Genomic DNA, 57,671 nt, shown 5'->3' on the forward strand with positions numbered 1-57,671 from the left:
CGCGGCAATGAGTTGAGAAAAATAGCGAACAATGCGGCGTAAATAGAAATACGCGGCAATGAGTTGAGAAAAATAGCGAACAATGCGGCGTAAATAGAAATACGCGGCAATGAGTTGAGAAAAATAGCCATCAATGCGGCATAAATAGAAATACGCGGCAATGAGTTGAGAAAAATGACCATCAATGCGGGGCATAAATTTCAATAACGGCAAGCAAGACACTAAGTTAGTACTATACGTTCATATAAAAGAAAGGAAAGACATAGAGCAATGAGATTAGTTAAACCAAAACCATTTACATTTGAAGCAGGAAAACGAGCTGTACTTTTATTACATGGATTTACAGGTACAACAGCTGATGTTCGTATGCTAGGCCGATATTTACACAGTCAAGGCTATACATGCCATGCTCCCCTTTATGAGGGACACGGTGTTCCGCCAGAAGAGATCTTACAATCAGGTCCACAAGAATGGTGGAAATCGGTAGAAGAAGGTTATCAATATTTAAAAGATGAAGGTTATGAAGAAATTGCTGTTTGCGGTTTATCACTTGGAGGGGTATTCTCCTTAAAAATCGGTTACACTTTACCTGTAAAGGGAATTATCCCAATGTGTGCACCTGTGAAGCCAAGAACAGAGGAATCGATTTATGAAGGGTTACTATCCTATGCACGTGAATATAAAAAGCGTGAAAAAAAGGAAGAAACTGAAATCGAAAAAGAAATGGAAGCATTTAAACAACTTCCAAAAGATACACTAAAAGAATTACGAGAGCTTATGACAGATGTATCTAAAAATCTGGATTATATTTATACACCGACGTTTGTTGTACAAGCACGCAAAGACGAAATGATTGATCCAAAAAGTGCTGAGGTGATTCATGAACAGGTTGAATCAGATATAAAACAAATAAAATGGTATGAACAATCTGGCCATTCGATTACAATTGGACCAGAAAAAGAACAGCTTCATCAAGATATTTATCAGTTTTTAGAGAAGTTAGATTGGACCGTTTAATGGATTCTGAAAAGAGGAATGAGAACTTAGAAGCTGTTAAAAACGAAAGGAGATAGGAAAATGAATGAAGAAAAAATCCAGCAACTTTTACGCTACTTTCGTGAAGAAGCCTATAAGCCTCTTTCCGTAACTGAGCTTGAAGCACAGTTTCAGATTGAAGGTAGTGAAGAGTTTAAGGAATTTGTGAAAGTATTAAATGATTTAGAAGCCGAGGGGTATATAGTCCGGACAAGAAGTAATCGTTACGGTGTCCCTGAAAAAATGAATTTAGTAAAAGGGAAGGTTCAAGGTCATGCTAAAGGTTTTGCATTTATATTACCGGAGTTAGAGGGTGAAAAGGATGTATATGTATCACAATCTGATTTAGGTAGTGCGATGAATGGTGATATTGTCCTTGTCAGACTGCATCAAGAGTCGTCAGGTGAGCGACCAGAAGGAAAAGTCATTCGCATATTAGAGCGCGGCGTTACTGAAACAGTTGGAACTTATTTTGATCAAAAAGCATATGGATTTGTAGTTGCGGATGATAAGCGTATTGCCAATGATATTTTCATTCCGAAAAATGCAATCAAAGGTGCCATTGATGGTCATAAAGTGATTGTTAAGATTGTCAAATATCCAGAAGGACGCATGAGTGCTGAAGGTGAGATTATTAAAATCCTAGGGCATAAAAACGATCCGGGTATGGATATTTTATCGATTATATATAAACATGGTATACCACTTGAGTTTCCTGATGAAGTCATGGAGCAAGCGAATCAAGTGCCTGACCAAATTGATGAACAAGATTTAGAGGGCCGTCGTGACTTAAGAGATGAAGTTATTGTCACGATTGATGGGGCAGATGCAAAGGATTTAGATGATGCGGTACAAGTATCAAAACTTGAGAATGGTCATTATCGCTTAGGTGTCCATATTGCCGATGTATCCCATTATGTGACAGAAGGATCACCGATTGATAAGGAAGCAGCCGATCGAGCGACGAGTGTTTATCTAGTGGATCGAGTAATTCCGATGATTCCGCATCGTCTATCCAATGGCATATGTTCATTAAATCCAAAGGTTGATCGTTTAACATTATCGTGTGAGATGGAAATTGATCAGTCTGGCCAAGTTGTTCACCATGAGATTTTTCAAAGTGTGATTCGGACAACGGAGAGAATGACATACTCAGATGTGAATAAAATTTTAGTGGATGATGACGAGGAAGTGAAATCTCGTTATGAAGGGTTAATCCCGTTATTTAAGGAGATGGAAGAGCTAGCCGCAATCTTACGTAAAAAACGTTTTGATCGTGGGGCGATTGATTTTGACTTTAAAGAGGCAAAAGTGTTAGTTGATGAAGAAGGTCAGGCTAAAGAGGTAGTCTTACGTGAGCGTTCTGTCGCAGAAAAACTGATTGAGGAATTTATGTTAGCTGCAAACGAAACCGTTGCTGAGCATTTCCATTGGTTAAAGCTACCTTTTGTGTATCGAATTCATGAAGATCCAGATGCTGAAAAGCTGAATAAATTTTTAGAGTTTATTACGAACTTTGGCTATGTCGTCCGCGGAAGTGCGAATACTGTACATCCAAGGGCTTTACAGAAGCTTTTAGAAGAAGTTCGCGGTGAGCCAGAGGAGACCGTCATTAGTACGGTGATGTTGCGTTCGATGCAACAAGCGAAATATGATACAAATAGTATTGGACACTTTGGATTATCGACGGATTTCTATACGCATTTTACATCACCAATACGCCGTTATCCAGACTTGCTTGTGCATCGTCTGATTCGAACTTACTTAATTCGTGGAAATGACGACCCATTAACACAAGAGCATTGGGGTGCAAAGCTTCCAGATTTAACAAGACATTCTTCAGAAATGGAACGCCGTGCTGTAGAAGCCGAGCGTGATACCGATAGTGTGAAGAAAGCTCAGTTTATGGAAGATAAAATTGGTGAAGTGTTCACTGGCATGATATCAGGTGTGACGAACTTCGGATTGTTTGTTGAATTAGAGAATACGATTGAAGGTTTAGTCCATGTTAGTTACTTAACGGACGATTATTATCGCTATGATGAAAAACATTATGCAATGATTGGTGAGCGTAGTGGTCAGGTATTCAGAATTGGTGATGAGATTGAGGTACGCGTAGTTAACGTTAATGTTGAAGAAGCGTCGATTGATTTTGAAGTTGTAGGAATGAAGCCGCGAAAAAGACGGGAAAAGCCAGACCGTCCTAAAGTGATTGAAGGCGGCAAACGGAAAAAACGCAAAGGTAGTCGCCCAGGAGAAACTAGTAGTCGTGGTCCAAATAAAAAGGGACTCTCTCTTGGTGATAAACCAGCTGGGGCGGGTAGTGGCCGTAAAAAGAAGAAAAAGAAAGCTTTTTACGAAAATGCTCCGTCAGTGAAGCGTAATAAAGGCCGTAAGAAGAAAAAATAAAAAAGGAGGCATAGACCATTTTATTCTATGCCTTAACCTGTTTTATTAGATAAATTGACGGTTTTTCCTTTGGTTGCTATCATAATAAGACGAAGGAAAATACGAGGTGTCGTTAATGGCCAAACATGAAAGCAAAGTAATTGCCCAAAATAAAAAAGCGAATCATGATTATTTTATTGAAGAAACATTTGAAGCAGGAATGGTGTTACAAGGCACTGAGATTAAGTCAATTAGAGCTGGTAGAATGAATTTAAAGGATTCATTTGCTCGTGTCTCAAATGGAGAGGTTTTTTTGCATAATGCCCATATCTCAGAGTACGAGCAAGGAAACCGCTATAACCATGACCCTGTCAGAGCAAGAAAGCTATTGCTTAAGAAGAAACAAATTGCTATGCTCATTGGTTCAACGAAGCAACAAGGCTATTCGATAGTGCCATTAAAAGTGTATATCAAAAATGGCTATGCGAAGGTTTTGATTGGACTAGCAAAAGGTAAAAAGAATTTTGACAAGCGTGAGACATTAAAGCGTAAGGATGCGAAACGTGAAGTTGAAAGAGCGTTACGTGAACGCCAAAAAGGCATGTGATGCAAATGGGAGTATATCCCATTTGCAAGCCCTATAACTTATGCTATAATGAAATATCCAAGGCAATTATCTTGGATTTTATTTTTATAACTTGGGGACGTTACGGATTCGACAGGCATAGGTCGTGCTTACGTGGCGAGTCGAGGGGGTCGGCCTCGTTAAAACGCCAAAGCCAATAACTGGCAAAACAAACAATAACTTCGCAGTAGCTGCCTAATAGCACTACGCGGTCTCACCCTCCATCGCCCATGTGGTAGGGAGCGAGACTCACTTTAGTGGGATACGCCGGCTGCCCGCCGTTTGAGGGCGAAGGAAGAGAATAATCAAACTAGCCATACTGAAGCCTGTTGTTGGGCTGAAGTATTGGCGAATCGCTAATACAGCAACTACACTCGTAGAAGCGTAAGTGTCGTTATGTTTGGACGTGGGTTCGACTCCCACCGTCTCCATTAAGTACCGTGGAAGCTTGATTTAATGGTGTTTGTGCAATCGTGGTAACACTTTTCGTTATTTTGCTTAAACTCTAATACTTGAGGGAAGTCGTTCTCCATTTGGTGAACGGCTTCTTTTTCTATAAACGCGGAAAACATACGCTAAGCAAATTTCGACATGAACAAAGCCTTGTTATGAATTTTTGTTAGAGTTAGTAGAGAACTTTAATGTAATAAATTTAGAAAATCGTATTCCTTTGCTGAGAGGAATACGGTTTTTCTTAATTTTGAATTCCTTAAAGTCAGCGAAACGCTTAATTTAACTTTAATAATTTCAAAAAATAGTTTCGAGCGATAAGTAGTTTAACTAAAAACAGAAGAGGATAGTGCTCTAAGCACTATCCTCTAGCGTATACTTTAAATTAATGTTTATTAAAAAGGCAAGCAACTGCAACATCTTTGCAAACTTCACCTGAGAAATCTGTTCTGCGGCGAAAACGTGCTTGCGATGCTTCGATTAACGAACAGTTTCTTTCATAAGCACAATAGAAAGTAGGGGTAATTTTACTTGGAGCTCCACAAATTGGATAAGGGTACATTTTAAGATTCACCTCCTATTTATGTAGTAATTAAGATTTAGACATTAAAATTAAAGTCTAAAGTTATAAATAGAATTAAACGGTCATAATTTCCAAGTATAGGATGTACTTGTTTAACAACTTTGTGATTTACCTTTAAAAATTATTTATAAATTGGTTTTTCCAGTTATGAGTTTTTTATATAAAAAAAATAATTGAAACAATAATCATTGAACATACGAAAAAAATATATATAAATAAATTACTATCACACCTTTTATTGAAAAAAGATATATTTTATCATTTACATTATTGATTATATTATATATATTGATAGAATGTAATATATATTTTAAATTTTCAGAAATAATATGATTTTATGGAAGTTATAAAATCGACTTTATCATCTTATATATATGCTATTTATTCACCTGGAAGGTGTGCAAAAAGCATTTTATTTTGTTAATGAACATGAAACTAATTGGAGCTTTAATACCTGTTGCATTAACAGAGCAGTTAGTTAATAGTGTTACTCTCTATATCAATTCAGGAGATGATTTAAATGATGTTTGTTTACTTTGTTTTAGAAGTAATCCTCGTTACAACCACATTTTTCCTACAAAAAATCGTACTAATTCATGCCATGATGAACAAGGTCAATTGGTTTTAAGCAGCTATATTAAAAGTGTAAATGTACTTTATAATATGTTACTTAATGAAAAAACTACTCAAAAGTCAATTTCAGTCTAAGGGAGGTGGGGATTCTTGATTAAACAGATTGTTTGCCATGAACTTGAAAAGTCATTTGAAGGTGATAGTACAAAAACGATTGCTTTAAAGAGTACCAATCTGTCTTTTCAAAAAGGGGAATTTACAGCAATTATTGGTCCATCTGGTTCGGGTAAGTCTACGTTGTTAAGTTTACTTGGAACATTGGATAAGCCAACAAAAGGTCATATCACCTATGATGATGAAAATATATTGTCCAAAAGGAAAAGTCATATTGCTGATTTCCGTTTTCAGGAAATTGGTTTTATTTTTCAACAGTTTCATCTGCTTCCTACATTAACCTCTTTAGAGAATGTCCTTACACCTTTGTTTTCAAGGAAAGTGTCTTATAATAAACTGAACCGTGCTAAAGAAGTATTAGAACAAGTTGGTTTAAAAGATAAACTTCAATCACTTCCTTCTCAATTATCTGGAGGTCAACAACAGCGTGTAGCTATTGCCAGAGCAATTATCCATAAGCCAAGCTGGTTATTGGCAGATGAACCGACAGGTAATTTGGATACAGACACAGGGGAACGTATTTATGATTTATTAAAAAGTTTAAATGAGCAAGAAGACTGTGGGGTTGTTTTTGTTACGCATGACCCACTACTTGCAGCAAAAGCCAAACGAATCATCACAATGAAAGATGGAGTTGTTCTTTCTGAAAAGGCTGGTTTTTCGTCATGATTCGCTTTATTTGGAATAATTGGTGGCGAAGGAAAGAACGATTTATTTTGCTTCTTATTGGTGCTTTTATTGTCAGTGCAGGTTTAACCTACTTAATTGGTCTATCTGATACGAATCGAGGAACGATTGTTGATACACTGCAACAACGTTGGACAGCTTCGTATGATATTATTGTTAGACCAGACGGCACCCGTAGTGTAACGGAAGAAAAAAATCTATTGGAACCAAATTATATGAGTGGTTTAAGTGGCGGGATTAGTGTTTCACAGTATGAAACGATCAAAGAAATTAACGGTGTAGAGGTGGCTGCCCCGATTGCCATGATTGGATATGCAGATTATCAGGTACATTATGGGTCTGTTGAATTGTCCGATGATGGGATATATCGGAGACAAACTACTACTACGATTGACAACGGGTTAGGAGAAGTAAATTCTGTAACAAATTCATATTTCCCAATAAATGTTTGGGACTTTTTTGATAAAGGATCTGAATATGGAACGGGTGCGCCTCACCTAGATTTAGTGGTCCATTCTCAATCTCTTCTTGCTGGTATTGATCCTGAACAGGAAGCAAAACTTGTTGGACTCGATCAAGCGATTGTAAAGATAGGTTCAAGTAGGTATTTTAATGAGATGGATTCTTATTTGTATAATACAGGTAATGATTATCATGAGTTTCCGATTATTGTGAATCGTCAAGCCTTTGTTGAGAAAGTCGAGGAAATAACATTTGAACGTTTGGAGCTCCCTATCACAAGAGGGAATGCTGAAGAAATAATGGAAGAGGTTAAGGAGAAAGGTGGGGCATTATATCTTGATACGATAGACGGTGAGGTTGTAGAGTCCTACACATATACAGGGGAAGAGACATTTCATACGTTTGTAGGAGAAATGACAGGAGTGAATTGGCAGACCGGTAATATTATCGATGATGGCAATCGAGAGGAAGGTGAACACATAACCGGTATAGTCTTTAAGCCAACCCCAATTGAATATCAAGAAATTGCTAGTCCATTTGTAGACCGATGGCCTTATTCTTATCAGGTAGTTCCTTTTCAAAATGGAGGTGATACCGTAGGGGTTTATCGGAATAAAGAGACGTTCCGTCAACCACAATTGATGGCTGAAGAATATTTAGATTTACCACGCACGAAGCCTAATTGGGTCGGCTTTTATGATTCAAGTCAATTAGACATATCTAAAGATCCGACGAATGAATTGCCGATGGAAACGTATCGGCCAGCATCGGCAGAATTTGTAATGGATGCTAATGGGACCCCAATTAACCCTCCTAGGCAATTAAAGCCTAATGGTGATCCTTATAGTTTCTTATCAGACCCACCTGGTATGTTGACGACAATTGAAGCGGCAGAACATTTACTTGGAGAAGAGCCGATTTCAGCTATTCGAATTAAAGTTGAAGGAATTACAAACATGAATGATGAAAGCCAAGCCATCTTGGAGCGAGTAACAGCTGAAATTGAAGAAAAGACAGGTCTAATTACAGATATCACATTGGGATCTTCGCCGCAATTAGCTTTAACGTATGTGCCAAGTATTAATGACGGGGATGAAATTGGTTGGCTACAGCAACCATGGGTTAATATTGGTTCTTCGATTTCAATTTTTAGAGAAACGAAGGTTGGATTTTCTGGGATTGTTACAAGTGTTATTGCTGTGGCGATAGTCTATGTTTGGTCCTCAGGTGTTGTCAACTTATTGGCACGACGAAAAGAGTTTGCAGTATTACTTTCAATAGGCTGGAGACCAGGTCAATTAAAAAAATTATTATTATTAGAGTCTTTAATTATTGGGCTTTTTGTGGCGTTTGTATCATGGGGCATGCTAGGTTTTGTTTATATCTCAACTGAATCAGCGAGCTCGCTATCTCGTTTCATATGGACAGGTCTATTTGGTTTGATTGTTTATTTGTTGGGGTCCGTAGTACCGATGGTAATGTCAGGGAGTATATCTCCATATGAAGCAATGCGAAGTGGTGAAATTTCTAGTAATAGTAAACGAATTGTCCAAGCAAGAGGCATTAATCGTATGGCTTTTAACCATTTTATTGGCAAGTGGAAACGGAGTGTTCTCTCAATTATCTCGATCGCCCTACCTACCTCTCTTTTAGCTGTGTTTCTATACATTACACTACGATTAAGAGGGGTTATGTATACATCTTTATTAGGAGAATATGTAGCGTTAGAGGTAGGCACAGTTCAATATGTGGCGATAATAATTGCATTAATCATAGCTGTATTAACAACTGCTGAAATTATTTGGCAAAACGTTTCTGAGAGACGTGAGGAAATTGCTTTATTACAAGCGATTGGTTGGAGAAGAGCAAATATCCGCAGACTGATACTTGCTGAGGGGATGTTTGCCGGGTTGATCGCAGCTATAATCGGTTTATCCTTGGCATTTATTATACTGTGGGGTTTATATGGAGACTTTCCATTAGAAGAAATAGGTTTTATCTTAGTTACGGGTTTGATTCCAGTAGTAATTGGGCTTATGGGAAGTGTGCTACCAGCTGAAAAGGCTGTTCGTATTACACCATACCAAGGTACTAATAGTTCATACTCTAACCGCGCAGTAGTAGAGAGAAGGCTTAAATGGACGCTTTTGTCCGTATCTATTTTAATAGTTGCGTCTTTCTTGTATACAATGATAAAAGCAGCTCCTCATTTTGAACAAGTGAGTTCTACAGAAGATGTTGGTCAGGTTTCTAGACCGACAGTAGGTGATGTAACAAGGAATACAACAACAGAAAATGAAGAGCAAGAGCCAGAGTCAACAGATATTATTGATCCGATGGCCACACCTGGAAATTATGAATTAGAGTTTTCCTCTGAACAAACGAGTGAAAGTGTCGGTTGGGGAAGTATGATATCTTATTCAGCTCATGAAGTTGAGAGTAAATTACCAGAACCTAAACAAGGTATGCAAAATGTAGCGGTTGAATTTATGTTTGAAATTAAAGATACAATGATTTTTGACATGAGATTTAAACAACATTTTTCACTTATAATAGGGGGAGAATCTTATCGACCGGTGGAATATACGATACTTGAAGAGGTAGGGTGGCAGGATGAACGCTGGTTAAATGGAAATAGTGATGGGAAAATGCATGCTATACTCGATTTTACAATTCCTGATGATATTGAAAGTTACGGATTTATTTTTCAGAATTTTCAAGGTACAGGAAGAGGATTTATGATTTGGTTTAATTAAGCTTTTCCTTAGGGCTACAATACTTATTTTTGTACCTCTTCTTGGTGTAACGCGTGTTGAGAGTTTTACAGTGTGCCTAAGGTATACTATACTATCCAACAGTGTATGTTGTTGGTAATTCATTTACCATTAGTCGTTTTTTTGGGACGGTTGTATTTACTTGAAACAGGATGGGGAAATATTGGATATCGAGTTGTTGAATGATGATCGGATTCGTTCCAACCAAACACAACAATAAGCTACATAAATTTTAAAGTCAGCAATTTAAGAAATTGCTTCAATTGTATACATATTTCGCCATTCCTTTTCATGTATTTTAATTGAATAACCTTCCCAATTGAGGTGTAAGAAAAAGAGCCTTCCTACATTTAAGGAAGGCCCCGTTAGAAAAATGGAGAAACACTAATTACTAACTGTGTTTTTATATGAATAACATTTGAGAAAACGAAAAAAACCTAATTTTTCATCCTTACATTGGCTAATACATCACATTGAATGGGCATCGGAAAGCTTATAGTTCTTCAAATAACTTAACTTAAATGCTAATAAAGACACGAGCAAATAAGCGATACCTGCAAGTAAATAAACGAATCGAACACCAATCAAATCAGCCAATATACCAACAACTAATACCATTACTCCTGCAAGAGGAGTTAATAAAGCATTCCTGGCTGCCATAATACCTGCTCTGCGACTTTCAGGAATAGCATCCTGTAGCAAAGCAACTTGACATATATCCCGAGCTTGATACATCGGTCCCATTAGTATACAAAGCAATAAGGCAATTATTGGAATCGTATTGAGAGAAAATAGAATCGTCAGTACCCCCATAGATAAGCCACTTAACCCAATGTTTATACCAATCTTTGATGAGAATGCTTTTGCTTTATACGTAACAAGTACACTGCCAAAAATTGCCCCTATAAAATAAGCCGCGTTAATAAAACCCCACCATTCTTCACCTGCACCTAACACAACGGTCGTAAATGCCAAGATTAGGGCAGATGTCCAGATTGCATTAGCTATCGCTTCAACTGAATCCATAATCGTAATACCACGTACCACTTTTATTCTCCAAATTTCTTTCCAAGCAGGAGAAGTATGCACTTTTTTAGGTAGTATTGCCCTCTCATTATGTAACTTAATCATTACAATAAGAACCCCACTACTAATAAAAAATAAAGCTATTGCCCCAATTAAGATATGAAACGGAATATATAAAGCCAAAATAGCCCCAAATGCCCAACCTGCTGTTGCTAATAATTGTTCTATCATGACGAGCGTTCCGTTTGCCTTAATATACTCATTCCTATTAATGACTAAAGGTAAAATGGCGAATCTAGCTGGTGAATACCACGCATTCAAAAATGATAAAGCCATAAGACCAAGAAACATAAAAGTGAGCCCCAATGTGGTCTCCATATATAGAAAATATCCTATACCAATAGCAGTAAATCCTTTCAACCAACCTGTTACATGTAAAATTTTCTGCAGAGGAATCAATGGAATAAGAGGCTAGAAAAGAACTAACAAATAGTGTTAAAGACATAAGCGCTAACACTAAAGCGGGACCTGTTGCACTCTCTGTTCTTTGATATACCTCTACCATAACGATAACTTGAATGAGAATTTGAGCTAATGAATGGAAGGATTGAGAGAACCATAATTTCAGAAAGTTAGGTTGTTTAAAGATAGGTATGTTTGCTTCCATAAGTACTCCTAGCAGAACTTTTATTTCATAAAGATTATCACAAAAACAGAACTTTCTAAACATTATTATAAAGTACAAGTAAAGGCAATAGAAGAATCCTACATAGATAGTTAATTTTCACTCTATATATTCAGGTTAATCGTAAATATATATATAAGTAATTAACTAATTCTCTTTAACTACATTCACACTTTAAAATGGATGTATAACAAAAACGAGTTATTCAATTAGATTTATACATCTAGGAGGAGGGTTAATGTGACCCATTTATTAGAAATCAAACATGTGAAAAAAGCTTACGGTCAGAAGGTGGTTTTGAAAGATATTTCATTTACTGTTCCTACAGGTTCTATTGTAGCCTTTATAGGTGATAATGGGGCCGGTAAATCGACAACATTTAAATCGATTTTAGGGCTGACAACGATAGACGATGGTACGGTTAAAATTTTTGGGGAAGAGTGTGTAAATAATTCAGAGACTAAAGAGGAGATAGGTGTCGTATTTGATGCGATGAACTTACCCGCAAACCTTACTATCAAGCAAATTAACCGAGTATATAATCAATTATTTAGAGCGTGGGATGAGGAGAATTTTAAGCGATTAATTCATAATTTCCAACTACCTTTAGGTGAAAAAATTAGCAAGTTTTCTAGAGGAATGTCAATGAAATTATCTGTAGCGGTAGCACTTTCTCATCATGCCCGTCTCTTAATTTTAGATGAAGCGACAGGTGGCTTAGACCCTTCCTCACGTGAAGAGTTACTAACGGAATTAATGAACTTTGTCAAAGAGAGCAATAGGGGAATTTTACTATCATCTCATATCATGAGCGATATAGACAAGATAGCAGACCATCTAGTCATTATTAAAGACGGGGAAATTTTATTAAATGAAGCAAAGGCAACGGTTTTTGAGAAGTTTGCGATTGTTGAAGTGAATGCTGAACAGCTTACACAGATTCATGATGAATGGATTGTAGCAAAAAGAAATGATGGATCGCGTTATAGTGTTCTGGTATCTAATAAAGATGCTTTACCGGATGCCATTACGAGTAGCGAGCTAACGATGGATCATTTAAGTCTTATTCTAACAAGGAGTGAATCCAAATGAATGCTTTACTACTGACCAATTATTACTTAGTCTATCGCAGCTTATTCATGTATGCAGGCATTGCCTTCTTAGCATCAGCCTTGATTCTACATTTCGGGGATGCTTCCTTACAACCATTAGCGGCGATGCTTGCTATCCTATTCCTTGTCATGCCAGCATTAGAGGTCATCAAACATGAGGGGAAATCCGGGTACGATAAATTTGTATTAACATTACCTGTCACAAGAAAAAAAGTGATCTCAAGTCATTATATGTTTTATTTGTTGGTTGTATTAATGGGAACATTATTATCAATCAGTGTGTTTTATCTGTATGGATTCATTACTTCTAATCCGATTGAACATATTATAAGTATCGTTAGTACAGGCACATTTATTGTCATAACGGCAGGGGCCATTTCTTATCCATTGTTATTTACATTCGGTTCAGAAAAATCAGATGCCATTACGATTGGTGGAGCGGGTGGGGCCTTGTTATCTATGTTTGGTTTGGAAAGTTTAGTGGCAACGCTCGTTCAGAATAATATTTTGCCATTTGAATTATCACCATCTAATTTGATGGTGATGTATGTAGCGGCTGGTTGCATTTTCTATGTGCTATCCTTCTTCATTTCGGTGTGGATTTATAACAAAAAGGAATTTTGAACGGTTCGGTACGATGTGAAAAATCACTACAATAGTGGATGTTCATTTTCACTTATATATGTAACTCATAATTGTGACAAGTAACTGTTATACTGCTAGGGGAAGGAGTGATGAAGTTGAACAAAATAGAACGTTTTTGGAACGAATTTCAGGAATCCATGGATTTAAAAGAAGCTCAATATAAGGATGCTTTTCAATTTGGGGTAGAACCCGATTATTTGGCTCATCTCGTATTAGAGGGTAAAAAGACCGCAACAACATCTGGCTATGTTTTTTATGAGTTAGAAAATGCACCACTACCTCAACGAAATGACTATAGCATTATACTTAATCGTTTAGATGAACCAGTCGCAGTGATACAAATGGAATCGGTTGAAGTAAAGCCCATGAACGAAGTGACCGAAGAATTTGCATTAGCAGAAGGCGAGGGAGACTATCATTTCTGGTGGGAAGCTCACAAAAAGTTCTTCACGCCATTATTAAAGGATTATGGTAAAGAGTTTTCTCCTGATATGCTTGTTGTTTGTGAAAGGTTTAAAAAAGTATATCCGAAGTAGGTGGAAATAGGTGATTCCTAATCTTCTTGGGATGAAGAAAATAATAAGTTGTGCCTTCAAGTTTTGCAGTGCTTATTGTTGAAAGGTGCTGAGTTATGACAATAGTAAAAAGGAACAGTATTCGCTGTTCCTTAATTTTTATTTCAGATGGTTAAGTTGAAGCACACCATAACTCGATTTCTATCTTCAATTCAGGCAATCCTAATGCGGATATATATGCAATGGTCATAGATGGGTAGTCTCCTTCAAACAGTTCATTCCATTTGAGGTAGAAATACGCCCAGTCTATTTCCTCTGTTGCCCAAATATTAACTTTAATTACGTTGTCTGGAAGGAGCCCTTCTGATTCTAGGGCTTTTTTTATATTTACAAACGTATAATTGACTTGATCGGTTAAACTATCAGGGACATTTCCGTTCATATCTATTCCGATTTGACCAGATGTTACTATTAAGCTTGCTCCTGCTGGTACTCTAGTGACATGGCTATAATCGCCTACTGGTTTTGGCATGGACTTAGGGTTGTTTCTGATAATATTCAACATTATATTACCTCGCTCATTATAAATTTACCGAAGATCCTTTCAAGTAATTAGACAGACTCCACCAATTACATGTTTTTAAAAGAAAACGGCAGTTGAGTATCCATAACCGATAGATAAATATGCAAGTATTTTCTTTTTCATGGCATGGACACTTCCTTTCTTCATAATGGGAGTAAAGAGGTATGTGGTATAACATAGCATTAGTTTTATACGTTTAATCATATCATATTTACTATATAAAGATGAGGCCAATTTGGAATATCGTGTAGCTGAACATTCGAAAGAGTATCTACTCAAATCAAGAATTACTAGCGATAACGTTTGGCAAGCGTCTAAGAAAGTCTTTAATTGTTTAATATCCAACATCAAGTTCCTCCTATCGAAAAAAATGATGATTATTATCATAATAATCATCTGTAACGATTCTACTTTGTATTGTAATCTGTCATACACACAGTTCAATATTGGGAGGCGGTACAAATGAAATGGAGACGAATGTATTAAAGGGATATCACATATCTGAAGAAATTGAGAAATTCAAGAAAGCAGATTTCATAATTATTCAAACGCCTATCTACTGGTTTAGCCTTCCAGGAGTTTTAAAGAAGTATATCGATGCTGTGTTTGTTCCGGATATCTTTTTTACAAATTCGAATGAGTTTGGCCGTGGTGGTCAATTTGACGGTAAAAAATATATGTTATCAGTCCTTGGAGGCTCATGAATCGGTGTTTTTTTCAGCTTTATTTCTAAATTCCTCTTGTTTATAAAAGTTTACTTTCTCCATATTATCGCTCTCTTCTTTATTAACTTTTATTTTTTTGGAAAAAGCCTCTTTTCGTACGAATATAAGAACCTAATTACAATAGTTTAGGGTCTATCGTAAATGAATACAGGTACTCATCTTGGAAGAAAAGAACTCAGACGCTTGTTAAATGGTGGCGTTCATGTTCGTGTGAGAATAATAGATAAGAAAAAATATATACATAGAAAAGCTGAATTCATTCATTCAGCTTTTTTAGGATCATATAAGTATTTTAACAAAAACGCAGAACTTTTTATTTGAGTATCTTTATTTTATCTAATATGATTAACGGTTCATATCCCCTAACCCAGGACTATGTTCATTCGGCAAATCAGGCATTGGCGGAACAGGGAAGCCGGTTGGAGGTGGTGTTACATGTAATTCTCCACCATTTCTACTTGGTGTTTTCCCTTGAAAAATTTCAGCTATTTTTGTTTGATCCAATCTAAAGTTAAATTGTGCATTATGATAACCTAAATCGACAAATTTTTTGCATTCAGGATATTTATTGATATCGTAATTAGGTACGGGGAATGTCTTAGCCCAATCAACTCCTAAAGTTTCTAAAGCTTTTGCGAATGCATTTTGATGTGCATTATCACGAACAATGAGAAATCCGAGCGTTTCTCTTAGAGTTTGGTTGGAACTCATTTCATAAATTCTTGTTTTTTCTAAGACACCAGTTGACTCTAATACGACATTATTCAGCAAATCCGCTATAAGGTTACCATGATTATAAACCCACGATCCATTCCATGGATTACCGGCAGCATCAACAGGAAGAGAAGCTTGAGCTCCAGAGATATAGTGTTGTGCATTAGCGTGTTTGATTGCCTCGTCTAATGGAGCTTTATCTTGAGCGATATTTCCTGCACCTTCACCGCCAGATTCATCTAATAAGGCGTTAATTGTACTTTGCACAAGTTCAACATGAGCAATTTCTTCTAAGAAAACCCCTCGTAATAAGTCACGATATTTTTTATCTTTGCCTCTAAAGTTGGAGCTTTGAAAAAAATATTGCATCATTGTTCTCATTTCACCAAATTGACCACCCAATGTTTCCTGTAGTACTCTTGCAGCAGCTGGGTCGGGTTTGTCTGGTTTAATTATATTTATAAGTTCTTCTTTATAGTAATACATTTAAAAACCTCCTTTCCTAATTTTGGATTTTTAAATCTTAGAAAGAAGCTTGTCCATTAAAAATGAACAAGCTTAAAAGTCACCCTTCAGCACTTTTGTAATGATGCAATGGCGGGGGAACTAACCAACCTTTTTCTTTTGTTAACTTTAAATACTTGGCTCCTAAAGCTGCTTTTGCAAGATGGAATTGCCCGAACATCATAGCAATGTCTTCACGAATAGATTGACCCATAATTTGACTACATGATACTAAACCAGTTGCTAAAGCCATAGCTGCAGTGGCAGCAATATCTGGATCAGGGAAACGTGCACCAGGTGGAATTTCATTTAAATCCGCATGGGGGGGTTCTGGAGCACTTGGAGGTAAAGCCACTCCATTTGCTTTAAGTAACTCTGATACCTGTTTTACTGCTGCTTTTCCAGCTTCAATTGATTCTTGAAGTAACTTTTTTAAATCATCATCACCCGCATGATTTAATAAAACCTGTGTGTCAGCAATATCTTTATTTGCGACCATCACAAAATTCCAAGTACTAAAAACTTCACCGTAATGCATTGGCTCGTCTTGTGGATTTCCACTCAAAATGCCCATTGTAATCCTCCTAAGTATATTCAATTTTAGTGCCACCCTTCTTATTGCACATCATTAATATAAGCATTGAATAAAAAGATATACATGATAAACAAAAAAAATTAGATACAACAATTAAACGGTGTTGCGACTAAGTATATAAATAATTATCTTGTCTGGTCCCAAGTATTAGAAAGCACACAACACAGGAATGAGGTTACGATGAACGATTTGATTGTTAGAGGGAATTTTAGATGAAATATGTAAACGTATGATACACTGAGATTAACTAGAATTCGTCATATAAACACTGATGCTTATTCCACGAGGCATGTTAATGTAGGGCAATGATTAATGATTAACCGATGTTCGATAATCGAGCCAAATTGTTGATCTGTAAGGTGGATTGAATAATGCATGATTTTTATACAATGATCATCAAATATGTTTTTAGAGAGAGGAGGTGTATTGTATGTTTTTAGTCAGTTCTTGTTTAGCAGGATTAAATGTAAGATATAACGGTACACATAGCTTAGATAACAGGATAAGGAAGTTAGTCGAAGAGAAGAAAGCTGTTACTACATGCCCCGAACTACTTGGAGGGTTCCAAACTCCAAGAGAACCAGCTGAAATAGTAGATGGAGACGGAGAAGATGTGCTAGACGGAAATGCTAAAGTGGTTGAGAAATCTGGTAAAGATGTAACCGAACTCTACATAAAAGGTGCTTATGCAACTTTAGCAATAGCTAAAAAAATAAATGCAACCATCGTTGTTTTAAAGGAAGATAGTCCATCGTGTGGTAGTTCAATGATATATAATGGTGAATTTAAGGGGAAGAAAGTTGTTGGAAATGGTGTTACCTCAGCCTTACTTAAAAGAAAGGGCTTAAGAGTAATTTCAGAGGAACAATTTGTTAATAATTTCTTTTAGACGTTCAATCAGTTGTAGGCTTTCCTTCAAGAAGGGAAGCTCTTTTTATGTAATGTATTAAAAGGCAGCAAGATCTTTGAGTTAATAAGTCATTAGGGGAATTCTATACATTTTAAACGTTGTAACGAAATTATTTTAGCTGTTAATCACAAGAATATACCCTCTCAAAACTTATATAACTTTTAAAGATACTGGTAGAAGAAAAGTAGGGAAGATTGGAGAGCAATTTATATTGGAGCTACGATTAAATGAACAATACTATCGCACCTAATGGTGACTTCTCTTAATAAAGGGAAGTCTCTTTTTTATTGACCTCTTGGTGCATATCGATGGAATAGTTATAAATTTAAGATTATTATAAAAAGAGAGTAGGGGGTGACCTTTTTGGTGCTAATAGTAAATTAAGTTTATTGAAATTTAATGAGTCTGATATTTTAGGATTAATAAATCTTTCTACATCTGTAGGACGGGATTATGACAAAAATGAGATACAAACAGTTCTATTATCTGGAGAGATTTATGGTCATAAAAATGAGTATGGAGAAATTGTATCTAGTGCTGCAATCATATTATATGAAAATAACCTTGCTTCAATTGGAATGGTAATTGTTCATGAGGATTTTAGAGGATTAGGCTTAGCAAAGGAAGCAACTAAGAAATGTATAGATACTGTACCTAAAAAGACTCAGATAATGTTAATTTCAACTGAGGAAGGTAAGCCTCTATATAAGAAATTGGGATTTATCACGATAGATAATGTACATAAATATTTAAGTGATCAATTCCTCTCCGTTCAATTAAAGAAACATGTAGTAATTGAGGACTATATTGAACAAGATCTAGATGATGTCATCCAATTAGATTCAGCTGCTTTTGGTGGTCGAAGAACAAATTTACTTTCCAACAGAATTAAACAATCAAAAAGTTGTTTGGTTGCGAAGAATAATAAAGGAAAAATTATTGGTTTTGGTTTATCGATAATAGGTTCCGCTAACCTTTTAATAGGTCCAGTTGTTGCCAAAGATTCCAGAACAGCTATTGAATTAATCCATGAGTTAATACAGAACTATTCAGGGAAACTCAGAATTGATGTTCCAGGTGATATTAACGTCGAGATAGAAGAGTTTTTAACAAAACTTGGGTTCAAGCAGGTTAATACGCCACCAATCATGGTGAGGAATTCTGATCATTTGCCAAAGAGGAATAATCAATTATATGCCATTGCTGCTCAAGTTTTTGGATAGTATTACTGCGGGCTATTTTGAGTTGGTGACCTCGTGATAATACAAAAAAAGGAGTGAATGTATTGCTATTTGAATCATCAAGGCTTGCTTTAAGGAAGATATCTGTGGACGATATACAAATATATCATAAGTGGAGAAATAATCTAGAGGTTATGTATTCAACCAGTCCGTATTTAGATGTTTACTCTTCAGATGAAACGGAATCCTTTGTAAATAATGTTATTTTAGGATCTCAAACATCTAAAAGCTATATTATGATTGATAAAGAAACTAAAGTGAATATTGGTATCGTATCTTTAATTAATATTGATTATAAAAATCAGAATGCTGAATGTATTATCGATATTGGTGAAAAAGAATATTGGGGTCAAGGATACGGTGCTGAAGGGTTAGGTTTACTGCTTGATTATGCTTTTTTTGAATTAAATTTACACCGTATATCTCTAAAGGTATATTCTTTTAATGAAAAAGCTATACGCTTGTACGAACGAATAGGTTTTCAAAAAGAGGGGGTAAGCAGGGAAAGTTTATTTAGAAATAACCACTGGCATGACATTATTCATATGGGAGTGCTAAAAGAAGAATATACGCTTACTCAAGAATAAGTTATATAGTGCCCTGTGAATGACCTGTAAGAAATTAAACTTAGTTATATCTTTTAATTTGCTTTAAATGAGGTGAGTGGGAAATGATCCATCAAATGGGTTTATATCGTGAATATTTTCAGTTGATTAGAGATGGCGAAAAGATGGTGGAGGTTCGATTAAACGATGAAAAGAGACGAAAAATTAAGGTTGGGGATACGATTGAATTTAGACAGGTTCCCGATTATAATGAAACATTGCAGGTCCAAGTTATCGAATTAAGAAGTTATCCTACTTTTAAGGATATGTATAAGGATATCGATTTTAAAGATTTTGGTTGTGAAGGTTGGACGATGCAAGAAATGGTAGAGGGCACCTATGAGATTTATTCACCTGAACTAGAAAAGAGTTATGGGGCATTGGCGATATTTATGAAGTGTTAACTGAGTGTTTTAGACATTTGCTTAATAGAACGATAGGCAAATGAAAAGGCAGGTAACACGGGAGGCTATCAAGTTGGTAGATGACTTATTAAAGACAATAGGAGAACTTTTCCAAAATACAGATAAGAAAGTTTCAGCGATTGAGATGAAGAATGTACGAACTAATAAGGACGGCTTTAGTAACAAGATTACTATTGTACAAATGTTTCGGCATATGTCATGGACAGAAGCTATCAATCATGGTGATTTTCACTTTTGGAATACATTGATTAATCGTGAAGGTGAATTGTTTGTATTAGATTGGGAAAAGGCGATGATTGCGGACCCACGTTTTGATATTGCTAATACCCTTATTTTAGGTTACTCTTGGTTTGGAACTAGCTTCAAAGAACCGATGTTGGATGCTTATCAGAATAGCACCAAAAAGGAATTGGAGCACCTAAATTGTTTTGAAGCACTAGTAAGTTTGGATTCATTAACAAAAGTAATACCGATTATTCACGGGGCCGATGATTCGCATATTCGCGATAGATCCTTTCAGTGGTTAAAACGAAGGTATGAGCTATTTACTGTACATAATGGGGTAAGGGTAACGGAAGTGGAACGCTATTTGGAATCTAAAGGTCTACTATGAATCATTTATTTGATACATTCCGTTCACATGTATTATGAGAAAACAGATGATTGAGGGGATTATACACTTTAATGGTGGAATAAAGATAAAACCACTTAAAAAGAAAGAATATTCTGATTTTTATTTGTTGATTTGATATACTGTAACTATGCAATAAAAAACTGAACTTATTCAAGGGTGGTCGGCACACTCCCAGTAGAAAGGGGGGTGGTGCTGTATGACAGTGTTTGAAGCGTTAATGTTTGCCTTAGCATTTGCAAGCTTAATCGTAGTCATTCTGTATTTTAACAAAAAAAATAATCCATCCTTGAGTTGATGTGGACTCGGTGGATTATTTCCTAATATCCGCTGACCACCCTAATAAGGGAAGCTTTTTATTGCTAGACTGTTGGTGTTCTAGCACCAGCAGTCTTTATTAATGTATGCCTTCTTCTTTGTATTATACACCATGATGAGTAGAAGTAAAACAAAACCACTCATAAAAAGAAAGAATATTCCGCTTTTTATTTGTTGATTTGATATACTGTAACTATGCAATAATAAACTGAACTTATTCAAGGGTGGTCGGCACACTCCCAGTAGAAAGGGGGTGGTGCTGTATGACAGTGTTTGAAGCGTTAATGTTTGCTTTAGCATTCGCAAGCTTAATCGTAGTCATTCTGTCATTTAACCAAAAAAAATAATCCACCCTTGAGTTGACGCTCGGTGGATTATTTACCCAAATAATTCTGCTGACCGCCCAAATAAGGGAAGCTATTTATTGCTAGACTGTTGGTGTTAGCGCACCAGCAGTCTTTATTAATGTATGCCTGCTTATTTGTATTATACACCATGAGGAGTAGAAATAAAACAAAAACACTCCTTAAAAGAAAGAATATTCTGATTTCCGTTTCTAGGATTTGCTATACTATAACCATGCAATAAAAAAACTGAACTTATTCAAGGGTGGTCGGCACACTCCCAGTAGAAAGGGGGTGGTGCTGTATGACAGTGTTTGAAGCGTTAATGTTTGCCTTAGCATTTGCAAGCTTAATCGTAGTCGTCCTGTCATTTAACCAAAAAAAATAATCCACCCTTGAGTTTGTAAGCGATTCGGTGGATTATTTCCCATAATTTGCTGACCGCCCAAATAAGGGAAGCTTTTTATTGCTAGACTGTTGGTGTTCACGCACCAGCAGTCTTTTTAATGTATGCCTTCTTCTTAGTATTATACACCATAATGGGTGCAATAAAAACCGTGTTATTTGAATTTTGTGTTATTTTGGTTGAGGTGCTTGAAAAATTTGTTGGCTGCATTGGACAAAGGACCATTTTTTTGCGTAATGAGCCCGACCTTCCTATCGGCTATTTCTACATTCACATGCACCTCAAATAATTCCTCATTTGCTAATTCCTGTTGAACTAATTCCTTCGTGACGAATGCTATCCCCATGCCTATTTTTGCACATTCCTTTAACAATTCTACACTACCTACTTCGATGTCTGGTTGCACGTGTAGGTCTTGTTTACGAAATAATTGCTCGAGAAATTTTCTGGAGCTGCTGGATTCTGAAAAGGAGATGAGCGGGTAATGGAGGATGTCTTCAAGCGATAAAGTTTGGTTAGCTAATTCTTTGTATTTTTTCCCAACGACAAAGGTACTACTTATCGTTAAAAAGTCGGTTACATGTACGTGATTTTCAGCTATTGGTAAATGGACAATCCCAATATCAATTAAGCCATTTGTTAATTTTTCGATGATTTGTGGTGTAGAGCCATGGTGTAATTTGATTTGAATATCAGCGTATCTGTCTTGAAATGTTTGGATATAAGGAAGTAAATAATGCTTACAGGTCGAATCACTACCTCCAATCGTCACATGACCTCGTTTTAAATGCTTGAACTCTGCTATCCTCTGCTCGGCCTTATGAATTAAGGCGAAGGCCGGTTCAATCGATTCAAAAAGCACTTGTCCTTCTTTTGTCAGCAGCACCCCTTTGGACGTTCTAATGAATAATGGCGTCTCCAATCGTTCTTCTAGTTGCTTAATGGCATAACTTACACTTGGCTGGGTAATATACAATTTCTTAGCGGCTTTACTCAAATTTTGTTCCAATGCAGTTATATAAAACACCCGATACAGATCTAATTGCATAATATAGATACCACCTATAACTGTTGTAAAAACCATTAATTATATTTATATCATAATCAAATTTATAATGAAAAGATAGCGAATTAAAAATCGATTTGAAGGAGTGATTATTTTGGAAGAACATGATGTTGATCAAAAAGCCCGTAGCCCTTGGACGCCATTAAAAGGTGTGAAGAAGCTGACGATTTCTCCGAGTAAAAACAAAATAATCGGTTCAATGACGATACCCGGTAGTAAAAGCTTAACGAACCGGGCCCTCATTTTAAGTGCCTTAGCTAAAGGGGAATCGAAGCTAACAGGAATTTTAAAAAGTGACGATTCGTATTGGTGTATAGAAGCCTTAAAGAAATTAGGTGTGGCGATTGACATTCAAGGTGAGATAGCGTATGTGTCAGGGAAGGGAGGCGTATGGGAATCTGGAGAGTTATACATCGGGGCAGCTGGTACGATTGCAAGATTTTTACCGGGAGTGTTAGTTACGACTGAAGGAACATGGGAAGTCGAGGCAAGTACAAGTATGAGTCAAAGACCGATTGCTCCCTTAGTAAATGCATTACGTGAGGTAGGTGCTGATGTGACATATATGAGGAAAGAAGGTTGCTATCCATTAAGCATAAATGGAAAAGAGCTGTTAGGAGGAGAGGTTAGCCTTTCAGGTAAGACATCTAGTCAATTCATAAGTGGCTTATTGATGGCAGCTCCTTATTTCAAAGAAACAACAACTATAAAGATAAGCGACCATATCGTTCAACACGCCTATGTCGATCTTACGTTGGATTTAATGAAAAAATTCGGAGCTCATGTTCAATCGAATTCTTTATTAACCGAGATGGTTGTGGAGCCATCTTTATATAAACAACAAACGGTTGATTTAGAAGCAGATGCATCGACGGCTTGTTATTTCCTTGCCCTTGCAGCAGTGACAAATGGGCGAATACGTATCCAAAATATAACGTATGATACGAAACAGCCTGATATCAAGATGGTGGATATTTTTGAACAGATGGGGTGTAAGGTAACGAAGGGTCCGGCGTTTATTGAACTTGAAGGTGTCGATCAATTAAAAGGGGGATTTGAGATTTCGATGAGAGAGATGTCTGATCAGGCTCTAACTTTAGCTGTTATAGCCCCATTTGCTGACCAACCAATCATGATAACAAATGTTGCCCATATCAGGCATCATGAGTCCGACCGAATTCACGTCATTTGTGAATCATTAACTCGCTTAGGAATTAAAGTGGAGGAATTTCAAGATGGTTTAAAGGTCTACCCAGGTAAACCGAAAGCGACAATGTTAAAAACATACGACGATCATCGAGTGGCGATGTCACTAGCACTTATCGGCGCGAAAGTGAAAGGCATACAAATTAATGATCCTGGATGCGTATCGAAAACATGCCCATCATATTTTCAGTTTTTAGAAAAGTTGGGCTTGGACGTGAAAATGGGTTAATCGATAGCACAACAAAAGTCTTCCATATAAGGGAGGACTGGTTAATTGTTACTTATAAATTTTTTATAGAATCAATGAATACAATATAAAAAGGGAAAAGATTGGAGGAGTATTCAATTTAATTTCATAATCATTTCGCACCTGAAAAAACAGTGACTTCTAAAGTTGCTGTTTTTTGTTTTGATGGAGGGCGACAATTACGGATATCTCTGTAATTGTCGCCTAAATTGTAAATAATTATATAAAAGTACTTTACCTGTCGTAGTAATTATGGTAAATTATAGTTACTACGACAGACGTAGTATGGCAGATGTAGTAATTAAAAGCATAGAGGTATGGCCTTCGAGAAAGGAGCTTTCATTTGATTAGCAGTGATGTTATTCGTGGATATAATGACACCATTATTCTTTTTTTATTGTTAGAACGAGAGTCATATGGATATGAAATCTCAAAGAATATTAAAGAAATTTCAGATGGGAAATATGTCATTAAGGAAACGACCTTATATTCTGCCTTTAATCGGTTATTAAAAAACGAGTATATAGAATCTTTCCATAAAGATGAAACGCATGGAAAAAAACGTACGTATTACCGTATTACCGAAAAAGGAAGGCGATATTATCAAGATAAGTGTTTGGAGTGGGAAATCACAAAGGAAGTTATTAATCGGTTTATTCAATAAGGAGGAGAAATGGCATGAATACAATCATCAATTACCTAGATAATATGTTTTCTTCATTACCGAAATCACAACAAATCACCCAATTAAAAGAAGAATTATTGGCGAATATGGAAGAGAAATATTATGAATTAAAAAGTGCAGGAAAGTCGGAGAATGAAGCGATTGGTGTGGTGATTTCTGAATTTGGAAATATTGATGAAATTATTGAGGAGTTTGATCTTGGATTAAATCAAAGCAATCATGAGGCATTACCTTTATTAAATGATGATGATGTGTATACGTATATAGAAGATACAAGGGTCTTTCAGAAAATGATAGGTATTGGTGTTTTCCTATGTATTATAGGTTCCGCTCTTTTAACACTCATTCTTCAGTTACCTTTGGTTTTATCTGATGGTACAAAGCTAACGATAGGGTTAACGATTTTATTAGTATTCGTGGCGATTGCGGTTGGCATATTCATTTACAGTGGAATGAAAATGAAAGAGTACGACTTTATCAACGAGGGCCAATTTGAGCTCAGTACTCAAGCGAAGAGAGTTTTAGAAAAGGGGAGAGCAGCTTTTCAACCAACATTTGTGTCAATGATCATTATTGGTGTCGCCCTTTGTATTTTATCACCACTTGCATTAATACTCGAATTAACCCTATTTTCAAATAAGCCAGTTTATGGGATAGCTTTGCTCTTAGCTATGGTTGCGACCGCTGTATTTATCTTTGTTTATTTTGGCGGCTTATACGGCTCGTATAATAAATTATTGGATCAAGTGATTTATACAGAGAGGGAACAGAAAAGTGATCAATTTATTGGGAGTATTGCAGCAATTATTTGGCCGTTAGCTGTTATTATTTTTCTTCTAAGTGGATTTGTATTCGGTCAGTGGCATATAAACTGGATTATATTTCCTGTAACTGGATTGTTGTTTGCGATTGTCTCTGCTGTTGTAGCGATGGTATCGGATAATAAAAAGGGTAAATGGGATTCTAGGTAGTGTACGTGGGGATGATTGGTTGTGCCTTGAAATTAGCTTATCTCGCGATAGATGATATTATTAACGTAGATTAATTGAAGCAAATGAAGCAATCATATACAGAAGAAGTTGGGGTGTAATGAATGAAGAAGCGAACAAAATTAGGACTAGGTGCAGGGATAACACTTTCGGCATTTGCAGCGTATAAAGTATTTCAAAATTACCAAGCTCTGACGCTGTTTCACCCAACAAAACGTGTGGAGCGCTTTCAACATATGGATAAGGTGATGCCTTTTCGTGAAATAGAGCCATCGAAACAACCTTTTCAATTCACTGAGAACCTGGATTCTAAGATATTAACTTACACATACAAGGGAAACACTCGATCTGTTGATTCGTTTTTGGAGCAGTCAGAAACGACTGGATTTCTTTTTATACAAGATGACCAGGTTCTTTATGAAACATACCGACTTGGCTCAAAGCCTACATCGACTTTTACTTCATGGTCAGTCGCGAAATCAATGGTGTCAGCGATGGTAGGGGTAGCTCTTGAGGAGGGTTTAATTAAAAGTATAGAAGAGCCGATTGGTCGATATGTGCCAGAACTGAACCATAGTGGTTATGGTGATGTTTCTATTAAAAATGTCTTATTAATGTCTTCAGGCGTTCGATTTAATGAGGAGTATGCAAATAAGAAATCAGATATTCAGCAAATCTTTTATCAAGCATTATTATGGGATCAAAGTGCGGACAGGTTCATGAAGAAATTGAAGAATGAGAGCGGTGCAGGAGAGCGTTTTCACTATATTAGTTCAGATACTCAAGCACTTGGTATGTTAATTCGTAACGTTACTGGTAGGCAGCCCTCGCGATATTTCGAAGAGAAAATCTGGAAACAGATAGGTACAGAAAACCGTGCTTTTTGGAGTCAAGATCGTAAAGGGAATGATTTCTCATTCTGTGGATTTAACGCAACGCTGAGAGATTATGCTAAGTTCGGGCGACTTTTCTGTCAGGAAGGTAAATGGGAAGAAGAGCAATTAGTCTCAAATGAGTGGGTGAGACAATCAACAACGATTCATCAGGACTCTTTATTAACGGGGCGGGATAGTGGATACCAATATCAATGGTGGGTTCCGTATAGAGATAATCAAGATTTCCTCGCCCTCGGTGTATGGGGGCAATTCCTCTATGTTCATCCAAAGACAAGGACAATTATTGTCAAAACAAGTGCTGACCCGGATTATTCTATCAATGAACAAGAGACCATTGCATTGCTCCGCAGTTTAGCGACGAGTACACGGTAAAAAGTATAATGATTAGTAAAGTGATCAGAGAAATGTAAATTTGATCACTTTTATTTATTATATGGTAATTTATTATTCAAATGCTTGTTTGATTAATGTATGATTGAAACAAGAACTTATTAATCAAATGTAAATTTGAATGTTGCTGAAAAGAGGAGGATTTGTATGTTATATGATGTCATAATTGTTGGAGCTGGACAAGCTGGTATTGCGGTAAGCCAAAAGTTAAAAAAGGAAAATATTAAACACCTGATGATAGATTCCTCTGAGAGAGTAGGGGATCAATGGCGAGCAAGATATCATTCATTGGTACTTTTCACGCCGAGAGACTACTCATCACTGCCTGATTTAAAAATGAAAGGCAAAAACAATACATACCCAACAAAAGATGAAGTTGCTGACTATCTTGAGCAATATGTTGAACATTTTAATTTACCAATAGCATTAGGCATTCAAGTGACTTTAATTGAAAAAGAAAAGAACATGTTTTTATTACATACATCAAATGGAGTTTATCAATCAAAAAAAGTTGTAATTGCTTCAGGTGCTTTTAAAGATCCATTTATCCCTTTATCGTTACAAGGTAGTCAAATAAAACATATTCACTCTTCAGGCTATAAAAATATTAATGATATAAAAGGGAAAAAGGTACTTATCGTAGGAGGAGGAAATTCAGGAGTACAAATTGCATCAGAATTAGCATTAACTAAAGAAGTGTATTTAGCTGTATCTCAAAAAATCAAATATATGCCCTTAACTTTATTTAATAAAAGCATTTTTTATTGGATTAACAAATTAAAGTTTTTACATGCAGGTAAGGATACGATTAAAGGTAAAATCATGCAAAAGAGGCAAGACCCTATATTTGGGTATGAATCAAAAGTGCTCATCAATAAAGGCAAAATAAAAGTAAAACCACGTGTTGATCAATTAATTAATAATAAGGTGATATTTTCTGATAAAAGCGAATTAGAAATTGATACTATTTTATGGTGTACTGGATTTAAGTCAGATTATAATTGGCTGAGGATTGAAGGAGCTTTAACGAGTGAAGGCTTGCCATTACATAAAAGAGGGATTAGTCCAGTTGAGAACTTATTTTTTATTGGTTTACCATGGCAGTATCAGCGTGGCTCTTCCTTAATCTGTGGAGTTGGTTTAGATGCTGCTCATCTTGTAAATAACATGATGAGCTAATTATCTAGTTAGAAATAAAATATTAATATACAGGAGTGACGGGGCTCGGCAACAATAAGATAATTAAGTCTAAAACAACACATTGCAAGGTTATTTTCTGAAGAAAAGGAAAAGTGAAATCTGTGTTCCAAAGATATGAGCTTTGCATGTTGATTATAAATATGATTTATGAAGGGAGCTAAGATGAGATGGACAAAGGATATATTCGACCAATCTCTATCGGTATTTTTAGAAAACAAGATACTATTCTAGTCTTTCAAGGATTTGATGCTAAAAAACAATCCTATTATTATCGTCCAATTGGCGGGGGAATTGAGTATGGAGAGAAAAGCGTTAATACCTTAAAAAGAGAACTTCTTGAAGAACTAGGGGCAGACATTACAAATATTCATCTATTAGGAGTCGTCGAGAATATATTTACAGATAACGAAAACCTTGGACACGAAATTGTTTTTGTGCATGAAGCTACATTTGTCGAACACTCTTTTTATGAAAAAACCTCTCTACGGGGTTATCAAGATGATGGAGAGCCATTTCTATTGTATTGGAAGTCAATGAGTGATTTCAAAAATGGGAAATTAAGATTAGTGCCAGATGGATTAACGGATTTACTTTAATGAATAAGGTTGCAAGCAGGTTAAATTATCTATAAGAGTCTAAATATAACAATCATCGCCAATTTAGAATGTTTGTTTATTGACAAACGAAATAAATGTGGTAATCTAAAATAGCCAACGTTGGTTATTAGAGGTGTGGATATGTCGACAAGATTAACTGTATTAGGTTTATTATCACAAAAGAGTATGACAGGTTATGAGATTCAACAAGTATTACAGCAATCAGGAGCTGATAGGTGGGCAGGTATCTTATCTGGTTCAGTTTATCATGCACTAAAAAAGTTAGAAAAAGACCAATTTATTGAAGTGCAATCAGTTGAGAACAATGGTAACCGTCAAAAGGCAATTTATCGATTAACAGTTAAAGGAACAGCAGAACTAGAACAATTAATAATAGAAAGTTTAGAAAAGAGCTCTGTTTCTTACCCTACTACATTATATGCAAGCTTAACATTTCTTGATTTGATTAATGAAGACCATGCATTGAGAGCTTTAAATAATCACCGTGATAGGTTACGGAGTGAAATTGAATATATGGAGGTTGGCCGAAAAAAGAAAGAGGCTATCATTGATATGGCTCCACATATTCAGATGCTTTTCTCAAACATTAACAAACAGCTTTTACTGCAAATAGAATTAATTGAACAAATCATTGATTTCTTAGAAAAGAAAAAAGAAAAATAAATTTTTTTAATCAAATAACCAAATTTGGTTAAACAATATTGGTTATTTGTGAAGAAAGGAGATATTGTAATGAAAACTATAATGAGTGGAATTAAACTTGTAAAAAAAGTGAAAGAAAACACAGTGGTTAATAATGTCTCAATTGATGTATTTGAGAATGAGATGATAGCTATTATAGGACCAAATGGTGCAGGTAAAACAACAACAATAGAAATGCTATTAGGAATAAAAAAGCCTAATAGTGGTAGTGTTAATGTTGAAGAAGGCATTAAGAATTCTATAGGTGCACAGTTACAGGATGTTCCATTCTTCCCAGCTCTTACATCACTAGAAAACTTGCGATTATTTGCATCTTTTTTTGGTAGGATAATGTCTAAAGGTGATGCCATAACTTTGTTAACTGATTTTGGATTGGAGGATGTTGCAAAGGTAAAAGCTATTAAATTATCTGGGGGGCAGCAAAAAAAATTAGCCATTGCAATAGCTACGGTTCATTCACCAAAAGTATTATTTCTAGATGAACCATCTGCTGCATTGGACCCTAAATCTAGAAAGGAGATGAAAGAGTTACTAAAAAAACTTAATAAGCAAGGTACAACGATTATTTTTACATCTCATGATATGGAAGAAGTCGTTGGGATTGCTGATAGAATTATTTTTATACAAAGCGGTATTATTAGCGGTGAAGGGACAATCACAGAATTATACGAAAGATGGAATGTTAAAACGGGAGAAGATTTATATATGGAACTATTAGGAAATAGCAAGGAGCTGGAGGCATGAATCTTACTTTTCAAATTACATTAAAATCATCATTTAGAGATGTATATTTATTGTTCTACTCAATTATTTTACCAGTGGCTCTATACGCTGGTTTAGGATTTTATTTTCCTAATGCTGCATATCAGGCCCAACTATTGGCAGGTGTTATAGGTGTAAGTATTCTATTTTGGTCTATGGTTACCAATGGATTTACCATTTTTCAGCAAAGAATGCAAGGTGTATTTAAACTATTAAACATAACACCATTTAAAACTTCTTCATTTATTATTTCAACAATCTCAGCCTGGGTATGTATTTCATTAATTATTTCAATATTCTTGATTATTAGTGGTGTGATTTTATTTGATATTCATTTAGACTTCATTAGTCTCTTATTTATTATGATATTTGTTATATTAGGAACTTTAATGTTTTCTTTGATAGGATTTATTATTGCTTTGATCAGTAACGATGTTAACCAAGTAAGTATGTTCAGTAATTTGATTTCTTTACCCTTTATCTTTTTAAGTGAAGCCTTTTATTCAATGTCGAATGCCCCAAAGTGGATTCAAATATTGAGTGAAATTAATCCATTTGGATATTTAATAGAAGGAATTCATTTATCTATTTTGTCCTTATATTCGGAAGCAATGTCGCATCTTATTATTATTCTACTCATGAACCTAGTTATTCTAGGGGGATTACTATGGTTATTTAGGACAAGAATAACGGTTTGATTAAGTGTTTGTTTTTGGGGCGATGTGTTTTATGTTCGTTTAAAGATTAAACCATTAAAATAGCAGTTCATGTTTTACTGGTTTAAATTTACATTAATAGGGACTTTTAGTTTAATAAAACTGTTTTGGCTTCCTCAAAAATTTATGAGACCTTTACTGAATTGTTTTTCAGTAGCTCAGTTTGTAGAAAGGGCCAATGTTATACGTAATAACCACATAAGTTATTATAAGAAAAATTTAACCTGTCCGCGAACGAGTAGGTTAGAACATGTCCTTTTTTTATAGGGACATGTTCGCACCATACGAAACAACTTCTTATTTTCATCCACTATAAATTTGCTTCATCCAATTGGATAATACATCAAAACCCTCTCTTTTTAAAACGTAGAAATGACGTTTACCATCCTTGGCTAAATGAATGAATTGATTCTCTCTCAACTCTTTTAAATGGTACGACAACTTCGTATTCGAAACCCCGTAATTTTCCTCATTAAGAATTTTAGCAATATCCATCGGACAAAAGCCATTTATTGCCTCTTCTTTTGTAGAAATAAATTCTCTCCTTTCGAACTCAGAATGTAGAATTTCAATAATTTTAATACGAATGGGGTCTTGCAGTGTTTTCAGTGTGTTGGATAAGACGCTATTAGTATTCATAATGTAAAGTTACTATAAATTTCTTGACATTTCAAATATTTTTGAAATAATAATAATAGTTCAAAATAATTTGAAGTGTTTAAAGGAGGGAGCATGTGGACTTAGAGAGAACATAGCTCTCGATGATTTGAAAAGAGATATATTAAAAAAAAATAACCCTACATCTGTTATCGAAAGATTTATTGAAATGGATGAAATAGCTGGAGTTGCTCTTTATCTTGCCTCACAACAGGCAAGCGCAGTAACTGGTTCAGCAATCCGAGTAGAAGGTGGAATTCTCTCTACGATTTAATGAAAGGAGGTAAGATATATGACAAAAAAAATTGTCTTTTTTGATGTAGATGGAACTTTAACCGATCATGAGACTGGTAGGATACCACAATCAACAGAGTTGGCGGTTAAACAATTACTAGATAGAGGTGTTATTGTCGTAGCTGCGACGGGCAGACCGTTAGCGATGTGTGAGGAGTTAGCACAATTAGGAATAAGAAATTTGATTACCGCCAATGGGGCACTTGTTACGATTGAAGATGAAACGATACATAAAGTAGTGATGAGTCAACAAGTTGTTAATGAGGTCAATGAGTATTCGATTAAGCACAACCATGCCTTATCGTATTATCAACGTGATTTGCGTATGAATGGGGTTCGTCATGATTTGGTTTTAAAAGCGCTTAAAGAAACTTTACATATCGAGAAGTATCCTCGTACATTTATTGAAGGTGATGTGCATCTAATGTGTCTATTTGCTGATGAAGTAATAGAAAGACAGTATCAATCTACTTTTCCAAAGCTAACTTTTAAGCGTTGGCACCCGTATATCCTTAATGTGTTAGAGTGTGATATAAACAAAGCTTTGGCCATCCAAACGGTCCTCGATTACTTCCACTTAACTGCTCATGATGCTGTCGCTTTTGGTGATGGAGATAATGATATAGAAATGCTAGAGGTGGTCAGTGTCGGAGTGGCAATGGAAAATGGATCAGAAAGACTGAAAAGAAAAGCGACGGTTATTACCAGGGCTGCAAAGGATGATGGCATAGCAATCGCTTTAAGGGAATTAAGATTAGTAGAATGAGCGTGTACGTAAAGTAACTATTTTTGACGGAATTGCTACAATTGGCCACAATCAAACGTGTAACGAATTCTGTTTCATTTTCCTAGGCTGATAATAAATGAAAGCAATGGTTATCACAATAAAGCCTGCAATGAAATTCACAATGGAATAGAGGCCGCGATCATAAAGATAGCCAAATAAAATAACCGCCAATGGTACAAGTGAGCTGCTAATGACGCCCATCACTGAGAAAATACGTCCTTTCATATGATCGACTGTCTCTTCGTGGATAATCCGAAATAAGGGAACATTAATCATGGCAATTATAAAAAACTTTGCAAATAAGAGAACGGATAGGTAGATGAACTGTGAAAGAGCATTCGTTTGATGTTGACAATTTAATGATGCAATTCAAGAATAAGAACGTGAAGGTAGCAGAGTTCCAAGGGAAACATGGATTTAGTGATAAGTATTCTCCCAATTATCATGGGTATTCATAAATTAATGCATATCAGAATAGGTTGTCCTTCCTAATTGCGCCAAAAGCAGAAGCCTAATTTACAGATTAAAAAAGAATGGTAGAATCATAAATCATTCAGTAAGTACCGATATTTAGAATGCTTGAAATCTAGCCTAAGGGTTATCAAGACAAGAAAAGCCTTTCTGTCGATGAACTCGCAGATAAGCTTTTCTTGTATTGAAATAACAAACATAGAGCCTGCTTTGTTATTGATTAAATTGTTTTTGATTAATTAACGTCCCGACCCCAAAAGCGGTGCTTGGCAATGGCTTTTGTAAATTGAGAGATGAATAAATCGATATTGTTTTCGAGCACAACACCATCGGAATCGCTCATGTCTAAGTCTGTTAGTAATGTTCCTCCTAACTCTGTCGCACCAATTGGTTTAAAATGAGCAAAGGCTTCTTTAACAAAATAAGAGGCTTTTAATTGAAAGGAGTGATTTTCTACACCACTACTTGCTATATAGACGGCATCAAAAAGGACAGAATCTGTTGTTAAGAAAGTATGAGCCACATCTATTTCTACGCCATCATCACTCTTATATATTCCTAATGATTCGGCAATCACCTCTCCAATAACACCTTGGTTTTCCCACTTTTTGATTAACCCTTCAACTTCTTTTCCATTAAAGTTTTTATCTAAAAGAATTGCGACTTTTCGAGAATGTGCTGTCTTAATCGTATTTTCTTGACTAAGGGCCGGAGATGATTTTGAATGATGAGATTCCCCTCGTGAAGGAGGTGTCATACCAATATGTTGAGCAATCTCGTGAACCAGATCGTGACTCACATTAGTAAACATCTCAATGACTTGCTTCTGAATATTTTGATTTGTGAGCTTACCTAGTTCAAAGCTAAAGGCTTCTATAATATGTTTCTTTTCTGCATCACTCATACTATTCCAGAATAGGGTTGCCTGTGAAAAATGATCTTTGAAGCTCTCACTCCTTTTTTTGATCTTGTGCCCGTCGACTTTTTCTTCATAATGAGCGAACCCTCCTTCTTGAGGAGAAGCGGGTGCTGGAGCATTATTGGCGAGTGAATTTTTGTGATAACTTACTTGTCCAACATTAATCGTATGTCTTCCGTAGCCATCTCGCTGATTATTAGCAAATGGACAGACAGGGCGGTTTATTGGTAGCTCATGAAAGTTAGGACCTCCTAAACGGATTAATTGAGTATCTGTATAAGAAAATAATCTCCCTTGGAGTAGAGGATCATTTGTAAAATCAATTCCTGGGACGACATGTCCAGGATGGAAGGCAACTTGTTCTGTTTCGGCAAACACGTTGTCAACATTCCGATTAAGGGTCATTTTACCAATAATTTTGACAGGTATCTCTTCTTCTGGCCAAAGTTTTGTCGGATCTAAAATGTCAAAATCAAACTTGAATTCGTCTTCTGTACTAATAATCTGAACACCTAATTCGTATTCGGGATAGTTGCCACTTTCAATGGATTCATACAAATCAGCACGATGAAAATCTGGATCTTTACCATTGATTTTTTGAGCTTCATCCCATACTACAGAGTGGATACCTAATTTCGGCTTCCAATGGAATTTTACAAAGTGAGCTTCACCTTCTTCGTTAATAAAACGGAAAGTATGGACACCAAAGCCTTCCATCATCCGATAGCTTCTTGGAATTGCTCGATCAGACATGGTCCACATGACCATATGAGCCGTTTCTTGGTTATTTGCAACAAAGTCCCAAAAGGTATCATGTGCAGAGGCAGCTTGTGGAATTTCATTATGTGGTTCAGGTTTAACAGCGTGAATTAAATCAGGAAATTTCATCGCATCTTGAATAAAGAAGACCGGGATGTTGTTTCCGACCAAATCATAATTACCCTCATCTGTATAAAATTTCGTAGCAAACCCTCTAGCATCTCGAGCAAGCTCTCCGGAACCCTTTGAACCCGCAACGGTAGAAAAGCGAACAAATACAGGGGTTTTTGTTTCTGGATCTTGTAAAAATTTAGCCTTCGTGTATGGTTTCATTGATTCATAGACTTCAAATTCACCGTGTGCCGCAAAACCTCTTGCATGTACAATTCGTTCAGGGATGCGCTCATGGTCAAAATGCGTCATCTTTTCTCGAAAATGAAAATCTTCCATTAACGTTGGACCACGTTCACCTGCTTTAAGTGAAAATTCATCTTCAGAAACCTTTAAGCCTTGATTGGTAGTCATTAAATGTTGACTGTCATCTACTCTGTATTTATCTAATTGTTCATCTTTGCTGTTTTTCTTTTGATTCTGATCCATCTTTTTCCCTCCTTTTAAATTTTGCTGTAGAATTTCTTTCTTATAAACTGTTCCCAACAAAAAAAAGTCATAAACTTATTTGATAAAACATTCAATTAATTACATGTTTTATCATTTTTTATTCTCTACTTCTTGTGTTTATAGATAAGTATGGTTGTGCAACAAATACAATTAAATATCGCAAATGCTTAACACTAAAAATATAAGTACTAGGGTCTAAAAGAAAAAAACATTGATTATTCACAAAAAAAGTAGTATTCTGACGTAATATCTTTTTTTAGGGGGTAGGTAGATGAGACAGTTTGAAGCGATTGAGGCGGTATCTGCAAGTTTAAAATCGGATGACTGCGTTAAAGCGATTTTTGTGAAAGGTTCCATTGGTAGAGGGGAATTTGATGAATATTCCGATGTCGATCTTTATTGTTTAGTTGAGGAGATGGATGTCAATGATTTTTTATCACGTCGACTCAAGCACCTTAGAGCCTATCGAGAGATTTTATTTTATGAGGATCTGTTTATTATAGCTCCGCAAATGATTGCCGTGTACGATAATTTATTACATATGGATTTATTCGCTGTAACGGAATCAACGTTTAAGAAAAAGGATTATTTTCAAGTCATTTTTGACCCGGATAATCGCTTACAAGTTTTTGAGGAAGAGCAAAATCTATACTTATCTCAGAGTGAGTTTGATTCACATACCTACGATCTAGCTTGGTTTTTATTCCAATATAGTAAAGCTAGAAAAAGAGGCAATGATTTATGGGCCGTCGAAATGGTACATCTAGCTCTACCACATTTCGCGAAGGTTTTATTACATCGTTATGAACCAAATCGTGCCCAGTTAGGGATCAAGACATTGCAGCGTTCGCTGTCGGAACATGTATATAAGCAAGTGGAATCTGTGATGAATAATTTGACCCCCGCTAGCCATCAACTGGGTGTCTCCTTACTCATCCAGCAATTAAGTCTTGAGTTAGAGTGGATAGAGTCGAAATTATTGAAAAGCTCACAAGCTAGACGTTTTATTCGTTTTATGGTGGACCATTTATATGAAGAGAGGAAGGATTGAGTATGGGATTTGAGTATAAAGTAAATGAAGATATTCGTTTACGTTTATTTGAAAGTAGGCACGCGGAGGAGTTGTTTCAATTAACCTGGGAATCTAGAAGTTCATTAAGAGAATGGTTACCGTGGGTCGATTATATCAAAGAAGTGAAGGACTCAAATGTATTTATTGAAAGTTCTTTAAAACAATTTAGCCAAAATAATGGGTTTCAAGCTGGGATTTGGTACAGAGGGTCTTTAGCTGGAGTCATTGGACTACATGAAATTAATTGGGCAAACAAAACGACTTCAATCGGGTATTGGCTAGGAACGGACTATATAGGAAAGGGGTTAATGACAAAGAGTTGTAAGGCTATTATTCAATACTGCTTTGGAGAATTAGACCTGAATCGAATCGAAATAAGAGCCGCGACAGGCAATAAAAAAAGTCAAGCAATCCCAGAAAGGTTAGGCTTTTTGCAAGAGGGCTGTATTCGAAGTGGGGAGTTTTTATATGATCGTTTTGTTGACCATTATGTTTATGGGTTATTAAAAAGTGATTCAAAGTCATCAAAATAAACGTTCTAGGAATTTCTTAATAGGAACTTTTGACACTTTTTAGGGGGCGTTTATCTATTGATTGTTCATGTGGAAGGGGGAATATTTCATCAAGGTAAATGGCTATTAATCAGAAGGAGTGAAGAGGAAGAACATGCAGCTGGCATGCTTTCTCTTGTAGGAGGCAAGTGTGAACAAGAAGGAAACACAGTAAACATATTAGAAAGAACTGTGCAGAGGGAAATCTTTGAAGAAATCGGGGTTAAGTGGCCGTTTCTAAGTATGTAATCAGTTCTTCCTTTATGACTGATTCAGGAGAACATGTGATAGACGTAGTATTTTTATGTACGATTGAGGCAGGAGAACCATATGGAAAAAGTAAAACAGAAGTGGCTGAGTTCATATGGATGACTACTACTGAAATAGTTGAGGATGATGCCATTCCAGTATATTTAAAAGAGAATATAAAACAGGCTGCTTTTATCATCGGTGAGCAATAAGAGCTTGTTCAAGAAAGGAAAATAAAAAGTCGTAAGGGCATAAATGAGCTCCTACGACTTTTCTTCTTTGAATTCAACGACTTTATTGCTCTTTCTGATGAGCTTTTTTGAGGTCGTCTTGAACGCTTTTTTCCCAGAGTGGAACACCGGCATTATAGGCAGACCGTCCCATCATTAGACCAGCGACTGGTGCGGTCATAAAGACGAAAAGAATCGTTAATAGTATTTTACCTACATATTCATCATGAACGAATAGGAAAAATAAAAATGTTCCTATCATGACGGACATGACACCAAGTGTTGCACTTTTGGACGCAGCATGGATTCTACTATATACATCTTGCAAACGAACAATCCCGACGGCGGCAAGAAGGGTGAATAGAGCACCAATAACAACAAAAACACTGACGATTATCTCAATGGCGGTCAATAATAACACCTCTCTCTATAAATTTAGACATGGCCACCGTTCCAATAAATGCTAGGATACTAATGACAAGGATAACTTCCGTATAAGCTAGTGTCTCCTGCAAAATCATGATGACGCCAATGAAGCCAATTAACGTAATTCCGAATGTATCAAGTGCGACGATACGGTCAGATGTGGTGGGGCCGATAATGGCACGGATTAAGCAGATCAGCATCGATACTGACGTTGTAATCAGGGCGACAAATAAAATAGTTTCAAACATTTATCTAGTCACCTCCATAATCGCACGTTCAAATGATTGATGAATGTCACGGATCATTTGCTCTTTATCAGGTACATCGAGTGCATGAACATAAATAAGTTTTCCGTCACTAGAAAAGTCCATCGATAATGTACCAGGTGTGAGCGAAATTAAGGCAGCTAAGAGCGAAATTTCCCAGTCTGTTGTCAATTGAGTTGGTACAGCAACAATACCTGGTTGATTGTCTAGTTTTGGTTTCAATACGACGCGTAAAACATCGATATTCGCTTTGATAAGTTCAATTAAAAATAAGATAATCAGTTTAAACAATGCCCACACACGAGTCATATAAAAATCAAACTTCATAAAGCGACGTAAGAAAAACAATATGAAGACCCCGATTACATAACCAACAAAAAAATCGACACCTGTGTAGCTATGTTGGAAATTCACCCAAGCGAACGCAATTAATAGGTTTAATAAAATTTGAAAAGCCATAGCAACTACTCCTTAAGAACAGAATCGATATAAATCGTAGGATCTAACAATTGTTCTGCAACTTGAAGTGAATATTGGAAAATCGGTTCTGCACTGAATCCTAAAACAATTGTTAAAGCAACAAGTGGAATAATTGGAATTAAGAGTTTTCCAATCTTCATTTGTGCTTGCTCTTCTGTATGCTTTTGCTTACCCCAGAAGGCATACATGAAGATTTTCATCATGGAAAACAAAGTAAGTAAACCAACAAGTAAGGCAACACCCGCGATGATATAATTCTCTTCAATAAGTGCCGCTAAGATGAGAGCAAATTTACTAAAGAAGCCACTTAAAGGCGGTATTCCCGCTAAAGAGATTGCTGAGATAAAGAATAGCCATGCAAGTACGGGATGTGTTTTTAGCAATCCACCCATTTGTTTGAGGTCTGTTGTCCCTGTAATTTTTTGGGTAACACCTGCGAATAGAAATAGGGCAGCCTTAACAATAATATGGTGAGCAATATAATAAATGGCACCAGCAATCGCTAAAGGAGTAAAGATACCTAACCCCATTACCATATAACCAACCTGACTGATAATGTGATAGGATAAAATCCTTTTAAAGTCAAACTGAGAGACGGCTCCAAGTACGCCAAAAAACATCGTAAAACCCGCTAAAATTAAAATCAGCGTATGAGTAAAGTCTGGATCATGCGTGAAAACTAACGTAAATGTACGCATAATCGCATAAATCCCTACTTTTGTTAGTAATGCCCCAAATAGTGCGGCAATGGCTGCTGGTGGCCCGTAATAAGAACGAGGTAACCAGAAGTATAGAGGGAATAAGCCCCCCTTCATTGCAAAGACTACTAAAAAGATAACGGCAATGACATTTAATACACCAACTTGTTCTAATTCAGCAATCTTAACAGCTAAGTCTGCGAGGTTTAATGTACCCGTAACAGAATAGATATAAGCAACACCAACTAAGAATAATATCGATGCAAATACATTCATCACTACATATTTAAATGATTCTCGTAATTGATATTTCGTACCACCAATGACGATTAAGATGTAAGAAGCAATGAGCATGACTTCAAAGAATACGAATAGGTTGAAAAGGTCTCCTGTTAAAAAGGCCCCATTAACCCCTGCTAATAAGAAAAAGTAAAATGGATAAAAATAAGCTTTCTCCCGTTTGGTTGATAATGTTTGGAAAGCAAAGAATAAACAAACTAAGCCGACAATGCTAGATAAAATCACCATCATCGTGGCAAACATATCCGCCACAAGCACAATTCCAAAAGGTGCTTGCCAGTTACCAAGCTCTAGGACCGTAATGCCTTCTTGATAAACATCCACAGCAAGGTAGATGGCTATTCCTAACATACCGATAGCTGTTATGACACTAATAACGCGCTGAATGCCGACTTTTTTCCCAAATAATATCAATATAGATCCAATTAGAAACGGGATTATAATTGGTAATATAATTAAATTACTCATCTGCAGAACCCCTTAACTGGTCTAAATCATCTGTTTTATGTTCTTTGTATGTGCGATAAGCCAATACAAGCAAAAATGAAGTGACCCCAAAACTAATAACGATAGCTGTTAAGATTAATGCTTGAGGCAATGGATCCGTATAGGATGCTGCTTCAAGGCTTAATAGAGGTGGTGCACCTGTTTGTAAGCCAGCCATTGTTAACAATAATAGATGTGCTCCGTGTGAAAGTAGCATTAAAGAGATGACTACTTTCAATAAACTTTTAGACAAAAGTAGATAAGTCCCTACCATAAAGAGGACACCGACAGTGATGGCCATTAGAATTTCCATTACGCATCATCCTCCGCAATTGATAGTATGATAGTGAGTGCGATACTGACAACAACGAGATAAATACCGAGATCAAAGGGTAAGGCTGTTGTAAGCTCTGTTTCACCAAGGATAGGTAACTGATAGTAGTCAAAGTACTGAGTTAAATAAGAATCTCCATTCAATACACCAATAACACCAGTTAAAATTGTAATAATTAACCCAACACCAATCATCGCCTCGAAGTTAATATTTAAAGACTTTTTGATACTCTTCTTTTCAAATACTAGGTACATAAGTAATAAGGCACTAGCTGTCATTAATCCACCGATGAAACCTCCACCGGGACTATTGTGGCCAGCTAAAAAGAGATAGACGGAGAAGATGAGGATGATATAAACGACGACACGTGAAATAGTTTGAAGCATCACATCATTGGTTTGTATATTTCTCACACATCTTCCCTCCCTGTCATTCGTAATTTAATTAATACAACGATACCTAAAGCGGCAATCCCTAATACAAGTGCTTCTAGCATCGTATCAAGGCCACGGAAATCAACTAAAATAACATTAACCATGTTGTAACCACCAGCAAGTATTTTAGAATTCTCAATGTAATATTGAGAGATTGGTTCAATTCCAGCTTCATTACCTAATGCTAAGGCACTTAGTGCAATTACGGTAACAAGGATACCTACTGCTGCTGAAATAATTAAATTGACTAAGTTAAATCTCGTTCTTGCTTTTTCTTTTCTTAATTCAGGCAAATGGTAGAACACAATCATAAATAACACGACCGTAACGGTTTCAATTAATAATTGTGTTAATGCAAGGTCGGGAGCTCTAAATACAACAAATACGAGAGCTAATAAGAAACCAATCACACCAACAACGATAACGAGTGCCATTCTATTATGAATAAAAGGCACGCTTAAGGTCGCAATAGCCATGATGCCAAAAATCATCCACATATAGGGGTGAATAAATGAAACATTAGTTAAATCAATCGCAAATGCTTCATAACGATACATGGTGTACGTGAAAAGCATAATCATAAAAATAAGCATATAAGCAAAGTAATCACGTAATAATCCAGTCATTTGTACACGTGTAACGACTTGTGAGCCTTTAATGACACCATCATAAGAACTATCATAGAACCAGTTAAGGGGGTCACGTTCACCTAAGTAGTACTTTGTATTCGCCCATTTTTTCATGAGGGTATAAAGCAGTATACCTGTTATGACAACACCAATTGTCATAAATAACTCTGTGTTAAATCCGTGCCACATATAGATATCGACGTGAAACGCTTCACCAGGTTCCAGCAACATAGGTAAAACAGAACGCATCGCGGGTTCAATCAGGGAATAAGCTAGGATATTTGGAAATAATCCAAAGATGACTACTAGGGAAGCTAAGATAATAGGACTGATTAACATTCCAATTGGTGCTTCATGAACCTTTACTTTAAAGTTCTCTGGCTTAAACGTACCTAAGAACGTCTTACTAAACATGATTAAGCAATATAAGAATGTAAAGACACTGGCCACCCAAGCAATAATCGGCAGGATGATGCTGAAGGTTTCCATATTGAAAGTACCGATTTCTTGAGCACGTATTAAAGAAGTAAAGAACATCTCTTTACTTAAGAAACCGTTAAATGGCGGTAAACCGGCCATAGAAGCTAGTCCAATGAATGATACGGTAAATGTAATCGGCATAATCGTCATAAGTCCACCAAGTTTTCGAATATCACGAGAACCAGTTTCATGGTCAATAATCCCGACTGCCATAAACAAACTTCCTTTAAATGTTGCATGATTAATTAAATGGAAGATCGCTACCATGATAGGAAAAGCATAATAAGAAGGATCAGGGCTATCAGAGAAATAAATGGCAGCGGATCCGACACCTAACAAGCTCATAATTAAACCGAGCTGACTAATTGTAGAGAAGGCTAGTATTCCCTTTAAATCCTTTTGGCGTACAGCAGAAATAGAACCCCAAATTAATGTGAGTAGTCCAAATCCAGTTAATAGCCAGAACCATTCCGCAGCTCCGCCAAATACAGGTGTTAAGCGAGCGACTAAATATATACCTGCTTTAACCATGGTTGCGGAGTGTAAGTATGCACTTACAGGAGTCGGTGCTTCCATCGCATCTGGTAACCAGATATGGAATGGAAATTGAGCTGATTTTGTGAAGGCACCTAACAGGATTAAAAGCATGGCTGGTATAAAGAGTGAGCTAGCCGTTACTAAATCTACGTTAGCGATAATTTCGCGAATGCTAAATGTTCCAGTCATCACATAAAGTAAGGAGAATCCAGCTAGCATAGAGAATCCACCAAGCACGGTAATCAACATGGATTTCAATGCACCATATGTAGATTTTTCGCGAGTAAACCAATAACTAATGAGTAGAGATGAAGCTAAGCTTGTTAATTCCCAGAAAATATATAAAACAATTAAATTGTCTGAAATAACGACCCCTAGCATCGCTCCCATAAACATAAGGAGGTAAACATAGAAGTTATTGAGCTTTTCTTTACTCTTTGATAAATAAAAGATGGAGTAAAGAACAACGAGTGAACCAATACCTGAGATTAATAAAAGGAATAGTAAACTTAAACCATCTATATAAACAGTAAAGTTAACTCCAAGGGATGGCACCCATTCGACGGTGCGTTCAATGACATTACCGTTTGATGTAACGGAAAGGTATTGCAGAAAATAAATGAATAATACAAGTGGAAGCATGAAGACAAACCAACCTGTATGAATTCTTTTCACAAACTTAAAAAGAAAAGGTACTAATATCGCAAATAAAAAGGGCGATATTGTAGCCCAATGCAACACAGACAAAAAGCATACCTCCTAGATTTTTATTTTTTCTCACACGATTACTGCTTGTTCTGTTGAGTTTTGTCGTAAGGACCAATTATTACCGAGATAACTAGGATTATAACGTAAATTATTAAACCATGCATCATGGGAAATCTTTGCATTGGCTACTTTTTAATGAATTATTAAATATGAAGGAATAGGGTGAAAAAAGGGAAAAAAATTTTAAAAGATTCCGTTGGAAGTTATAAATATATTCTGCAGTTCCGCTTAATTTTATAACTAATATAGGAAATATACTTTAAAGTCTTTCGCATGTAGGGGAGGGATAAAGTGAGACAGTAAAGAGTGGGTAAGAAATTTTACAAAAAACACCAGGAGTCAGCTTAAAGCAATAACTCATGGTGCTTAAGGTTATTAATGGGTGACACGTTGGTCTAATTGTTTCATCGTATCATAATAAGACCTTTCAAGACGAGGTAAAAATTCATCAGTAATCAAAGGATTTTCTCGATAGGTTTCCGCAGGCAAAATTCGATATTCGAACGGCGCAACACCTGAGTCACTATAACGATACACCCAAGTAGGGGTATAATTAATGGCATTAATTGTGGATTCACCTGACTTTGTATCCTTCTGGAGCTCGAGCTCTACAATAATTCCATCCTCGGTATGCTCGTTGTCGAGAGTTTCCTTTCTTTGATTGGAAATAAAATTGCCCATTGAATACATAACAAAAGTGTCATGCTCTTGCCCTGCACCTTTAATCCACTCGGACTCTTGAATGACGTGGGGGTGACTTCCTAAAATGATATTTGTTCCTTGATCAGCTAACCATTGTGCGAGTTCTCTTTGTGAGCTAGAGGCTTCTCTTTGGTACTCTGGGCCCCAATGCATCATCGCAATAATAAAGTCAGCCTCTTGTTCTTTGGCATATGCAATATCTTCGGACATTTTTTCTTTGTCTACTTTATTAACAAGTGTTTCTAATTCTGTTGGCGATAATCGATTTTCCAATCCATTTAAACTTTCCGTATATGCAATAAAGGCTAATTTAATACCATTAACTTCCTTCATCAATACTCTAGTATCCGGCTCTTCTTTATATGTTCCGACCGTACTAATACCACGATCTTGAATGACGTCTAACGTTCGTAACATTCCATTTAACCCAGTGTCTAATGTATGATTATTAATCGTTGTTAAAACATCAAATCCAGCTGTTTTTAGTGAATCAACTAGTTCATCCGGTGAATTGAAGAGTGGGTAGCCTGCAAAAGGATATTGATCAGTACCTGCCGTTGTTGTTTCAAAATTTCCGACAGTGACATCAGCGTCCGAAAGATGACTTTGTACTTCTTCAAAGACAGGATCGAAATTATAAAGTCCTTGTGCTTCATCAAGGGCACTTAAAAGCTGATCATCATGAGCCATAATATCACCAACAGCCGCTAAAGTCAGAGTTTGATAAGGATTTTGTGCCACCTCGTCGTCCTCATTCTGATCGGTTTCACCATTCGAAGTGTTTTCTTCGCTCTGATTAGCTTTTCCAGATGTCTCTTCACTGGCTTGTTCCTGATTGAAAAAGATAAAAGCCCCGACACTAAAACCAACAAGTAGTAAAATGATCAGTAATATTTTTAAAGGTGATGTTGATTTTCTTCTCGTTCTATTCATCAATTATGATTCTCCTTGCTCTAAATATTCTTCATAAGTAAGCCCACTATTAAAGACATCTGTAGCAAGCTCCTGACCTAAATAGCGGAAATGCCAAGGCTCATATAAATAGCCAGTAATATCTTCTTTATCTTCTGGAAAACGAAGGATAAAACCAAATGTATGAGCATGATCGGCTAACCACATTCCCTCTGCTGTTTCTCCAAACTCTTCCTTGAGTAAATAATTAACACTTTCACTCGTTATATCAATTGCCAAGCCAGTTTGGTGTTCGCTTTGTCCTGGTCTTGCACTAAAACGATTTGCGGCTTCTTCACCATTTTGGCTGACATATCTATTAAATAAAGCATCTTGTGTTTGGTAGGAACGATACCCTGAACGTGCATGGAGAACAAGCCCGTTATCAAGAGCAGCGGTGAACATGTCTGTAAGTGCCTTGGCAGCAGGTTCACGGAGCTGATTAATTTCAGGGTCTTCTAACACGGTTGGAACTTCTAATGTGACTAAATCTGTTGGAGCGTAGTCACTCTCAAGGTGATTCTCTTTATTCACAAGTCTTGAAATAGAAGGATCTTCAGGCTCTTGCTCCTCGATTTCAGTGCCATCTCCTGTAGGGTTGTCCGGTTCTCCTTCATTTTCATGAACATTTTCTTCAGGAGGGTGCTCTTCGTTTATTTCATTTTGATTCTCTTCTGGCTCATTATTGGAACAAGCAATGAGCAAGACACAAAAACATATAATACTGATTAACTTTACTTTAATCATAAATAATAGCAACCTTTCTAACATGATAGTATAAGTATACGTGTGATTATTAAATTATTTAGTGGGTTAAATCTTAAATCTCTCTTAAATCAACTTTTTAGGAGTTTTAAAAAGAACAGACGATTAAACGACAAATATGTGCATTAATTTTAATTATAGGACTTATTTTGTAATAAGCAATGTAACTTGTTCAAAAAAGCATGAAAAACTTATTTGATAGTTATCAAAAGTTTACTAAAGTTATGAGGAGGGTCTTACGTTGTCAAGGTAAATTTCTTTAATCATCCTTTCAACGATTGCAATGTCGATATTATTTAAAGAAGATAATTGAACAAAAGGCTAAGTTAGATGAAAGAAAGGTAGGGTAAAAGTGTTATATATTTCTAATTAATTTCTCACTAAGACAAATGAGTTTTAGAGAGATTTTTTAATGGGAAATCAAGAAAAGATTAGACTAATTGTTAGAAATTTCTATATAATATAAGTTACTTGAATAAATTTTTGAAGTGGGGGGAGTAGAGATGTCTGAAGATAAAGATTTAATTATTCGAAAAAATAAAACGGTTGATACGAAAAATAAAATGGAAAGAAAAGATGGTGAACCAACCGCAGCTTTTAAAGGTGCGTCATGGGCAGCATTACTAGTTGGTGTAGGTGCTTATTTAATTGGATTATTTAATGCAACGATGGAATTAAACGAGAAAGGTTATTACTTTGCCCTTTTAATATTTGGTCTATATGCCGCCGTTTCCTTACAAAAAGCGGTAAGGGATAAGGATGAAGGTGTACCTGTTACAAATATTTATTATGGCTTGAGCTGGGTTGCTTTAATAATAGCGATATTGTTAATGGGCATTGGTTTGTATAATGCGGGCAGTATTATTTTAAGTGAGAAGGGTTTTTACGGTATGTCGTTTGTACTTAGCTTATTTGCAGCGATTACCGTTCAAAAAAATATTCGTGATACACATCGTGCTCACGAAAGAAGTGAATGAGAGGGAGGGTCTTGTAGTGGATATCAGCATAGGAGTATTGTTTATCGCATTAAGTATCGCGGCATTTGGTTATTTTATCGGTGATGGTTTGAAGAATTTTCAAAATCCACAAGCAAAGAATTTATAGAAAAAATGGATGAAGCAGACGATGATAAGTATTCGTTAATTCCTGAAAAAGAAATCTATTATTATATAGGTGTATCAAAGGAAGATGCCAAAAAATTAATACAGGATCATGCGGATATTCCACATATAAAGATTAATGGGACGAATTATTTTCCGAAAGAAAAATTGCGTCAATGGTTAAAAGAAATTGGTTAAAATCATTGAAAAGATAACTTACTTAGGTTGATCTTTTATGCTTCTAAGGTCATTACTTCGTTGTTAGAGATAAAGCAATGACTCTAGGGTTAGTTTAATTTGAATAATAGGGCAATAAAAATACAAAGATATTCTATCTATCATTTTTTGGAGGGATATATGTTACGTACAGGTGAGAAAATAAGGCAGCTACGGATTTTTCATCAGATGACACAACAGGAGCTAGTTACAGATATTTGCTCAACTGCTTACCTAAGTAAAATCGAAAAGGGTACCGTGCAACCGTCTGAAAAAGTATTAATGAAATTAGCCGATCGATTTCAAGTTCCAACGGCATTCTTAGGAACTGTGAACCATCATGAGTTAGAAAAGCGTATACAGGCTGATGTATGCCGAATAAAGAAGAAAGAATTGCCCTCAAAAGATGAGGTGGCTTACTTAAGAGTTGTTTTATTAGAGTTCCTTTCTCCAGAAGTGACGGCAGATATTTTTTTATTATTGCTTCGATATTATACGTCCAAGCACTTACTACATGAAGCAGATGAATTATATGCAGTCGCTTATAATATGATTCAATTTGGAACCGAAAAAGACTATGAACTTTATTTGCGTTTAGGATTCTACTTTTACAGAAAGCAAGAATATACTCAGACGGACTATTATTATACGAAATGCCTCCAAGTAGTTGATGTAGAAGATAAAAAACAACTTGGTAAGTCTTATTATAATATGAGCATAATTAAGCAACGCGTGCTTCCAGATGTGGAGACAAGTATTCTCTATTCTCAAAAAGCGTTATCATTATTTGAAGAAATTGAGGATCACATAGAAATGGGACGTACCTTAATTACGTTAGCAGTTCAAAATATGATTAAGAAAGAATTCCAGGAAGCATTAAACTATTTAAAGCGTGCAAAGGAAGTATTAGGTGAAGAAACGGTTGGTAGCAATGGTGAGAATTATGGACAAATGATTCAATATAATCTTGCTAGAATTTATCAGGAACAGGGTAAACTTGATGAAGCACTTCACATTTATGAACAAGACTTACGCACGAATAAGACAGTCACACGAATTTATACGATTAAACATATGATTTTGATTTATATTGAAAAGAAACATTGGGATTTAGCCTATACATATTTAATACAAGCATTTGAATTAGCAGAAACATATAAGATGAATTATATCTTATCTGAATTACATAAGATTAAGGCAGATATTTTTTGGAAGAGAGGAGATGTTGAAAAGTTTGAAGGTGAATTAAAGAAAGGGCTAGACATTGCTTTAAAGTCAAAAAATAGAAAACTAGTTACTGAGATTGCCACTCGCTTAGGAGACTACTACGTAAGTATACGTTTCTATAAAAAGGCAGCCTATTATTATAAAAAAGCTCTTAGCTGAAACGATTAGTTAAAATCAGCTAAGAGTTTTTTGTTTAGTTGTGCTTTTTTATTGAAAAATTAACTACTTTTATTTAACTTTTGATTATCAGTACTATAGAGCTAGGGGTCAGAATAAGTGGAGGTGAACGTGTTGGAGGTTATTCAGCTAAAAGATGTAAGAAAAACATATGGAGAACTTATAGCGGTCGAACGTGTTTCCTTGTCGATTCGTAAGGGAGAGGTATTTGGAGTTCTCGGTCATAATGGAGCAGGGAAGACGACCTTGTTAGAAATGATGGAGGGTGTCCATCAGCCCGATCAAGGTGAGGTCAAGGTGATGGGAATGGATGCTCTGACCAGTCGGGCGTTTAAAGAAAAGATAGGGGTGCAATTGCAAGCAACAAGTCTTCATCATCATTTAAAGGTAAAAGAACTATTGCGATTGTTTGCCTCTTTTTATAAGGAAGCTTTACCAATTGAGGAGTTAGTGAAAGAGTTTGAATTAGCCCCCTTGCTAAACCAATATTTTAAACGGTTATCGGGTGGTCAAAAACAAAAGGTATCTCTTGCAATAGCCGTTATTCATAATCCAAACATTGTTTTTTTAGACGAGCCTAGCACGGGGCTTGATCCGGGTATTAGACATATTGTGTGGAAATATATTCAGAACTTTAAAAAACAAGGAAAGACCGTTGTCATAACAACTCATTATATGGAAGAGGCTGAAAGCTTATGTGACCGAGTGGCATTAATAGAAAAAGGTAAAGTATTAACGGTAGATACACCTAAAGAAATCATAAATGGTTTGAATATTCAGTCGAGGGTTATTTTTATTAGGCCTGAGAATTTAGATGTAGGGAAATTAACAGAAGTAAGTGGACTCACATTTAAACATACAGGTGACAGCATTGAAGTTAAAACCAATGATGTAGAAAAAGTGATCCAGCGGCTTTATCGGTGGTCCGAAGAACAGAATTGGCAGATTGAAGGTTTAAGAATTGAGCATGGTTCATTAAATGATTATTTTAAATCACATTAAAAGAGTTAACGTGGCTTTTAGATAAGCTTAATAACCGAACATTATGAAACGGGAAGGGAGTTTTAAGATGAATACCGTCTTTCAGTTAACACGTACTGAATTAATCGTATATTTTAGGGATTGGCAAGCTGCTTTTTGGACTTTTTTCTTTAACCTGATTATTTTGTTCGTTTTTGGTTGGGTATTTGGAAATGAACCAGGTGGTATGGGTGGTGAGTTTGGTTTTGTCGATATGTTTTTACCGGGGTTAATTGGTATATCTATCGTGGCGATTGCTGTTTTTACAATTGGTTCTAGTGTTGTTGAATATCGAGAGCGTGCTGTTTTGAAAAGGTATTTGGTTACTCCTGTAAAGCCTGAACAATTAATAAGTAGCTTTTTGTTACTAGGGTTCTTACTGCTACTTATGAATGCACTAATAAGTATTGTTGCAGCCATATTTATTTTCGGTGCACCGTTACCGGCGAATCCAACTGGAGTTGCTGTGGCCACCATGTTGTCTGCATTAGCTTTTTATTCAATTGCCTTTCTTTTGTTTAGTTTCGTTAAAACGGTTAAGGCAGCAGGTGCGATAGCCGCTATTATTCTAAACTTTTCGATGATCTTATCAGGTGCTTTTTTGCCGCTTGAAATTTTTCCGACATTTATTCAATACATAACCTATATAAATCCGTTGATGTATACGGTTGATGTCTTGCAAGGAATGTGGTTGACGGGTGATTCTTTCCGTGATCATTACCTTCATTTATCGGTGTTAACTACGATGTTTATGGTTGCTTCTTTTTTAGCTAGTCGTTTCTTTAGATGGGTGTAAATTAAGTAAACAAGGGTTAGTTTTATTTATTCAATCATATCCCATTAAACCAAAAAATTATGTCAATCTACCACGATGTCATTTATATACCTAAATTCTATGACTTTTTCGGGAAAGTCATAGAATATAGAAGAATTACATCAAATAGGACTATTGTATAATCTGATAGTCCTATTTATTATAATTATGACTAATAGAAAATGAGAATTGTAAGCATATGTGCTTATAGTTCTTTTTTTGTTGGTTTATGATAGCCCTAAAGTAATAGTTCAGAGGGTGGTAAGAGGGGAGAGTTTTTGTATGTATAAGCTAGTAGAGAATAAGGATATGTTAGATTTATTTCATCAAATTAAGGAAGTCTCTTGGCAAGGTAAGGGTTTTGAAATGGAATTAGGCAAACCTGGTTCTGATTTATATTTGATTTATACGGAAGATAAAATCCCTGGGGGAACATTTGAATTTACGCCTTATGAATGGAATACACGACCGTTTATTAGGGAATTGTTTGATACCGTTATTATGAAAGACATGAAAGTCGTAGAGATTGATAGCTTCTCTGTCTTGCCAGAATACCGAGGGAAGTTAGGGAGAAAGATATTATGTCTTCTGATAGAGTACGCTCAAACGAAGGGGTACACACATGCCATTGGTATCGCAGACCCGTCCGTTTTTCGTTCATTTCAAGAAACGTACCAAATTCCATGTCAGCAAGTAGCAGAGGAGATCTGGTATAAAGGTGATCATGTCATTCCGACTTTATTTCATTTAAAAGAGGTCTATCATAACCTTCATGATCCGAAATATGATTGGTTTACAAAGCCAACAGGACTAAGAGAAGAGGTATTAAAATAGTGGATATTGATTTATTAAAGCGTAGAAATAACTGGGTCGTTTCTGTATTTGCTGGAACGATAACGATCGTTCAATTACTAAATTTTATAATGGGAATCCCCATCTCATTTGTTTTAACGGTTTTAGGTATCCTTTATGGCGTATTAGCACCTTTTGCTTTATTATCAAACTTACCGAAGCTTGATCAAAGTATGGCACCACTCATGAAATATTTTAATTTAGTTGTGATTGGTATTTTTATGTTCGTTGTAATATGGTTAGACCCCCATATGATTAATATTATGAGTTTGTATTTTTTTGTAGCTGTCATGGGAATCTATCAAGATAAATTAGTAAATATATTAACATTAGTTACGGTATTATCGATTTTAATTTATTTCTTTTTTACCGCGGGAGACATCATTTTCCCACATATGGTTACGGCTGATTTATTTTATTATATATTAACGTTTTGTTTTGTTTCGGTATCTTGTTTTATGCAAGCTATTTTTAATAATAAAATACAAAAAGAAAATGAAATCCAAAAGCAAAATGCTTTAGAGGCAAAAGAGCATGTTGAGGATATGTTAAAACGAGTCAATGAATCGATTCAGTCACTTGGTCTTTATCAAGAGGAATTAAATAAAACGAGTGATGTTGCGAGTAAGCAGTCCTCTAATATTGTGGAATCGATTAGGAAGACGATTGATAATTTTGACGTACAGACTTCACAAAACCAGGAGATGTTAAGTGAAATGTCGACAACGAATAATCAAGTTGACGATATGACGCGCTCTGCAACAGATATGCATAATTATGTGGAATCTACAAAGGAAGCGAACACAGAAAGTCGAGAAAGACTAGATACATTAGAACATGATCTAGCTATTTTTAATGACAATATCCAAAATACGGTTATCTTTATGCAAGAGTTACATGCGGAAACTGAAAATATTGAAAAGATAATTGAGGCTATTTCTAACATTTCTGCTCAAACCAATTTATTAGCTTTAAATGCAACGATTGAGGCGGCTCGGGCAGGGGAATATGGAAAAGGATTTGCGGTCGTTGCGAATGAAGTTCGTAAGCTAGCAGAGTCATCGAAAGAATCATCGGAATCAATCGCTCAATTACTGATGTCAATTAGAGGTAAGATTTCTTTAGCTGCTGATACGATTTCAAAGTCACAAGATTCGATTGAAAAAAATAGAGATGGTATGGAAGAAGTACGAGCGATTTTTTCTAATGTTGATCATTACATGGAGAATTTCTCTGAACAGACGAATTATTTGCGTAGCTTTATTGAAAATGTACAAGCGATGATGCAAGAAGTGGAAGCGAAAGCTGAAGCTGGGGCAACGATGACGGATATAAATTCTACTAATTTACAAGAAGTACTTGAACTAGTTTCTAATCAAGATAAACAGATTACATCGTTGTCGAAGGGCTTTTCTAATATTGAAGATAGAATGCGAGAGTTGACGAGATAATTCATGGGGTTTGTATGAAAGTGTACGAAAAGCAATATGCGGAGTTCTACTCGTCGCTCCCGAAAATCATGCTCCGCGTCCTGCGGGGTGGCGCTGAGCTAATCGGCTACGCCGCTGGATCTCAGCTCTGCCACTACGTCCCGCGGGAGTCTCCGCATGTTTTCGTCCGCTGGGTTTCTGCTAATTCTCAAGTGCTCAAAACAATCTAACACCATTCATTTAAAATGAAAATGAACAAAAACTAATTGAATGAAGTTCCAACAGTCAAAGTGCCAAACCCAACTTTGATTTTTGTTGGTGTCGGAGCCGTTTTTGGGCTCCGACATGGGCGTTTTGTATGAAAGTGTACTTAGGGGCGATAGTTTGTGCCGTGAAGTTAGCTCGTCATCCATCTCTCGATAGATGACCTAAACAGGACAGTGCTCCCTGTTTGTGCGGCTGACTCCTGATGGTGATGGAGTTGTAATAAGTGCCAACTGTTTAAGCAGTTAGGCACTACTGTATTTATTATTGGTGGAAGAGTGAATGGGACACCGAAGCCTTGACTCACCGCTCTTGACTTCGGGTAACGGTTTCTAGGAGTTGTATTTCGACGTTCCCTTGTAAAGCACGGCTGATCATGCATGATTTTTCTGCTTTGGCTGCTAGCTTGTGAGCAAGATTAATATCTTTTTCTGTAGCCGTTTCTTTTAAGGTGATTATCGGTCGGTGGATGATTTTTTTGTAAGTGATCACACCGTTCGTTACATCGACAATTCCCTCTGCTGTCATGGTTAAGTTGTGTTTATCTAACTGGCTGCGTTGCATTATAGCTGCAAGTGTAATGATATAGCAGGTGGCAGCTGCACCGAGTAACATTTCGTCTGGATTCGTTCCTATTTCTGGACCATCCATTTCTTTAGGAATAGAGACTTGTGTTTGCAGGTTTTTCATACTGATTTCGCCTACGTCATTACGTAAGCCTGGCCAGGTTGCCTGTAAATGAAAGCTATGTTCGGCCAAAGTTTGTCTCCTTTCTGACAATCACTGAAGTACATATGTTTTTGGTGTTTATTTATTTCCAATGAGAATCCTTACTGATAAAGACCACCAGTGTACATATTCGTTAAATTCGAAATGATTTTCTCAAGCTCTATTTCATCCTCTTTTACACAATCCCACATGAACATTTCATTCGCATAAAACCATCCTCGCGCTAAAATCTCTGGTTGGAAAGAGGTTTTTGCTAGTTGTTCTTTTTGAGCATATTTAATGTCTAGACCGATTCTCTTAATAAAGCGTTCGCGAATAAGTGACCACCTTTCTTCGACTAAAGGTGAAGTGCCAATCGCTTCTTTGACAATCAACATCATTTCCTTCTCTTCAATCGCACACTCTAAAAATAGGCGAACTTGCTTAGATATTTGTTCGTGCGCATTCTCCGTGGTTTTTGGAGCAAAAGGTAAATCAGCAACTTCATAAAACTTAATGATAATCTCTTCCATGATTTCGATAAATAACACATCTTTATTTTTAAAATATACATAGGCTGTGCCATAACCGATATTTGCTTTTTTGATAATTTGAGAGATCGTTGCTTTTTGAAAACCATTTAGTAAAAAAATCTCCCTTCCAGCTTCAATTAATTTTCTCCTCGTTTCCCGTGCTTGTCGTTCTCTTGGAGTCAACTCAGTCTTGTTCACCTCAATTCACCTCACTTTTATATGAAAGTTGATACTCAAATGCGGAGCTCACCGCTACCGAAAATCATGCTCCGCAAAAATCGCGTAGCGCCGAACTCTTGCTTCGCTAGTGGACTTCGGCTCTGCAACTAGGTCCCATTGGAGTCTCCGCATGACTCGCCCGCTGGGTTACTACTAATTCTCAAGTTCTCAAAATAATCTAACACTATTCATTTAAAATGAAAATGAACAAAAACTAATTGAATGAAGTTCCACCAGTTAAAGTGTCAAACACCACTTTCATCTTTATTGGTGGTGGAGCTGGTTATTGCTTCACCATGGGCGTTTAATATGGAAGAATTTCATTGATATTATGTCATTGACATCATGTCAACTTCTATTATACAATCCAAATTAAGGAATGACTAGTTTTAGGAGGTAATTTTGTGAAAGAAAATGATAACGCTTTCTATGCATGTGAATATGCCGAGCGACGTGATGAGGAAGATCCATTAAAAAATTACCAGAAAGATTTTTATATGAAGCAAGGCACGATTTATTTAGATGGTAATTCGTTGGGTTTACTGTCAGTAAGGGCTGAGCGATCGCTGCTTGAACTTTTGGATTCATGGAAGCAGTTTGGAATTGACGGTTGGACACAAGGACATTATCCTTGGTTTTATTTATCTGAAGATTTAGGTAAGAAAATGGCTCCGTTAGTTGGTGGAAAAGAAAAAGAATTGATTGTGACGGGTTCAACTACAACGAATCTTCATCAGCTTGTAAGTGCTTTTTATGAGCCGCAGGGCCAAAGGACGAAAATTCTAGCAGATGAACTTAACTTTCCAAGTGATATTTATGCGTTAAAAAGTCAGTTGAAATTAAAAGGATATGAACCAGATAACCACCTCATTCAAGTAAAAAGCAGAGATGGTCAAACACTCCAAGAGAAGGATATTATAGCAGCCATGACTGAAGATGTTGCGTTAATTTTGTTACCGGCAGTACTTTATCGTAGTGGACAAATTTTGGATATGAAGCTCTTAACAGAGGAAGCACATAAACGTGGGATTGTAATTGGATTTGATTTATGTCATTCGATTGGGTCGATTCCTCACGAGCTTCATGATTGGGGCGTAGATTTTGCCTTTTGGTGTACATATAAGCACTTGAATGGTGGCCCAGGAAGTGTGGGTGCTTTATTTGTTCACGAGAAGCATTTTGGAAAGGAACCAGGTTTAGCTGGATGGTTTAGCTCCAAAAAAGAGAAGCAGTTTGATATGAAGCATGAGCTTGAGCATGCTGAAGATGCAGGAGCTTTTCAGATAGGAACTCCACATGTATTAAGTATCGCTCCTTTAATTGGTGCACTATCTTATTTTGAAGAAATCGGTATAGAGAAGATTAGAGAAAAATCTCTGCAACTTACGAATTATATGAAGGAGTTGCTAGAAGCTGAGCTTTCGGACTTTGATTTTGTTATTCAAAGCCCTAAGGAAGATGCTGTACGGGGAGGCCATTTATATTTAGAACACCCTGAAGCAGCAAGGATTTGTAAAGCATTAAAAGCTGAGAACATCATTCCGGATTTTCGAGCTCCACAAGGGATTCGTTTAGCACCTGTAGCTTTATATAATTCTTTCAAAGATGTTTGGAGAAGTGTACAAATCTTAAAGGATATAATGGTAGAAGAACGTTATAAAAAATATAAAAATGAACGCGATGTGGTTGCCTGATGAAAGGTAGAGAAAAAAGTTGGATAGATATATCACAGACTTTGCATACAGGCTTAGCACATTGGCCAGGTGATCGACCTTTTTCTTATCAAGTAACGTACTCGAAGGAGGAAACGGGTTCTGTTAACATTGGACAGATGGCGATGAGTCTACATTCAGGAACTCATGTTGATGCACCCTTTCATTATAAGAATGATGGAAATAAAATTCTTGATTTAGATATCAACGTATTTATTGGAAAGGCCAAAGTAATAGATGTCTCTGCTTATAAGGCGTTTGATGAAGCTGTCTTTAAAGCTTTCGATCTAGTAGGCGTGACCAGGCTTCTTTTAAAAACGTCTATTCCCAATAATCCTGACGTTTTTCCAAAGAATATTCCTTATATAACAGTGAGTGGGGCGGCCTATCTTTCTAATATCGGAATTAGGCTCATAGGCGTAGATGTTCCATCGGTTGACCCTCTTGATAGCAAGGAATTAGAGGGACACCATTCATTAGACAAGTTTGGCATCCATATCGTTGAAAATCTCATGCTTGACCAAGTAGAGCAAGGTGAGTATGAGTTCATCGGCTTACCATTACCACTTAAGGATGCAGACGGAAGTCCAATAAGAGCCGTCATACGACCGCTATAAAGCCGTATCCCCCAACGGCAAATCATGGGGGACTTGCTCCATTCACAAGCTGGATAACCAGCTAACATTAAGGCGTCAACTATCGCCACTAATCAATTTTCATAAAAACTTCTATGATGACTGCTGAAACAACTCATTACCAACAAATGAAATGGGGGCTGCCCTTAGCTTTTTGGATCTTCATTCACTATAATTTTTGTTCTGGTTCATTTAATGCATGCTGTAAGATTGATTCTGAACTTAAGAATTTAGTTTAACCCAGCGGAGCATAATTTCCGGTAGAGACGAGTAGTGCACCATGTTCGCACTAACTTTCATACAAAAAGCACATGGCGAAGCACGATTCACTTCGCCACCAACAAAAGTCAAAGTAGGGTTTTGTGCTTCGAATGGTGGCATTTCGTTTAATTTGCTTTAGTTTCTTTATTTGGTGGCATTTTGTTCAGTATGCATTGCTTCTTGGTTTGTTAGTTTTTATTACTTTTCATTCAATTGTTTTGTATAAGAAGTGTACGAACCACGAAGCCTGCACCAACCCGAGCGGAGGGAATGGGGAGGCCGACTCCTGCAGGAGGGAAGGGCCGGCTGAGATCCACTTGCGATAGCAAGTTAGCTCAGCGCCACCTGCGGAAAGCGTGCCCCCCATTCCCGTAGCGATCTTCGAAGAAGAGCACATGAGCTTTAGTAAACTTTCATACAAAAGGA

Annotated in this window: 58 protein-coding genes, 1 other RNA gene and 2 pseudogenes; 41 read left to right on the forward strand and 20 right to left on the reverse strand. The window is 36.3% G+C overall.

Going from position 1 to position 57,671, the window contains the following annotated elements; all coding sequences use genetic code 11:
• The coding region (locus PQ479_RS16885) for a hypothetical protein (RefSeq protein ID WP_273717109.1) at positions 1–213 on the reverse strand (213 nt) is incomplete at its 3' end.
• 57 nt (positions 214–270) lie between these two features.
• On the opposite strand from PQ479_RS16885, the gene PQ479_RS16890 reads away from it, so the two are divergent.
• From PQ479_RS16890 to PQ479_RS16915, 6 genes are all read left to right on the forward strand, one after another.
• Positions 271–1,017 (forward strand): alpha/beta hydrolase, encoded by a 747-nt coding sequence (locus tag PQ479_RS16890; protein WP_047987217.1) that lies wholly within the window; start codon positions 271–273, stop codon positions 1,015–1,017.
• Positions 1,018–1,077: 60 nt separating this feature from the next.
• Complete coding sequence (gene rnr / locus PQ479_RS16895) at positions 1,078–3,444, forward strand: ribonuclease R (RefSeq protein WP_047987218.1); 2,367 nt, start codon at positions 1,078–1,080, stop codon at positions 3,442–3,444.
• Between the two features lie 115 nt (positions 3,445–3,559).
• Positions 3,560–4,030 (forward strand): SsrA-binding protein SmpB, encoded by a 471-nt coding sequence (gene smpB / locus PQ479_RS16900; RefSeq protein WP_047987219.1) that lies wholly within the window; start codon positions 3,560–3,562, stop codon positions 4,028–4,030.
• A gap of 93 nt (positions 4,031–4,123) precedes the next feature.
• Positions 4,124–4,482: a transfer-messenger RNA gene (gene ssrA / locus PQ479_RS16905) on the forward strand.
• Positions 4,483–5,804: 1,322 nt separating this feature from the next.
• Positions 5,805–6,497 carry an ABC transporter ATP-binding protein gene (locus PQ479_RS16910; RefSeq protein ID WP_047987221.1) on the forward strand — a complete coding sequence of 231 codons (693 nt, stop codon included), beginning with the start codon at positions 5,805–5,807 and terminating at the stop codon, positions 6,495–6,497.
• Positions 6,494–9,733: an ABC transporter permease gene (locus tag PQ479_RS16915; protein ID WP_053070290.1), complete on the forward strand. Its 3,240-nt coding sequence runs from the start codon at positions 6,494–6,496 to the stop codon at positions 9,731–9,733. The genes PQ479_RS16910 and PQ479_RS16915 overlap by 4 nt, the downstream gene beginning before the upstream one ends.
• A gap of 486 nt (positions 9,734–10,219) precedes the next feature.
• Here PQ479_RS16915 and PQ479_RS16920 read toward each other — a convergent pair whose 3' ends face one another.
• Positions 10,220–11,128 carry an MFS transporter gene (locus PQ479_RS16920; protein ID WP_053070291.1) on the reverse strand — a complete coding sequence of 303 codons (909 nt, stop codon included), beginning with the start codon at positions 11,126–11,128 and terminating at the stop codon, positions 10,220–10,222.
• A 574-nt stretch (positions 11,129–11,702) separates the two neighbouring features.
• On the opposite strand from PQ479_RS16920, the gene PQ479_RS16925 reads away from it, so the two are divergent.
• From PQ479_RS16925 to PQ479_RS16935, 3 genes are all read left to right on the forward strand, one after another.
• Entirely contained in the window at positions 11,703–12,554 is an 852-nt protein-coding gene (locus PQ479_RS16925; protein WP_047987222.1) for an ABC transporter ATP-binding protein, read from the forward strand.
• On the forward strand, positions 12,551–13,198 hold the full coding sequence (locus tag PQ479_RS16930; RefSeq protein WP_047987223.1) for an ABC-2 transporter permease: 648 nt from the start codon (positions 12,551–12,553) through the stop codon (positions 13,196–13,198). Before PQ479_RS16925 ends, PQ479_RS16930 begins: the two co-directional genes overlap by 4 nt.
• A gap of 158 nt (positions 13,199–13,356) precedes the next feature.
• Positions 13,357–13,755 carry an ASCH domain-containing protein gene (locus tag PQ479_RS16935; protein WP_420535560.1) on the forward strand — a complete coding sequence of 133 codons (399 nt, stop codon included), beginning with the start codon at positions 13,357–13,359 and terminating at the stop codon, positions 13,753–13,755.
• A 151-nt stretch (positions 13,756–13,906) separates the two neighbouring features.
• On the opposite strand, the gene PQ479_RS16940 is transcribed toward PQ479_RS16935, so the two are convergent.
• A complete protein-coding gene (locus tag PQ479_RS16940) occupies positions 13,907–14,299 on the reverse strand; it encodes a RidA family protein (RefSeq protein WP_047987225.1) in 393 nt (130 codons plus the stop codon).
• 485 nt (positions 14,300–14,784) lie between these two features.
• On the opposite strand from PQ479_RS16940, the gene PQ479_RS16945 reads away from it, so the two are divergent.
• Positions 14,785–15,021, forward strand: coding sequence for an NAD(P)H-dependent oxidoreductase (locus PQ479_RS16945; protein ID WP_053070292.1), 237 nt, complete (start codon positions 14,785–14,787; stop codon positions 15,019–15,021).
• Positions 15,022–15,183: 162 nt separating this feature from the next.
• The gene (locus PQ479_RS16950; protein ID WP_047987227.1) at positions 15,184–15,363 is read left to right on the forward strand and encodes a hypothetical protein; all 180 of its coding nucleotides are present in this window, start codon (positions 15,184–15,186) and stop codon (positions 15,361–15,363) included.
• A 24-nt stretch (positions 15,364–15,387) separates the two neighbouring features.
• Here PQ479_RS16950 and PQ479_RS16955 read toward each other — a convergent pair whose 3' ends face one another.
• Together PQ479_RS16955 and PQ479_RS16960 are read right to left on the reverse strand one after the other, a co-directional pair.
• Positions 15,388–16,242: a manganese catalase family protein gene (locus PQ479_RS16955; RefSeq protein ID WP_047987228.1), complete on the reverse strand. Its 855-nt coding sequence runs from the start codon at positions 16,240–16,242 to the stop codon at positions 15,388–15,390.
• A 79-nt stretch (positions 16,243–16,321) separates the two neighbouring features.
• Positions 16,322–16,834: a DUF3231 family protein gene (locus PQ479_RS16960; protein WP_047987229.1), complete on the reverse strand. Its 513-nt coding sequence runs from the start codon at positions 16,832–16,834 to the stop codon at positions 16,322–16,324.
• Between the two features lie 105 nt (positions 16,835–16,939).
• Here PQ479_RS16960 and PQ479_RS21920 point away from each other — a divergent pair.
• The 7 genes and pseudogenes from PQ479_RS21920 to PQ479_RS16995 form a co-directional block, all read left to right on the forward strand.
• Positions 16,940–17,164: pseudogene (locus PQ479_RS21920) on the forward strand (hypothetical protein); the annotation flags it as partial.
• 121 nt (positions 17,165–17,285) lie between these two features.
• Positions 17,286–17,744 (forward strand): 2-thiouracil desulfurase family protein, encoded by a 459-nt coding sequence (locus PQ479_RS16970; protein WP_047987230.1) that lies wholly within the window; start codon positions 17,286–17,288, stop codon positions 17,742–17,744.
• A 410-nt stretch (positions 17,745–18,154) separates the two neighbouring features.
• Complete coding sequence (locus PQ479_RS16975) at positions 18,155–18,988, forward strand: GNAT family N-acetyltransferase (RefSeq protein ID WP_047987231.1); 834 nt, start codon at positions 18,155–18,157, stop codon at positions 18,986–18,988.
• 62 nt (positions 18,989–19,050) lie between these two features.
• The gene (locus PQ479_RS16980) at positions 19,051–19,593 is read left to right on the forward strand and encodes a GNAT family N-acetyltransferase (RefSeq protein WP_047987232.1); all 543 of its coding nucleotides are present in this window, start codon (positions 19,051–19,053) and stop codon (positions 19,591–19,593) included.
• Positions 19,594–19,676: 83 nt separating this feature from the next.
• Positions 19,677–20,015: an ASCH domain-containing protein gene (locus tag PQ479_RS16985; RefSeq protein ID WP_047987233.1), complete on the forward strand. Its 339-nt coding sequence runs from the start codon at positions 19,677–19,679 to the stop codon at positions 20,013–20,015.
• 73 nt (positions 20,016–20,088) lie between these two features.
• Positions 20,089–20,649 carry a phosphotransferase family protein gene (locus PQ479_RS16990; RefSeq protein ID WP_047987234.1) on the forward strand — a complete coding sequence of 187 codons (561 nt, stop codon included), beginning with the start codon at positions 20,089–20,091 and terminating at the stop codon, positions 20,647–20,649.
• Positions 20,650–20,866: 217 nt separating this feature from the next.
• On the forward strand, positions 20,867–20,965 hold the full coding sequence (locus tag PQ479_RS16995; protein ID WP_273717110.1) for a putative holin-like toxin: 99 nt from the start codon (positions 20,867–20,869) through the stop codon (positions 20,963–20,965).
• A gap of 924 nt (positions 20,966–21,889) precedes the next feature.
• On the opposite strand, the gene PQ479_RS17000 is transcribed toward PQ479_RS16995, so the two are convergent.
• On the reverse strand, positions 21,890–22,783 hold the full coding sequence (locus PQ479_RS17000) for a LysR family transcriptional regulator (RefSeq protein WP_273717111.1): 894 nt from the start codon (positions 22,781–22,783) through the stop codon (positions 21,890–21,892).
• Positions 22,784–22,895: 112 nt separating this feature from the next.
• Here PQ479_RS17000 and aroA point away from each other — a divergent pair, with 112 nt between their 5' ends.
• From aroA to PQ479_RS17045, 9 genes are all read left to right on the forward strand, one after another.
• Entirely contained in the window at positions 22,896–24,236 is a 1,341-nt protein-coding gene (gene aroA, locus PQ479_RS17005; RefSeq protein ID WP_420535558.1) for a 3-phosphoshikimate 1-carboxyvinyltransferase, read from the forward strand.
• Between the two features lie 361 nt (positions 24,237–24,597).
• The gene (locus tag PQ479_RS17010) at positions 24,598–24,918 is read left to right on the forward strand and encodes a PadR family transcriptional regulator (RefSeq protein WP_047987235.1); all 321 of its coding nucleotides are present in this window, start codon (positions 24,598–24,600) and stop codon (positions 24,916–24,918) included.
• Between the two features lie 14 nt (positions 24,919–24,932).
• Complete coding sequence (locus PQ479_RS17015) at positions 24,933–25,910, forward strand: permease prefix domain 1-containing protein (RefSeq protein ID WP_047987236.1); 978 nt, start codon at positions 24,933–24,935, stop codon at positions 25,908–25,910.
• A 122-nt stretch (positions 25,911–26,032) separates the two neighbouring features.
• Positions 26,033–27,196 carry a serine hydrolase domain-containing protein gene (locus tag PQ479_RS17020; protein ID WP_047987237.1) on the forward strand — a complete coding sequence of 388 codons (1,164 nt, stop codon included), beginning with the start codon at positions 26,033–26,035 and terminating at the stop codon, positions 27,194–27,196.
• A 165-nt stretch (positions 27,197–27,361) separates the two neighbouring features.
• Positions 27,362–28,393, forward strand: a complete 1,032-nt coding sequence (locus PQ479_RS17025) for a flavin-containing monooxygenase (protein ID WP_047987238.1) — start codon at positions 27,362–27,364, stop codon at positions 28,391–28,393.
• Positions 28,394–28,581: 188 nt separating this feature from the next.
• Positions 28,582–29,010: an NUDIX hydrolase gene (locus PQ479_RS17030; RefSeq protein WP_047987239.1), complete on the forward strand. Its 429-nt coding sequence runs from the start codon at positions 28,582–28,584 to the stop codon at positions 29,008–29,010.
• A 141-nt stretch (positions 29,011–29,151) separates the two neighbouring features.
• A complete protein-coding gene (locus PQ479_RS17035) occupies positions 29,152–29,694 on the forward strand; it encodes a PadR family transcriptional regulator (RefSeq protein WP_047987240.1) in 543 nt (180 codons plus the stop codon).
• Positions 29,695–29,763: 69 nt separating this feature from the next.
• A complete protein-coding gene (locus PQ479_RS17040; protein ID WP_047987241.1) occupies positions 29,764–30,477 on the forward strand; it encodes an ABC transporter ATP-binding protein in 714 nt (237 codons plus the stop codon).
• Positions 30,474–31,193: an ABC transporter permease gene (locus tag PQ479_RS17045; RefSeq protein ID WP_047987242.1), complete on the forward strand. Its 720-nt coding sequence runs from the start codon at positions 30,474–30,476 to the stop codon at positions 31,191–31,193. Before PQ479_RS17040 ends, PQ479_RS17045 begins: the two co-directional genes overlap by 4 nt.
• Before the next feature lie 321 nt (positions 31,194–31,514).
• Here PQ479_RS17045 and PQ479_RS17050 read toward each other — a convergent pair whose 3' ends face one another.
• Positions 31,515–31,850 (reverse strand): ArsR/SmtB family transcription factor, encoded by a 336-nt coding sequence (locus PQ479_RS17050; RefSeq protein ID WP_047987243.1) that lies wholly within the window; start codon positions 31,848–31,850, stop codon positions 31,515–31,517.
• Between the two features lie 70 nt (positions 31,851–31,920).
• Here PQ479_RS17050 and PQ479_RS17055 point away from each other — a divergent pair, with 70 nt between their 5' ends.
• Both PQ479_RS17055 and PQ479_RS17060 read left to right on the forward strand, forming a co-directional pair.
• Positions 31,921–32,142 carry an SDR family oxidoreductase gene (locus PQ479_RS17055; protein WP_273717112.1) on the forward strand — a complete coding sequence of 74 codons (222 nt, stop codon included), beginning with the start codon at positions 31,921–31,923 and terminating at the stop codon, positions 32,140–32,142.
• 18 nt (positions 32,143–32,160) lie between these two features.
• Complete coding sequence (locus PQ479_RS17060) at positions 32,161–32,928, forward strand: Cof-type HAD-IIB family hydrolase (protein ID WP_047987244.1); 768 nt, start codon at positions 32,161–32,163, stop codon at positions 32,926–32,928.
• Positions 32,929–32,979: 51 nt separating this feature from the next.
• On the opposite strand, the gene PQ479_RS17065 is transcribed toward PQ479_RS17060, so the two are convergent.
• Together PQ479_RS17065 and PQ479_RS17070 are read right to left on the reverse strand one after the other, a co-directional pair.
• The gene (locus PQ479_RS17065) at positions 32,980–33,174 is read right to left on the reverse strand and encodes a hypothetical protein (protein ID WP_047987245.1); all 195 of its coding nucleotides are present in this window, start codon (positions 33,172–33,174) and stop codon (positions 32,980–32,982) included.
• A gap of 481 nt (positions 33,175–33,655) precedes the next feature.
• Positions 33,656–35,698, reverse strand: a complete 2,043-nt coding sequence (locus tag PQ479_RS17070; RefSeq protein ID WP_047987246.1) for a catalase — start codon at positions 35,696–35,698, stop codon at positions 33,656–33,658.
• A 292-nt stretch (positions 35,699–35,990) separates the two neighbouring features.
• Between PQ479_RS17070 and PQ479_RS17075 the strand changes: the two genes are divergently transcribed.
• From PQ479_RS17075 to PQ479_RS21925, 3 genes and pseudogenes are all read left to right on the forward strand, one after another.
• The gene (locus PQ479_RS17075) at positions 35,991–36,770 is read left to right on the forward strand and encodes a nucleotidyltransferase domain-containing protein (RefSeq protein WP_047987247.1); all 780 of its coding nucleotides are present in this window, start codon (positions 35,991–35,993) and stop codon (positions 36,768–36,770) included.
• A 2-nt stretch (positions 36,771–36,772) separates the two neighbouring features.
• Positions 36,773–37,324 carry a GNAT family N-acetyltransferase gene (locus PQ479_RS17080; protein WP_047987248.1) on the forward strand — a complete coding sequence of 184 codons (552 nt, stop codon included), beginning with the start codon at positions 36,773–36,775 and terminating at the stop codon, positions 37,322–37,324.
• A gap of 57 nt (positions 37,325–37,381) precedes the next feature.
• A pseudogene (locus tag PQ479_RS21925) lies at positions 37,382–37,803 on the forward strand (NUDIX hydrolase).
• An 82-nt stretch (positions 37,804–37,885) separates the two neighbouring features.
• Here PQ479_RS21925 and mnhG read toward each other — a convergent pair.
• From mnhG to PQ479_RS17130, 9 genes are all read right to left on the reverse strand, one after another.
• A complete protein-coding gene (gene mnhG, locus PQ479_RS17090) occupies positions 37,886–38,233 on the reverse strand; it encodes a monovalent cation/H(+) antiporter subunit G (RefSeq protein ID WP_047987251.1) in 348 nt (115 codons plus the stop codon).
• Positions 38,220–38,495, reverse strand: a complete 276-nt coding sequence (locus PQ479_RS17095; RefSeq protein ID WP_047987252.1) for a Na(+)/H(+) antiporter subunit F1 — start codon at positions 38,493–38,495, stop codon at positions 38,220–38,222. The genes mnhG and PQ479_RS17095 overlap by 14 nt, the downstream gene beginning before the upstream one ends.
• The gene (locus tag PQ479_RS17100) at positions 38,496–38,972 is read right to left on the reverse strand and encodes a Na+/H+ antiporter subunit E (RefSeq protein ID WP_047987253.1); all 477 of its coding nucleotides are present in this window, start codon (positions 38,970–38,972) and stop codon (positions 38,496–38,498) included.
• Positions 38,973–38,977: 5 nt separating this feature from the next.
• A complete protein-coding gene (locus PQ479_RS17105; RefSeq protein WP_047987254.1) occupies positions 38,978–40,459 on the reverse strand; it encodes a Na+/H+ antiporter subunit D in 1,482 nt (493 codons plus the stop codon).
• A complete protein-coding gene (locus PQ479_RS17110) occupies positions 40,452–40,790 on the reverse strand; it encodes a Na(+)/H(+) antiporter subunit C (RefSeq protein WP_047987255.1) in 339 nt (112 codons plus the stop codon). The genes PQ479_RS17105 and PQ479_RS17110 overlap by 8 nt, the downstream gene beginning before the upstream one ends.
• Entirely contained in the window at positions 40,790–41,224 is a 435-nt protein-coding gene (locus tag PQ479_RS17115; RefSeq protein WP_047987256.1) for a Na(+)/H(+) antiporter subunit B, read from the reverse strand. Before PQ479_RS17115 ends, PQ479_RS17110 begins: the two co-directional genes overlap by 1 nt.
• On the reverse strand, positions 41,221–43,638 hold the full coding sequence (locus tag PQ479_RS17120; RefSeq protein ID WP_047987257.1) for a Na+/H+ antiporter subunit A: 2,418 nt from the start codon (positions 43,636–43,638) through the stop codon (positions 41,221–41,223). Before PQ479_RS17120 ends, PQ479_RS17115 begins: the two co-directional genes overlap by 4 nt.
• Positions 43,639–44,034: 396 nt before the next feature.
• The gene (locus tag PQ479_RS17125; RefSeq protein ID WP_273717113.1) at positions 44,035–45,294 is read right to left on the reverse strand and encodes a CapA family protein; all 1,260 of its coding nucleotides are present in this window, start codon (positions 45,292–45,294) and stop codon (positions 44,035–44,037) included.
• A gap of 3 nt (positions 45,295–45,297) precedes the next feature.
• Positions 45,298–46,059: a M15 family metallopeptidase gene (locus tag PQ479_RS17130; RefSeq protein WP_047987258.1), complete on the reverse strand. Its 762-nt coding sequence runs from the start codon at positions 46,057–46,059 to the stop codon at positions 45,298–45,300.
• Positions 46,060–46,580: 521 nt separating this feature from the next.
• Between PQ479_RS17130 and yiaA the strand changes: the two genes are divergently transcribed.
• The 7 genes from yiaA (at position 46,581) to PQ479_RS17165 (ending at position 52,934) form a co-directional block, all read left to right on the forward strand.
• Positions 46,581–47,054, forward strand: a complete 474-nt coding sequence (gene yiaA / locus PQ479_RS17135) for an inner membrane protein YiaA (protein ID WP_047987259.1) — start codon at positions 46,581–46,583, stop codon at positions 47,052–47,054.
• A gap of 132 nt (positions 47,055–47,186) precedes the next feature.
• Entirely contained in the window at positions 47,187–47,375 is a 189-nt protein-coding gene (locus PQ479_RS21825) for a hypothetical protein (protein ID WP_337957124.1), read from the forward strand.
• A 159-nt stretch (positions 47,376–47,534) separates the two neighbouring features.
• Positions 47,535–48,779, forward strand: coding sequence for a helix-turn-helix domain-containing protein (locus PQ479_RS17145; RefSeq protein ID WP_047987260.1), 1,245 nt, complete (start codon positions 47,535–47,537; stop codon positions 48,777–48,779).
• Positions 48,780–48,896: 117 nt separating this feature from the next.
• Positions 48,897–49,799 (forward strand): ABC transporter ATP-binding protein, encoded by a 903-nt coding sequence (locus PQ479_RS17150; protein ID WP_053070294.1) that lies wholly within the window; start codon positions 48,897–48,899, stop codon positions 49,797–49,799.
• Between the two features lie 67 nt (positions 49,800–49,866).
• Positions 49,867–50,613, forward strand: a complete 747-nt coding sequence (locus tag PQ479_RS17155) for an ABC transporter permease (RefSeq protein WP_047987261.1) — start codon at positions 49,867–49,869, stop codon at positions 50,611–50,613.
• Positions 50,614–50,913: 300 nt separating this feature from the next.
• Positions 50,914–51,465, forward strand: coding sequence for a GNAT family N-acetyltransferase (locus tag PQ479_RS17160; protein ID WP_047987262.1), 552 nt, complete (start codon positions 50,914–50,916; stop codon positions 51,463–51,465).
• Complete coding sequence (locus PQ479_RS17165; protein ID WP_047987263.1) at positions 51,465–52,934, forward strand: methyl-accepting chemotaxis protein; 1,470 nt, start codon at positions 51,465–51,467, stop codon at positions 52,932–52,934. Before PQ479_RS17160 ends, PQ479_RS17165 begins: the two co-directional genes overlap by 1 nt.
• 546 nt (positions 52,935–53,480) lie before the next feature.
• On the opposite strand, the gene PQ479_RS17170 is transcribed toward PQ479_RS17165, so the two are convergent.
• Together PQ479_RS17170 and PQ479_RS17175 are read right to left on the reverse strand one after the other, a co-directional pair.
• Positions 53,481–53,936, reverse strand: coding sequence for an OsmC family protein (locus PQ479_RS17170; protein ID WP_047987264.1), 456 nt, complete (start codon positions 53,934–53,936; stop codon positions 53,481–53,483).
• Positions 53,937–54,007: 71 nt separating this feature from the next.
• Positions 54,008–54,616: a TetR/AcrR family transcriptional regulator gene (locus PQ479_RS17175; RefSeq protein WP_047987265.1), complete on the reverse strand. Its 609-nt coding sequence runs from the start codon at positions 54,614–54,616 to the stop codon at positions 54,008–54,010.
• A gap of 425 nt (positions 54,617–55,041) precedes the next feature.
• On the opposite strand from PQ479_RS17175, the gene kynU reads away from it, so the two are divergent.
• Both kynU and kynB read left to right on the forward strand, forming a co-directional pair.
• Positions 55,042–56,331 carry a kynureninase gene (kynU, locus tag PQ479_RS17180; protein WP_047987266.1) on the forward strand — a complete coding sequence of 430 codons (1,290 nt, stop codon included), beginning with the start codon at positions 55,042–55,044 and terminating at the stop codon, positions 56,329–56,331.
• Positions 56,331–56,966, forward strand: coding sequence for an arylformamidase (gene kynB, locus PQ479_RS17185; RefSeq protein ID WP_273717114.1), 636 nt, complete (start codon positions 56,331–56,333; stop codon positions 56,964–56,966). Before kynU ends, kynB begins: the two co-directional genes overlap by 1 nt.
• Positions 56,967–57,671 lie beyond the last annotated feature (705 nt).

Source organism: Alkalihalobacillus pseudalcaliphilus (assembly GCF_028610675.1).
Classification (GTDB): Bacteria; Bacillota; Bacilli; order Bacillales; family Bacillaceae_D; genus Alkalihalobacillus; species Alkalihalobacillus pseudalcaliphilus.

Excerpts from the sequence above, each read along its gene's own strand:
- PQ479_RS17080 (WP_047987248.1), top strand. The coding sequence starts at position 36,773 with ATGGGATTTGAGTATAAAGTAAATGAAGATATTCGTTTACGTTTATTT.
- PQ479_RS16920 (WP_053070291.1), bottom strand. The coding sequence starts at position 11,128 with ATGTTTCTTGGTCTTATGGCTTTATCATTTTTGAATGCGTGGTATTCA.
- PQ479_RS17095 (WP_047987252.1), bottom strand. The coding sequence starts at position 38,495 with ATGTTTGAAACTATTTTATTTGTCGCCCTGATTACAACGTCAGTATCG.
- PQ479_RS17100 (WP_047987253.1), bottom strand. The coding sequence starts at position 38,972 with ATGGCTTTTCAAATTTTATTAAACCTATTAATTGCGTTCGCTTGGGTG.
- PQ479_RS21825 (WP_337957124.1), top strand. The coding sequence starts at position 47,187 with ATGGATGAAGCAGACGATGATAAGTATTCGTTAATTCCTGAAAAAGAA.
- PQ479_RS16960 (WP_047987229.1), bottom strand. The coding sequence starts at position 16,834 with ATGGGCATTTTGAGTGGAAATCCACAAGACGAGCCAATGCATTACGGT.
- PQ479_RS16985 (WP_047987233.1), top strand. The coding sequence starts at position 19,677 with ATGATCCATCAAATGGGTTTATATCGTGAATATTTTCAGTTGATTAGA.
- kynB (WP_273717114.1), top strand. The coding sequence starts at position 56,331 with ATGAAAGGTAGAGAAAAAAGTTGGATAGATATATCACAGACTTTGCAT.
- PQ479_RS17145 (WP_047987260.1), top strand. The coding sequence starts at position 47,535 with ATGTTACGTACAGGTGAGAAAATAAGGCAGCTACGGATTTTTCATCAG.
- PQ479_RS17070 (WP_047987246.1), bottom strand. The coding sequence starts at position 35,698 with ATGGATCAGAATCAAAAGAAAAACAGCAAAGATGAACAATTAGATAAA.
- PQ479_RS17020 (WP_047987237.1), top strand. The coding sequence starts at position 26,033 with ATGAAGAAGCGAACAAAATTAGGACTAGGTGCAGGGATAACACTTTCG.
- PQ479_RS17155 (WP_047987261.1), top strand. The coding sequence starts at position 49,867 with ATGAATACCGTCTTTCAGTTAACACGTACTGAATTAATCGTATATTTT.
- PQ479_RS17040 (WP_047987241.1), top strand. The coding sequence starts at position 29,764 with ATGAAAACTATAATGAGTGGAATTAAACTTGTAAAAAAAGTGAAAGAA.
- PQ479_RS17000 (WP_273717111.1), bottom strand. The coding sequence starts at position 22,783 with ATGCAATTAGATCTGTATCGGGTGTTTTATATAACTGCATTGGAACAA.
- PQ479_RS16955 (WP_047987228.1), bottom strand. The coding sequence starts at position 16,242 with ATGTATTACTATAAAGAAGAACTTATAAATATAATTAAACCAGACAAA.
- PQ479_RS16950 (WP_047987227.1), top strand. The coding sequence starts at position 15,184 with ATGAATACAGGTACTCATCTTGGAAGAAAAGAACTCAGACGCTTGTTA.
- PQ479_RS17060 (WP_047987244.1), top strand. The coding sequence starts at position 32,161 with ATGACAAAAAAAATTGTCTTTTTTGATGTAGATGGAACTTTAACCGAT.
- PQ479_RS16935 (WP_420535560.1), top strand. The coding sequence starts at position 13,357 with ATGGATTTAAAAGAAGCTCAATATAAGGATGCTTTTCAATTTGGGGTA.
- PQ479_RS17030 (WP_047987239.1), top strand. The coding sequence starts at position 28,582 with ATGGACAAAGGATATATTCGACCAATCTCTATCGGTATTTTTAGAAAA.
- PQ479_RS16970 (WP_047987230.1), top strand. The coding sequence starts at position 17,286 with ATGTTTTTAGTCAGTTCTTGTTTAGCAGGATTAAATGTAAGATATAAC.
- PQ479_RS17110 (WP_047987255.1), bottom strand. The coding sequence starts at position 40,790 with ATGGAAATTCTAATGGCCATCACTGTCGGTGTCCTCTTTATGGTAGGG.
- smpB (WP_047987219.1), top strand. The coding sequence starts at position 3,560 with ATGGCCAAACATGAAAGCAAAGTAATTGCCCAAAATAAAAAAGCGAAT.
- PQ479_RS16890 (WP_047987217.1), top strand. The coding sequence starts at position 271 with ATGAGATTAGTTAAACCAAAACCATTTACATTTGAAGCAGGAAAACGA.
- PQ479_RS17105 (WP_047987254.1), bottom strand. The coding sequence starts at position 40,459 with ATGAGTAATTTAATTATATTACCAATTATAATCCCGTTTCTAATTGGA.
- PQ479_RS16945 (WP_053070292.1), top strand. The coding sequence starts at position 14,785 with ATGGAGACGAATGTATTAAAGGGATATCACATATCTGAAGAAATTGAG.
- PQ479_RS17075 (WP_047987247.1), top strand. The coding sequence starts at position 35,991 with ATGAGACAGTTTGAAGCGATTGAGGCGGTATCTGCAAGTTTAAAATCG.
- PQ479_RS17160 (WP_047987262.1), top strand. The coding sequence starts at position 50,914 with ATGTATAAGCTAGTAGAGAATAAGGATATGTTAGATTTATTTCATCAA.
- PQ479_RS17050 (WP_047987243.1), bottom strand. The coding sequence starts at position 31,850 with ATGAATACTAATAGCGTCTTATCCAACACACTGAAAACACTGCAAGAC.
- PQ479_RS16930 (WP_047987223.1), top strand. The coding sequence starts at position 12,551 with ATGAATGCTTTACTACTGACCAATTATTACTTAGTCTATCGCAGCTTA.
- yiaA (WP_047987259.1), top strand. The coding sequence starts at position 46,581 with ATGTCTGAAGATAAAGATTTAATTATTCGAAAAAATAAAACGGTTGAT.
- PQ479_RS17015 (WP_047987236.1), top strand. The coding sequence starts at position 24,933 with ATGAATACAATCATCAATTACCTAGATAATATGTTTTCTTCATTACCG.
- PQ479_RS17045 (WP_047987242.1), top strand. The coding sequence starts at position 30,474 with ATGAATCTTACTTTTCAAATTACATTAAAATCATCATTTAGAGATGTA.
- PQ479_RS17065 (WP_047987245.1), bottom strand. The coding sequence starts at position 33,174 with ATGAAAGGACGTATTTTCTCAGTGATGGGCGTCATTAGCAGCTCACTT.
- PQ479_RS16995 (WP_273717110.1), top strand. The coding sequence starts at position 20,867 with ATGACAGTGTTTGAAGCGTTAATGTTTGCCTTAGCATTTGCAAGCTTA.
- PQ479_RS16940 (WP_047987225.1), bottom strand. The coding sequence starts at position 14,299 with ATGTTGAATATTATCAGAAACAACCCTAAGTCCATGCCAAAACCAGTA.
- rnr (WP_047987218.1), top strand. The coding sequence starts at position 1,078 with ATGAATGAAGAAAAAATCCAGCAACTTTTACGCTACTTTCGTGAAGAA.
- PQ479_RS17130 (WP_047987258.1), bottom strand. The coding sequence starts at position 46,059 with ATGATTAAAGTAAAGTTAATCAGTATTATATGTTTTTGTGTCTTGCTC.
- PQ479_RS16915 (WP_053070290.1), top strand. The coding sequence starts at position 6,494 with ATGATTCGCTTTATTTGGAATAATTGGTGGCGAAGGAAAGAACGATTT.
- PQ479_RS17025 (WP_047987238.1), top strand. The coding sequence starts at position 27,362 with ATGTTATATGATGTCATAATTGTTGGAGCTGGACAAGCTGGTATTGCG.
- PQ479_RS17125 (WP_273717113.1), bottom strand. The coding sequence starts at position 45,294 with ATGAATAGAACGAGAAGAAAATCAACATCACCTTTAAAAATATTACTG.
- PQ479_RS17035 (WP_047987240.1), top strand. The coding sequence starts at position 29,152 with ATGTCGACAAGATTAACTGTATTAGGTTTATTATCACAAAAGAGTATG.